This is a genomic window from Paenibacillus sp. MT124, from assembly GCF_058792755.1.
On record NZ_CM179500.1, the window covers coordinates 1,091,131 to 1,148,801 of the forward strand.

Sequence of the window (57,671 nt, forward strand, 5' to 3'; positions counted from 1 at the left end):
CTGTACTTGCCAACAACGATGACATGGCACTCGGTGCCATCGAAGCATTGAAGGCAGCAGGATACTTCAAGGACGGCAAGGCAATGCCTGTCGTTGGTGTGGATGCAACCGCTCCTGCCATTCAGGCGCTTCAGGACGGCACGATGCTGGGCACCGTATTAAATGATGCGAAGAACCAGGGCGCAGCAACAGTGGCTTTGGCTGCGGCACTCGCCAAGGGCGAGACGCCGACGAAGGAAAATACGGGGTATGACATTACGGATGGCAAATATGTCTGGATTGCCTACAAGAAAATTACGAAAGACAACATTGCCGACGCCCAATAACAGCAGCAGAGAGGGACGTCCGTCTTACCGGTGGCGTCCTTTTTTTCTGGGCATATGGAAGGGAGGAAACCAAATGGCATCACCTTATCTGCTGGAGATGGACGGAATTTCGAAGGGGTTTCCAGGTGTGCAGGCACTTAGTCAGGTTACCCTGAAGGTGAAGCCCGGATCGGTCCACGCCCTGATGGGAGAGAATGGGGCGGGCAAATCGACACTGATGAAATGTTTGTTCGGCATGTACCGACCGGATGAAGGCACGATTCGAATCGATGGAAAAGAGGTCGACATTCCGAATTCCAAAGCAGCACTGCAGCATGGTATATCCATGATCCATCAGGAGCTGAATCCGGTGCCTCATCGTCCCGTGATGGAGAATATATGGCTGGGACGTTTCCCGATGAGAGGGTTGCTGGTCGACGAGAAGAAGATGTATGCCGATACCTTGGCCTTGTTTAAAGACCTGAATCTGGATATCGACCCGAAGGCACAGGCAGGAACGTTATCCGTATCCAAAATACAATCCATGGAAATCGCCAAAGCGGTCTCTTTTCAATCGAAAGTCATTGTTATGGATGAGCCGACCTCATCTCTGACAGGCAAGGAAGTAGAGCAGCTGTTCGCTATCATTAACGAGCTTCGCAGCCGAGGCGTATCGATTATCTACATCTCACACAAAATGGAGGAAATTCTCACGATTTCGGACGAAGTCACCATTATGCGTGACGGGTTTGTTGTCGGTACCTGGGATGCTGCTGATCTGACTACCGATCTGATCATCACCCGCATGGTCGGACGGGATTTGGATGAACGTTTTCCGGAACGGACCAACGTTCCTGGCGAAGTGATTTTGAAGGCGGAAGGGTTAACATCAAGTCAGCCCCACTCGTTCAGAGATATTACGTTTGAGCTCCGAAAAGGCGAAGTGCTCGGCATTGGCGGGCTCGTTGGAGCGCAGCGGACGGAATTGATCGAATCCTTGTTCGGACTGCGAGGGCTTGCTTCGGGCACAATCTCGATTCATGGACGCAAGGTGAAGATCAACTCACCCGCCGCGGCGAAACGTCATCATATGGCGCTGCTGACCGAGGAACGAAGGGTTACAGGCATATTTCCGGTGTTGTCCGTATATGAAAATACAATTATTGCGAGTTTGGGAAGGTACCGGAACCGCGCTGGACTGCTGGATGAAAAGAAGGGACGCGAAGAGGCAAGGGAGCAAACTCAGAAATTCAGAACTAAAACACCTTCCGTTAACACGCTGATTCGCAACCTTTCAGGGGGGAATCAACAGAAAGTGCTTCTGGCACGGTGGCTATTGACCAGCCCAGAAATTCTGCTGCTTGATGAACCAACGCGGGGAATTGATGTGGGGGCCAAGTTTGAAATCTACACCATTATTACGGAACTGGCTCGTCAGGGCAAAAGCATTATCATGATCAGCTCGGAGATGCCTGAACTGCTCGGGATGTCCGACCGGATCATGGTGATGAGTGAAGGAAGGCTGACCGGCATTGTAGACGGAGCCGACGCCACAGAGCAGGAAATTATGAGGCTGGCCGCTCAGCAGCGGATGGCTTAGACAGGAGGAAACAGATGAATACGCAAGTCATCAATCAGGTGAAACAGTATGTAACGCAGCGAGCCATCTTTATCGTACTTATTCTGCTTGTCATCGGCATTGCCATTGCGGACCCGAACTTCCTTGCTTTCTCTACCCTACGGGATATATTGCAGCAGTCCTCCACAAGGGCCATCATTGCACTCGGGGCAGCCTTCATTCTCGTCACTGGCGGGGTCGATCTGTCTGCTGGCCGGGTGGTGGGTCTGACGGCTGTGGTATCCGCGTCCATGCTGCAAATTGACGAATATGCCAATCGCTTCTTCCCGGATCTGCCGCATTTATGGGTAGGGCTGCCCATTATAATCGGAATTGTGGCTGGTCTGATTGTCGGATTGGTAAATGGAATTATAGTCGCCAAGCTGCATGTACCTCCATTTATCGCCACGCTTGGAACGATGGTAGCCGTATATGGTTTGAACTCGATTTATTTTGATACAGAGCCCAACCAGTCACAGCCGATTGGAGGACTTAGACCGGACTTCACGGTGATCGGATCAGGCTATATTGATCTGGGTGGGGGCTACTCGATCCCTTATATTGTACTGATTGCGATTGCAGTAGCCTTAATCTGTTGGGTCGTTTTTAACAAAACCCGCCTCGGTAAAAATATGTACGCCATTGGCGGCAACATCCAGGCCGCGCATGTGTCGGGAATTCATGTCGCACGTAATTTGATTGCCCTGTATGCCATTGCGGGCGCGTTGTATGGACTGGGGGGTGTGCTGGAGGCAGCGCGCACAGGCGGAGCGACGAATAACTACGGCAATATGTATGAGCTGGATGCCATTGCGGCGTGTGTCGTTGGTGGCGTTTCAACAGCAGGAGGCATCGGAACAGTGCCAGGTGTTATGGCCGGTGTGCTCATCTTCGGGGTTATCAACTACGGCCTTACCTTTATCGGTGTAAGTCCCTATTGGCAGCTGATAATTAAAGGATTAATTATAGTTGCCGCTGTTGCATTTGATATCCGCAAATATATGGCGAAGAAATAGATATGTGGAGAGGAAAGAATAAAGCCAGCGCTCTGGAACGTTAGAGCGCTGGCTTCTTTTTTCTTTATGAATTGACGATCCAATCCAACATAGTAACCAAAGGGCCTATGAAACAGATGATCAGCATAGCACCGGCCACGATTGAAGCTGTTTTTGTACCATAGTGTACGTTGTGTTTTCTTGCAATGATGATGGCAGGGATCCAGAAGATGGCAGTTATTACTGTTGGAATAATCAGTCCTTCGTCACCCTTGCTATAGATTGGCCAATTCATCTGATGAAACAGGTAATACCCGAACCTAAAATCATCAGGCCCCCATGCATAATTAAATGCAAATCCCAAAGCCACAATGAGCAGCGAAAATGTACCAATTCCGAATGGTCTTCTACGTTCCACCAAGAGAATCACCTGCAACTTCCAATTTTATTGAAAATAAATCCATTACTGTATTATAACATACCAGAAAAAGGGTGGATGATGTGCAGGAACGCTATTCAAGATGCTAAATAAATGGTATATAATCCATGAGCCCTATCCATTCCAATTTGGAGAGCTTCCATTAATCGACAACATTAGCTAATCATAATCGATATAATGCATGTAAATGAAGTGTTAGATATGAGTAGATTGTCAAGGGGGGCGAGGCTGTTTGCTAACGTACACGATGAAAAGGGTTATTTTCCCGCTGGGTTGCCTGCTTGTAATCCTGTCCTCTTATTTTCTGGGCCGCACTTCCAGCCTCACATGGATGATCCTTGCCGGTGCCTTATTTGTTGCCAGCATTTATGGAGAAAGACGATATCCTGTATTACAGAAAATTCAGTGGATCTTCCTTGGCGTATTTCACTATTTCAGTGAGTTGAACTGGTGCAACATGTTATATTACCTGCTCATCATGACCATGATTCAGAACAAACAGCGGGTAGAGCAGACCCTGCCCATTTCTCTCCTGCTCGTGCTGCAATATACAGGGATTCGGCTATCCTACGTTACGATAGATGCCTACACATTGTCGGTTTCCTTATTCGATCTACTCACGGCAATTGTTATAATCTTTCTGTATCATACGCTGGTTAACAGCGAAGCAGAAAAGCGCAGATTGCGCGAAAAAAATCAATTCCTCACCCTGCACGACCCGCTTACAGGGCTGCTCAACTATGAAGGATATATGAATGCACTGCAGGAAACGGCAGAGAAGCAGCACTCCTTTTTGCTTATTCTTCTGAACATCCAGAATTTCAACGGATTTAATAAGGAAGTGGAAAACAATTGGAGTTCCATCATAGCGGGGACAGGGGGGAGCATCTCCAAGCATTTTGCGGATGCTTATGGGATATCCCGTTATGCGGGAGATCGATTTTCAATCATTTTGCCCGAGGTTGCGGGTATCGAGGAACGAATGAGTACGATGCAAACTACCGATCTGAAAGGATTACAGGTTACGTATAGCATTTCGGTCTATCCGGAGACAGCAGAGACCCTCCAGCAGTTAATAACGATTGCAGAGGAGCGACTATTTCAGGCACAGCGCAGCAAGTGGATTAAGAATGAAGAAGAGATCTACCGTTCGGAAAGGCTCAGGGCTGTTGGAGAACTTGCAGCCGGCATGGCGCATGAAATCCGTAATCCGCTCACGGCGATTCGTGGATTCTTGCAGCTGTCACGTGGACAAGCCTTCAATATTGCCCCATGGTATGAAGTGATTATGGGCGAAGTGATCCGGGTCACGGACCTGACTGCAGAATTTCTGCAATTTTCCAAGCCGCAGGCTCATCTAATGAAACCGGAGAGGCTGGGTCAATGCCTTGAACGTGTTTTGTCATTAACCGAGTCAGATGCAGCATCCCGTGGACACCGGATTTCGCTTGAGCTGAAGGGAGAAGCTGTTATGGTTCATATGGATCGGGACAAAATTGTACAGGTGTTAATCAACCTGATACGCAATGCATTCGAAGCAATGAATGATCCCGGTGAAGTACATATTGTTCTTGTTCATGAAGGAGACAAAGCATATACATCCATTACGGATACGGGAAGCGGCATACCGGAGAAGGCCCTTGCCGATATATTTAATCCATTTTATACAACGAAGGAAGAAGGGACGGGGCTTGGGCTGGCGCTCTGCCAAAAGATTGCTCATGATCACCATGGAGAAATTACGGTACGGAGTGAAGTGGGAGTAGGCTCTACGTTTACACTGGAGCTCCCGGTAGTAGCCGTGGAGTAATTGCCTAAGAAGTTACCTCCTAGAACAAATGAAACGCCGCACAGGTCCCAGTACAGGGAACCTTTGTGCGGCGCTTTTCTGTTGTCGCTCAGTTAATGGATCAGTTTAGCTGACCTTGATGGAGCTGATAATAAAACCCTTTTTGCTGCATGAGTTCCTCGTGGTTACCCCGCTCGGCAATCTGGCCTGAATCAATCACCAGTATCTGATCTGCCTCCCGAATCGTGCTCAGTCTATGGGCGATGACGAAACTGGTCCGGTCTTTCATCAACGTGCGCATCGCCTCCTGAATCTGCATTTCCGTCCGGGTATCAATACTGCTCGTTGCCTCATCCAAAATGAGAATGGCCGGATCGGCGAGAATGGCCCGAGCGATCGTCAGCAATTGCCGCTGTCCTTGGCTCAGATTGCTTCCGCCCGCAATAATGGGGGTGTCGTAACCTTGGGACAGCTTGCGAATGAAGGAGTGGGCATTGGCCAGCTCAGCTGCCTGCCTGATCTGCTCATCGGTCGCATCCGGCTTGCCGTAGGCAATATTATCACGAATGGTTCCCGAGAATAGGTAGGCATCCTGCAGCACAATACCGAGTCCGCGCCGGAGGTGAACCTTCTCCAGCTCTGAGATCTCCGTGCCATCAATGGTAATGCTTCCGCCTGTAATTTCATAGAAGCGGGGGAGCAGGTTAATGATGGTTGTTTTGCCGGCACCTGTTGGCCCGACCAGAGCAATCATCTCGCCAGGCTGCGCGGTGAAGCTGACATTTTTCAGAATCTCTCTATCGGAATTGTATCCAAAGGATACATTTTCAAAAACAACTTTACCTTGAATGTGATCCAGCTGCTTCTCCTGTTTCTCTTCGTATTCACTTGGTGTATCCATAATCTGAAACACACGCTCAGCACCGGCAATGGCTGCCTGAATCAGGTTGTACTGGTTCGCAAGATCGTTAAGTGGTCGCTCAATCTGCCGGGAATAGGCGAGAAAGCTTACAATCAGTCCGATGGACGTTAAATCGTGGTAAGCCATCCATCCACCTACTGCTGCGAGAATGGCAAATCCAATGTTGTTCATGACGTTCATCGTAGGTCCAACCAGCCCGGATACGGTTTGGGCCTGCGTACTCGCTGTACGCAGCTTTTCATTCAGGTTCTCAAAATGCTGGTGCGCCTGTTCTTGACGGTTATAGGCGGCAACCACCTTTTGTCCGGCGATCGTTTCCTGTGCATAACCATTCAGCTCACCGAGCAGCTTCTGCTGGGCTGAAAAATGTTTGCGTGTTCTGGAAGCGATCAGCTTGGTCGCAATGGTGATTAGCGGCACGGTCACCAGGCTGAGAAGCGTCAGTCGGATATCCAGAGCAAGCATGATCGACAGCGAACCGACAAGAAGAATTGCACTGGACATCAGCTGAGTCACACTCTGATTCAGGGTAGTGGACACGTTATCGATATCATTGGTAGCCCGGCTCATCAGGTCTCCGCTTTGATTTTTGTCAAAAAAGCTTATGGGCAGCTGCTGCAGCCTGGAGAACAAAGCCTGGCGCAGATCCTTCACCGTCAATTGGGATACGCCGATCATGACATAAGACTGTCCCCACATCATGAGCGAACTCAGGACGTATACCGTTAATAACAGGAGGCAGTCCTTCAAAAGGCCGTCCGTCACTTTCGGAACAATATGCTCATTGACGGCACGGCCCAGAAGGTAGGGTCCCGCCAGATTAAGCAGTGTTCCGAGAGCGGTAAGGACCAGAGCCATGATAACTCCTTTGCGATGGCGTCCCATGTAAGACCATACTCGCAGGATGGCGTGCTTGGCATTTTTGGCTCTTACTTTCGGAACAGGTCCCCGGCCCGGTCCAGGTCTTCCGATCGGAGGAAAGACAGGTGGCTGCGTGGAGGAAGATGCAGGTTTAGCCAAATTGAACATCCTCCTTCCGTTGTTGGGAATCATAAATGGATTGATAGTGTGTGGAATTGGCCATGAGTTCTTCATGTGTACCACTTGCCACGATTCTCCCCTCATCCAGCACATAAATGCAGTCCGCATCCTTCACCGAAGATATGCGCTGTGCAATTAGAAAGGTTGTACTGTCTTTCATCAGGGAATGCAGTGCTCTCTGAATGCTTGCTTCGGTTCGCAGATCGACTGCACTCGTACTGTCATCCAAAATAAGAACATCCGGCCGCATGAGCAAGGCACGCGCAATGGAAATACGCTGTTTCTGCCCGCCGGAGAGATTGACTCCCCGCTGTCCAAGCTCCGTGTCGTATCCATCTTTCAGGTTCATGATAAATTCATCCGCTGCCGCTGCCCGCGCCGCAGCACGGATCTCGGCATCCGTGGCATCCGGTCTGCCGAAGCCGATATTATCCCGAATGCTGCCGCTGAACAGAATGGATTCCTGCAATACAATGGACACTCTGCTGCGAAGCAGCTGAAGATCCCAGTTCCGTACATTAACGCCGCCAACAAGTACTTCACCGAGTGAGGCATCATATAGGCGGGGAATCAGCTGCACGAGTGTTGTCTTGCCTGAACCGGTGGAACCGAGTAAAGCTACTTTTTCCCCTGCTCGCGCAGTAAGATTAACTCCCGTGAGGGCATTTTCGCCGTCATAACGGAACGAAACGTCCCGGAATTCCACCTCACCTGGTCGGCGAGTAGCCCTGGATGCCGGATTGGAGCCAACCTGAATGGCCTGATTCGGCAATGCATTCTCACTCTGAGCTTCATGGCCTGACTGAATGTCCGGCTCTGTATGTAGAACCTCGTTGATCCGCGCGGCAGACACCTTGGCCCGGGAGTAACTCATCATCATCATGCCGATGGAGGTGAGGGAGGAGAGCACCACCGTTACATAGTTGATAAAAGCAATCAGATCCCCGGCTGCAATATCGCCTCCTACAACCTGAAACCCGCCAAACCACAATACGGCTACGATGGTCGCATTCAGCATCAGGCTAAGTACAGGTGCATTCAGCGTAACAATGCGCCAGGCTTTCACCGCTGTTCCCGTATAATCCTCATTGGATTGATTGAAACGCTTTTTCTCCGTGCCTGCACGTGCAAAAGCCTTGACGACACGAATCCCAGCTAGATTTTCCTGCAGAACGGCGTTGACTTGATCCAGCTTGTTCTGCACGCTGGCAAAAAGCGGATATGAAGCGGATATGAGAATATACAGAATGACAAAGAGAACGGGTACGGTCATCATGAGGATCAGCGCCAGCTTGATACTGATCGTAAATGCCATAATAATACTGCCGATGATCAGCATCGGTGACCGGATGAACATTCGCAGGAGCATCTGTACAAAGGTCTGCATCTGCGTAATATCGCTCGTTAGACGCGTGATGAGCGATCCTTCCTGGAATGTGTCCAAATTACGGAAGGAAAAGGTTTGAATATGGTCGAACAGCTCCTGGCGCAGATCCGTACCATATCCTACAGACGCTTTGCTGGAAAAGAGTGTACAGCCTGCTCCGCCAACCCAGCCAATGAGGGCAAACAAAAGCATGAACAGCCCTGTGCGTACAATATGGGGCAGGTCACCGGCAAGCACGCCATCATCCACAATGCTGGACATCAGCTTCGGCTGAAGCAGGTCCATGGCTACCTCCAGCACCATGAGGAGTGGAGCGAGTATGGCGGCTGACTTATAAGGCGTCAAAAATCGTTTTAACGTCCACAATAGGGAAATCACCTCATTCAATGAAGTCTAAAAAGCATGCTGCTACAATTCCATGCGTCATTCAGGATTCACGAAGGTTGTGAATCATGCGCTGTGCAAGCGCTGACATAAGCTGCGTTTCTTCTGGCGTAAATCCTTCCTGAGCCTGGAGCTCCAGTTCCTGAAATACCTCACTCAACTCCTTGAGCGCGCTGCGGCCCTGGTCGGTCAGATAGACACGCAGACTGCGCTGGTCATTCGGATCGGCTTCACGCCTTACATATCCCGATGTTTCCATGCGTTTCAGCATGACTGTAACGGTTGCAGGAGTACGGCGAAGCTTCTCGGCCAGACTTTTCTGGGTTTGACCATCTTCACGGTCAAGCTGGAACAGCAGTGGAGGTTGTCCGGGGTACAGCTCGGGGTGATTAACCAGCTTCTCATGAACTTTATAGCGATGCAGCTTCACAAGTTCGGATAATTGTCCGAGCAGCCGTTCGCTGCGGGCTGAATGCATATGCTACCCTCCTATTAATTAGTCGACTAACTAAATCATAAGTTTGATCTTACATACCGTCAAGGCATTTGTAAGGTCAAATTAAAAATGCGAGGGCATCGTATCACCAGCACGGAGCGATGCAGGTTTTGCTACATAACAAAAAGAGCTCCGGAACAGATCCGCAGCTCGAACTAAAGAGGGAGAAATACGGTGTTGCTCAATTCAGGGAACCATTTTGATATTACATCTGTTCAGTCCGTGACTGTGACTTGACGGCAGGAGAGATGGAGAGCTTGCGCCATAACCATTCGACCGGTCCCGATTTAAATTTGAGCAGCCATGCATGTGAGAATAACATCAATACAATACAGATGCCGGCCCACAGTAACACAATCACAAGCGAAGGGGGATAACCACCGAGCCCCAGACCCCATCCGTAAAAGATGGCGGAAGCCAGAATGTTTTGCAGAATGTAACAGCTCAATGCCATCTTGCCAATCTCTTCGAACCGCCTGAACAGACCGGCAAACCTATTTTTCTCCAGCATGTAAGCGATTAGCCCAAGATAGCCGAACGTAAGGATCGGTGCACTGATGTACCGAACAAACAAGTCCATGCTGCCTCCCGGCACCAGCAGGAGCAGGTTCAGAGGAATGCCGGCGGCAAGCCCGAAATTCATCCATTTGCGGCGTCTAAGACGTCCGGATGCCTCGTCTGAGAATAGGCCTGCACGCATGAGCATGGAACCCAGCAGGAACAGAAATATATTCAGCGGCATGATGATGATGGACTCTGTTCGAAAGAAAGCAAAGTTGTCCAGCCGGAATAGAACCTGCTCCCACCATGTTCCCGTGGCGTATAGCTTGGCAATCACGTCCATGTTATTGAAGGTGGCACCACTCTCTGTAAGGGCCAACAGTGCGGTAATTCCACCCACTCCGATGAGATGTATACCACCCATGAGCCCCATCACGATCAAAATAAAGCGGCGGGAACGGTTGATGATGAAGGACACGATGATGCCAGTAATTGCATAACTCATCAGCACATCGTATTCCAAGACCAACGTGTAGTGCAGCAATCCATCAATGAGCAGCAGCACACATGTCCATATGTAAACCCCTGGCCAGACATATCCTTTACGAAGTGCTTTTTGCCGCTTTAATTCCATTCCTGCCCCGAAGAGAAGAGTAAGAAGTCCGAGGAATTTTCCGTTCACCAGCATAAGCATCAGTGTTTGCAGTAAACGATCACCCGAGGTCCACCAGGGTTGAAGCGGATCGCCAAACATTTTGTTCAGAGAGCCTAAGTATGCAAAAAGCCAAATATTCGTCCCCAATGTACCGATAATCGCAAATCCTCTAAGAACATCCAATAATACGATTCTTTTCATTCCAGCGAAACATCCCCCTTATTAATACGAATGAATTGAAATTAATATAACACAGTTGTATTGAAAAAGATATAACACAGTTGTATTAAAATGATCGCTGCGGGTTAGCCACCAAGCCTGCCTTTCCATCTCACACTTTTACTATGCAAGCTGTGTTCGCTGTGTATACTGTATATATCAATATACACAGTATACAGACCTGCACTTCGCACCGTCAACCCTTTTTTTCCTGAATCAGGAATTTAGCAGGAATTTATTTCCTTTGGCATTGAAATCATGCAGTTTAACACCCACCTGATCCCAACCAGTACAGAAGTTCTCATTTTTAAGATATGGGAAATATTGACGAAGGCTAATGGATGTGTTAACCTCTTATTATCTAATTGTTAATAACATTTTGTTAATAACAGAATGGGGTTTTAAATATGACAAATGAAGGTTATTCGGAGGGCCAACCATTGGACCATCTGAATCATGCCAATATAAGCGAGCAGCAGTTTCTGGAGACATATGATGCAGGTGATTATGAGCGTCCTTCCGTGACGGTAGATATGCTTGTCTTCACGATAAGGAGCGAAGCTCAGTCCAATTATCGCAAACTTGCTGAGCCGGCACTGCAGCTGCTGATGATTCGCCGCGGTGGTCATCCCTATATGGGCAAGTGGGCATTACCGGGTGGATTCGTGTCCATGCAGGAATCCCTGGAAGATGCAGCACGCCGCGAGCTGGTTACAGAGACCGGGCTGGATGACATCTATCTGGAACAGTTGTACACGTGGGGCGATGTGCACCGTGATCCTCGTACAAGGGTAATTAGCTGCTCGTACATGGCACTCGTTGATAGCAGCGAGCTTGAACTGGAAGCAGGCGATGATGCGAGTGATGCGGACTGGTTCAGGGTAGAACAGCGGCTCCTTGAGGAGAAACGTCATATTCATGAACGAGGTCGTACGACGGAACGAAGAGTTCAGCTGACGTTGTCGAACGGAACAGAGGAGCTATCGGCTGTCATTGAGGTGAAGGAAGCTGTGGAAGGAAGCGTTCGAAGCAGCAGTATGACAATCTTGGAAGTGAAGGGCATAGCGTTTGACCATGCCAAGATCATGGTTTATGCGCTGGAACGATTACGATCGAAAGTGGAATATACGGATATTGCTTTTAATCTGATGCCGGAGACATTTACGCTGACGGCCCTGCAGAAGGTCTATGAGATTATTGGTGGCAAAAAACTGCTGGCTGCAGCCTTCCGGCGCAAAATTGCCGATTGGGTAATCGAAACCGGAGAGTTTACGGGCAATGCAGGACATCGTCCTTCCCGCTTATACAGACTGAACCCAGAGCGTATGACAACATAATTGTTTTATTGCAAGGAGGACATAAGGAATCATGGAGAAGTTTACTTTCTTTTGGCGTACAGCATCACCCTTTTCCCAGTGGCATCCGGCTGATTTTACGGTGAACGGAATTGGTTATACGAGTGCCGAACAGTACATGATGCATCAGAAAGCACTGCTGTTTGGCGACCAGGCAATGGCGGACAAGATTTTGAAGGAAAGCTCAGCTTCAGTACAAAAGAAGCTGGGCAGACAGGTAACCGGATTCGACCAGACGATATGGGAAGCAAACTGCAAACGCATTGTTTATGAAGGCAATCAGGCCAAATTCACACAAAATGAAGACCTGCTCGCCGCATTGCTCGCCACCCGTGGCACGACCCTTGTGGAAGCAAGCCCGGATGACCGGATCTGGGGAGTTGGACTGGCAGAAGAAGATCCACGTATCCGCCATCGCAGAACATGGCGAGGAACCAACTGGCTCGGTGAGATTCTGACCCGGCTAAGAGATGAGATAGGAAGTGATTCGAATGAATGCTAACCAGCATAAGAAAAATAACCAGCTAAAAAGCACGAATCAGCGCTCAAGTCGGGCTCGTATTGCCCAGGAAACACTGGCCATCCTGGAAGAGGGGCATTACATCAACGGATATGACCGCAAGGTATCGATTGATGAAGATTTGAAACGAGCGATTCAGGGCTCCGTTTTATACCGTCCGGATGAACTTCCGGCACTTCGGGAGCAGGTGCGCCAATTACAGGCAGCGCCTAAGTCTGCAGCTGCCCAGATTGAAGTCACCGGTGAGACGACGCTTGCCGCAGCCTCACGTCTCGTGGTGGACGAGGGGAGAACGGATGTCGTTTGCCTGAACTTTGCCTCAGCGAAAAATCCGGGTGGTGGTTTCCTGGGGGGAAGTCAGGCACAGGAAGAGAGTCTCGCCCGAGCTTCCGGGTTATACCCTTGTATTTCTCAAATGAATGAAATGTATGATCATAATCGTAAGCTGCGCACCTGTCTGTATTCCGACTATATGATCTATTCGCCGGATGTACCTGTCATACGTGATGATGAGGACCGGCTGCTAGCCCAATATTACACGACCGCCTTTATTACGGCTCCTGCCGTCAATGCTGGCGTTGTGAAGGAACGGGAGCAGGCAGATGACCAGCAGATCGAGTCGGTCATGAAGGAGCGAATTCGGTATATTTTGGACGTGGCAGCGATGAATGGTCATCGTACCCTTGTTCTGGGTGCTTATGGTTGCGGGGTGTTCCGGAATGACCCGGTGGATGTGGCGAGGTATTTCCATGATGTCCTGGTACAGGAGAATTTCAGGCAGTCCTTTGAGCGGATTGTATTTGCTGTGTTGGACAGATCAGCTGGACAGAGAATAATCAAGGCGTTTCAAGAACAATTGCTTTGAACAGCAAGTAAGTCATTTTAAGATGTGAAGAAGGAGGATTCAGATGCAATTTCGTGAGATCCAACAGGATTTGTTTGCAATGGATGAAGCTTATACGCTCGCTCATTGTATTTCCGCTGATGCTCGTATGGGGGCGGGAATTGCAGTACAGTTTCGGGAAAGGTTCGGGCTTCAGGTTCTACAGGAGCAGGCGAAGCAGGAAGCGCTTGAGATTGGACGGTGTTACCCGGTGGGACGTACGTTGAATCTGGTAACCAAGGCGAAGTTTTCGAATAAACCGACCTATCCATCGTTTACCCAAGCGGTGCAATCGATGCGAGACGTCTGTGTAGAACAACAAATCAGTAAGCTGGCCATGCCGCAGATTGGTTGCGGACTCGACAGACTGAAGTGGGACAAAGTAAGCGGCATTATTCAGGATACGTTTGCTGACACGGATGTTGAGATTGTCGTTTGTACCTTATGAGGATGAGGAATGCCAGGCTTTCATTAATATATAGAAAAAAACCTCTGCTTCGGACGGAGGAGAACAGGACAGCAAGTCTGCCGTTCCCTCTCCAGTTCGTAAGCGAGGTTTTTTTGTGATTTTTCCATTAAGGCGTTGGTTTATTTTTGGGTAAACATCTCTTTGGCCTCATCCAGTGCCATTTTATTGCCAATGGCGGAGTAGTCCAGCCAAGGCTGCGCACCGATGGTGTACACGTGACCGGCTTTAACGGCTTTTAGCCCTTGCCAGATCGGGTTGTTTTGCAGTTCTTTGAACATGTTCTCCGCTTCCTCATCCGAGTTCACCACTACGAAGATGGCATCTGCATCGAAATCAGGCAGTACTTCACGGGAGATCACCTGGTAAGGCTTGGTGGAATCAATATCCGATATGCCTTTGGCCGGGGTCAGTCCAAGATCATCATACAAGATTGGCCCCATTGGGCGGCGTGTGCTAAACACACGCAATTCTTTGGCAGTTACACGGATGGCCATCACGGTACCATCGCCGATCTCGTCATGAATTAATGATTTTACGTCTTCGGTCTCTGCTGCATAATCCTGAATATATTGCTCTGCTTCCTTCTCGCGATCAACCAGCTTGCCAATATCCTTCAGGTGATCACGCCATGTACCGTCATCCAGATTGAATACATGCACAGGAGCAATTTTCTCGAACTTGGCAATCTCCTCACCGGAAAATTCTTCATCAAGATAGATTATATCGGGCTTCAGGGCAAGTAGGGCTTCCATGTCGGGATCTTTCACCGGACCAAGCGGTGTCGTGTTTTGCAGGCGATCTGCAACATGGGACAGGAATGCTTTGGCTTCGCCGCCAATGACGGACCCAACGGGTGTGATGCCAAGTGCCAGCAAGTCATTCGTCAGGTGGATGGACATCGACGCGATGCGTTGTTCTCCGGAAGCCGGACTGCTATCCTGCTGCTCGGAAGTACTATCCGTTGAAGTGCTGCCAGCAGCGGATGAAGAGCCAGAATTGCTGGCAGTTCCACAAGCGGCAAGCACAAATATCAGGCAAATGCTCAGGGCGAGCAATACATTTTTCTTTAACATGAATATTCACATTCTCCTTGAACATCACTTGGATGTTAATAATTAGATGAATAAAGTAGATCAACGGCTTCGATCATTTGGTTCGCACCAGCAGATATAAAAAGTAAGGTGCACCAATGGCAGCCACCACAATACCTGCGGGGATGGCATTCGGTTGGAAAATGGTTCGTCCAATCGTATCGGCGGTAACCAGGATGACCATGCCAAGGAGACCGGCCGCCGGAATCAGGTGGCGATGCATCGGACCGACAAGTCTGCGGGCGAGATGTGGTGCGGCCAGCCCGATGAATCCGATACCTCCGGCCATGGATACACTTATGGCTGACAGCGCCACTGTACATAAGAGAAGCCATATGCGCTGGGATCTGACAGGTGTACCGATGCCCGTGGCGGCTGCATCTCCAAGACCGAAAGCGTCCAGCGTTTTGGACCGGCTCCAGATGTAGGGAACACAGACTGCAATCCATGGAAGCAGAGCCTGCACGTGAATCCAGTCCCGACCCCACACACTGCCGGCGAGCCAGCGGGCAGCGAAGGAATACGTATCTTCATCCAGCCGAAGAGACAGATATAACGTTAGCGCATGAAACCCTGCGGCGACCGCGATACCGACCAGGATCAGCTTGATGGGAGATACTCCGTTATGCCGGTCATAGGCGAGCAGCATAATGATCAGTGCTGAGATGACTCCGCCTGCAAAAGTAAACAAGGGGATCAGCAGGGCAATCGAGTCATCCATGGAATAGGACAGACTTACGAAAACCATCAGCCCCAATGCGGCTCCTGCATGAAGGCCAAGAATGCCCGGATCAGCAAGCGGGTTGCGCGTAATGCCTTGAAGGGCCGCTCCCGAGATGCCAAGTCCTGCTCCAGCCAGGACGGTAATGAGAATGCGAGGCAAACGGTAATCGAACAACACAATCTGATCGTCTGCAGTACCATTACCAAGCAGGGTTTGCAGTACAGCGAGCGGAGAGAGACGAATTGTACCCGTATTCAGGCTAATCACGATAACCGTGCATGCAATACAGATCAGCGTAACGCTGACTGCGATGGATCGTTTTCCCCGTGAGGGCACAGTGGATCTCATGTTACAATGCCCTCCTTTCCTTGCGGGCCAGATAGAGGAAGAACGGTACACCGACAAAAGCAACCATGATGCCTACCGCCAGCTCCTCCGGTGGATTTACGATGCGTGACCCCAGATCGGCCAATACCAGAAGGATGGCTCCGAGCAGGGAGGACATGGGAATGATCAGACGATAATTGACACCGACGAGTTTACGGGAAATATGCGGAATCACTAACCCGACGAATCCGATCGAGCCAACGGCGGATACGGACACGCCTGCCAGAATGACCACAGCCGTGAGGGCAAGGAATCGGGTCATGCGAATATGAATCCCCAGGCCCAGGGCAACTTCCTCTCCAAGCGACATGAGGGATACTCTCCGGGCAAGAGGCATGGTCAGCAGCAACGTGATCAGAAGCACAGGAACAATGAGTCTCAGATGCCGACATTCAATACCGCCAAAGCCACCGGCATACCAAAAGGCGAGATCCTGACTTAGGTCAAAATAAATCGCAACACCTGTACTTAGCGAGCTGAGCATGGCTGCAACGACAGCACCAGCAACCGTCAGCCGCATGGAAGTCAGTCCCCCCGGCGCAGCCGACCCCAGCAGGAAAATAAATAGGGTGCTCAGCACGGCACCAATGAATGAAAGACCCATGAGCCAGGCATAAGGCAGTCCCGGCCAGATGGCAAAGCTCAACGCCACCATGAAGGTGGCACCTGCGTTAATGCCCAGGACTCCCGTATCCGCCAGCGGATTGCGCGTAATTCCCTGCATCAGTGCTCCTGCTACTGCAAAGGCCGCGCCTACGACAGCGGCAGCAACTACGCGGGGGAGACGGAGCTCATGGATGATCTGATGCGGTGTCAGAGCCGGATTGTACTGAAATATGGCAGCCCACACCGTTTCAAGTGTTAACGATTTGGCACCAAGCGATATGGCGACAAACAGGCTCATCAGCAGAATGGCGATGGCTGACAAAAACATTAGACTAATGGTCACCGGGGATTTTCTTGAATTGGACGGACGATGTGGCAGTCCCGGATGTTGAATGGGGGTCACTCCTTTTGTTGCCAGCAAGATCAGCTCTGCTGTTATTGATTATCATTATCAATTAGAGTTCATTATAAAATCTTAATTCAGGCCCGTACATGGCATAAATTAAGATTCGGGTGATGGACATTTTTTAGATTACAAAAAGGATCCTTTGTTCGTCAATAACATAACGGCCTCATCCAGCTGGATGTTGATGGAATAGGGTGCGTATACAACCCATGAATTCCAATCAATTACATGAACATGCCCGTTCCGGACGGCCGGATACTGATTCCAAAGCGGATCAGCATGGATTTGATGCAGCAGGGAGGCGCGTTCTTTCACCGAGGTCACAGCCAGCAGCAGAACATCAGCCTCCAGTCCATCCCATTCTCCTGGAGTGATGGACATCCAGTTGAAACCTACACCTGGAGGTTTGCCAGCGAGCTCGGATTGAATGCGTGCAGGTGGAGTCAGCTGCAGGCTGCGGTAGAACACATGACCGAAGTTACGGGTGCTGTACATACGCGGCCCCTTCGCAGTTAATGTGCATACCGCAACCGTTACCTGTCCAATCGAATCCCTGATCTTTTTGCGCGCACGCTCAACCTTGCGTTCGTGCCGTTCCAGCCAGTCATTCGCTGCCTGGGTGCGATCCACGATGGATGCAATTGTATGAAGATGACCGAACATGTCAGTCTGATTCCAGGGGATGGTGATAATCGGAGCGATATCCCCGATATGTTCCATCGCTTTTGCGGCTGCATTGTCCTTGGTCAGAATCAGGTCGGGGTTCACATCCAGGAATGCCTGACGTCCTTGCTCCCAGGGCTCATAGGCATGAAAGGGCAGACGGAGTGATTTCGGGATATGGGGTAGATGTCCCTGGATCTGAGCCGCACAAGGCGTTATGCCGAGAGTCATCAGATGATCGGTGTAGGGGTATGAAAGCGAAACAATATTGCGGTGCACCTGCTTCGCATAGGACGTTGGCGCGTAGCCGGCATGGTTTCGAAAACGCCGGCTAAAATAAAATTCGTCCCGGTAACCTACACTTCGAGCCACATCGCGAATGCGCAAGTCCGAGGATATCAGCAGTTCCTTGGCACGGTTCATGCGCAGATGGGTTACGTATTCAATTGGATTTTTGTACATCCGGCTCTTGAAAAGCTGCGAATAATACGATGGATGCATACCTGCCAGCTCAGCCAGTTTCTCCAGTTTGATCTCATGCATATAGTTGTCGCGCATATATTGTGTCGTTACCTGGAGCCACTGGTTCGGGTCTTCCTCTGAGCTATCGTTATTTATCTGCTCTTCCTGAGGCCAGAGCATGTGCAGCAGCTCGGTCATGAGCATTTTCTTTTTATGAGAGGTTGGTCCGTCATCCAAAGTCAGCTGTGCTGCAATGCGCTGTATGCCGTAATAAGGGCCCTGAATCCAGCCCTGTACCGGGAAGCTTGATTCACGCTCATAAATCATTCGTGTTTTGCTTTTCACCGCTGCCCGGAACAGATCATAATTGATGATATACAGCTCGGTCTCATGGCCTGCGTCACTGAATAATTCCAGGGCAGTGCCTGGATTGCAGAGGAAGGCTGATTTGCGGGTAACGAGGTGCTCGGTATCATTCATTTTCAGTTTCCCCGTAAATTTATGCATGTATATAAAGGTATGATGGTCAATATCGGGTTTACTCCAAGTCCATTCCTTGCTCGTGAACCTGATCAGGTCTGTTTGGTGAAGTTCGAGCAGGGTATCTTCCAGGAACAGCCCCAGATCACTGGGTGATACAGCTTCCTTGCCCGTGGCCGTAATGGTACGGTTCATGTTGTCGGACGCAGAGGGATGGGCGTTCGGATGATGAACCATATCTGATTTGCTTATCATGGAGGGGCCTCCTTTCGTTCTATAGATTCAATAAATGAATTCGATTCTTTCTATAATGAGCGTAGACGCATATCTGAGGTAAACCATTGTCTGTACGTCAGCAGACTCAGTATGATGCTGGTGATGGCAGCCGAGCTGGTGAAGGCAAACACAATCAGAATCTGGTAACGGACAGCTTCGACGGGGTCGGCGCCCGCGATAATCATGCCGGTCATCATGCCGGGAAGCTGAACGAGGCCTACCGTTTTCATGCCGTCAATGGTTGGAATCATGCTGGATTTGACAGAGCGTTTCAATACATCCTGAAATGCACGTCTGGGCGCAGCACCCAGAGAGAGCAGTGTCTCAATCTCCCCTTTGGAAGCTTCTACCTCACGTTTCATCTGATTCAGGAACAGCCCCGAGACAACCATTGCATTGCCAATCGTCATTCCGCTGAGTGGAATAATGTATTGCGGAGTTGGCTCGACAATGTGAAGACCCAGCAGGAGTCCCATCATCAATAATTCGGTCACCGTAATGGCTGCTGCGATATATAGGGTGATTCGGCGTAGTCCCTTGCCTCGCTTGCCCGCGTTGAAGGATGCCACGGTTATCATAAAACCTACAATTGCAATGATAAGTGCAGGGTGGTCCGAGTTGAAGATAAATTGAAGTACATATCCGACCAGCAGCAGCTGAACCGCCGAACGAACGGTACCTACAGCAATATCTCTCTCCAGACCAAGCTTCTGCCAAACCGAAATAAGCATGGTCAGCATAATAAATATGATGGTGAAACTCAGTGCGAGGATGGACATGTGTTCTCCTTATCTGCCTCGGGGGCAGGACGCTGAATGTATTGACGGGCCAGTTTCGAATGCGGATGGGCAAAGAAAAGGGAGGTGGGCTGGCGTTCCAGCAGGGTCTGTTCACCCATGAACCATGTTGTTGTGCTGAACGAGCGTGCCTGTTCCTGATCATGGGTGACCCATACGAGTGAAATGCCCTCTTGCTTGCTCCATTCGGTCAATTGCTGTTCGACAAGCTTGGCATTGGTCCGGTCCAGAGAAGCGGTGACTTCATCCAGCAGCAATACCTTGGGACGAAGCATGATGGAACGGATCAGCGCTATGCGCTGCTTTTCTCCGCCAGAAAGATCACTGGCCCGCTTATGTATATCCAGTTCTTCCAGCCCCACTCCGGCCAGCAGACGGCCAGCCAGATTCGAATCATAGGGTGTCCGGTGGAGGTAATGAACGGTTTTCAAATTATCTTCAACGCTGCCTGCAAGCATAATGGGCTGTTGTGCAACATAAGACATGCGCATGCGCCAGATCCTGGGATCGGAATTGAGGTAAGAGGTGCCTTGCCACAGAATATCTCCGCCATCAGGCACATCCAATAAGGACAGGATGCGGAGCAGCGTGCTTTTGCCCTGGCCTGACGCACCCAGTACGGCAATCCGCTCTCCTTCATCGACAGAGGCATTCACCTTCTCGAACAAGAGTCGCTGTTCGGTCGTTCCAATATGTTTGGTGAGTTGTTGAATCGTTACGAGAGTAGACACAGCGGGATCTTCCTTTCATCCGTGATCTGCTGATAATCTTAGCAAAAATGCTCGAGAATTGAAATGAAAGCAGCTTTATACAAGCATGGGGAATAGGAGTTGAAACCAACGTCTGACGCGAGAGGTTCTTTTTGGTAATATAGAGGTGAGTCAGAATTGGTTCTACCAATAGGGTACAAGGGAGGCTTTCATATGACAGGAGTTACGGGACGACAAGACAAGGTGAAGTGGGGCATTATGGGCACAGGATGGATCGCATCCCAGTTTGCCAGAGATCTGGAGCATGCCGGCAATGCCGTGAAGGCAGCAGTTGGTTCGCGTACACGGGAAAGTGCGGAGAAATTTGCAGCTGAATATGGTTTTGCAAGCGGATACGGATCGTATGAAGAGCTGCTGCAGGATCCAGAAGTGGATATTATCTATGTTGCTACGCCGCATCCTTTTCATAAAGAGAATGTAATGGCTTGTCTGGAAGCGGGAAAAGCAGTGCTGTGTGAGAAGCCGTTTACGATGAACGGACGTCAGCTGGAGCAGCTGGTGGAGACGGCTCGCAGCCGCAAGCTCTTCCTGATGGAAGGCATGTGGACGCGTTTCTTGCCTCCGATTGTTCAGGCGCGGAAGTGGATTGCCGAAGGACGAATCGGTGAAGTGCGGCTTGTCAAAGCAGACTTTGGTTTCCGTATCGGCTGGGAGCCTGAAGGAAGGCTGCTGAACCCGGACCTGGGCGGGGGTGCTCTGCTGGATGCTGGCGTGTATCCTATTTCATTTGCGTCCATGATCTTTGGCGAGCAGCCGCAGCATGTCTGGAGCACGGCGAACATCGGGGAGACCGGTGTGGATGAACAGTTCTCCGTACTGCTCTCTTACTCGGAAGGACGCTCGGCATCATTGAACGGGGCAGTCCGCCTGAACCTGAGCAATGAAGCTGTCGTGTATGGTACAGAGGGGTATATCCGTTTGCCGCTTTTCCTCGCTGGAAAAGAAGCATATCTGCATGTGAACGGTCAGGACGAGCCCGAGAAGTTTACGGATGATCGGACTAGCATCGGCTATGTATTTGAAGCAGAAGAGGCTGGACGCTGCATCCTGGAAGGCAAAACGGAAAGTTCAATTATCCCGCTGGACGAGTCCCTTGAGATCATGAAACTGATGGATACCATTCGTGGGCAGTGGGGCTTGCGATATAAATTTGAGTAATGGTAAACCATCATAACCGGACGATTCTATGTAGGTAAGTATGCAGAGAAATCGTACGGGATACGAAATGAATGGATGGGAGTAGGTCTAGGATGAAAATTCTGATTTCAGGGTTTGAGCCTTTTGGCGGCGATGCCGTGAACCCCACGGGAGAACTGATGGAAGCTCTCGCACAGGAAGTGGTGGAAGGCGCCGAACTGAAAACCGTGCTGCTGCCGGTACATTTCGATGAATGTGCGGATCTGCTGATTGCCGAGATGGAAGCATACGGTCCGGATGTCGTGATTGCCTGCGGTCTTGCCAAAGGCCGGACGGCTGTGACACCTGAGCGCATTGCTGTGAATGTAAAAGACATTCCGCCTGGCTCCTATGCCGATAACCAGGGACAGCGTCCTGTGGACGAGCCCATAACCGAAGGAAGTCCGGACGGCCTGTTCTCGACATTGCCCATCCGCGCGATGGTGAATCATATGACTGCGGCAGGCATTCCGGCAGCGGTATCCAATACCGCCGGAACGTATATTTGCAACAATACAATGTATCGTGTGCTGGATTACATTCGATTGCAGCACCTGCCGATCCAGGCAGGATTTGTGCATTTCCCGGCTTCAACGGAGATGTCATTGCTGCAGCCGTCGGTGCCTTCACTGCCGATAAGCACAATGCTTGATGCCTTGCGGGTAATGATACGCACCGTGGTGGCGGAAGCGTAAATCATGGTCTTCTTGTATGTAAGGTAGTAGCTAAGTTAAGGGGAAATTTGACTTTACCTAGTGAGTAGCCTTTGTTGAAATAGGGATTGAATGGAGTAACTAAAACGTTTTCCGGAATATGTATTGTTCTATCTTGTCATGTGCTAGGTTCGATTGTAAGTAACGAAAATGAGATAGAAGGGGCTGTCCCATGAAGTCATGCTGATGACTATGGGACAGCCCCTTTTTTTTGATACATAATTAGTGGCGCCGTACAGGCAACCAGTGTCGCTGCTTAGATGAATAGAGCTGATGAGTAGAGCTAACGAACTCAGTATCTCTTATTGGAAGAGGTACCAGAGGTTCATTGATTGTAAAGCATCGTAGATGGCTTATTTCATCGTTTCACTTGGTCAGTCCCAGGTTTCTGTCCAAATAACGTGTCTAATGTTCATTAGCCTGTCCATTACGTTTGAATTCTCCGAATAGGTTGCGACAGGTTCGTTAGCGACTAAAATAACTAAAACCCAAGGTAAGCAGGCTTCATTGCCATTTTAACGAACGGCTTGCTGTTTGCTGGCTCAGATCAGATCCGCAGCAGATTGAGGTCGAATTCGGGAACAAGGCCCTCTTTCATCGCTCGTCCAAGCAGGGCTGTGATTGCTCCATAGCCGTCATCGCCCAGATGGGCACTGAACTCGTTCACGTACAGATCGATATGCTGTGCCGCGACATCCGGGTCCATTTCCTGTGCATGCGCCATAACGTATTCTTTGGATTCATCAGGGTGTGCCCAGGCGTATTCCACGGATGCACGTGCCCATCCAGCGAGTGCATGAGCGTCCAGATTGCGGCGTGCAATGATTGCTCCAAGCGGGATCGGCAGGCCGGTATCACTTTCCCACCAGCTTCCGAGGTCGGTCATCAGCTTCAAATTGTAGTTTTGGTACGTGAAACGTGCTTCATGGATGACCAGACCTGCATCGATTTTGCCATCCCGTACCGCCGGCATGATCTGATCGAACGGCATCACAACAATCTCGCCCACGCCTCCTGGAACATTCTGCGCTGCCCACAGACGGAACAGCAGATAAGCGGTTGAGCGTTCACTTGGCACGGCAACCCGGCGTCCGGACAGATATGCCGGATCGGCGGTGCCGTTAGCCGTAAGAACGAGTGGTCCGCATCCTCTTCCCAGCGCTCCGCCGGAAGGCAGCAGGGCATACTCGTTCAGCACGTAGGGCAATGCTGCATAGGAGATTTTCAACACATCCGGTCCGCCGGGATTAGCAGCCAGGCCATTCGTAATATCGATATCCGCATAGCGGACATCCAGTTCCGGAGCACCCGGAATAAGTCCGTGCACCCAGGCGTGAAAGATAAATGTATCGTTAGGACAAGGGGAAAATGCAATTTTCATGATGTAAGTACCTCCCGTAAAATGGAACTTGCCGCCTGGAGCGCATCCAGGGCATCCTTGATGCGCCAGGCATCGCGGTCGCGTGGACCGACCGCGTTGGATATGGCGCGCAGTTCGAGCGCAGGTACGCCGAACTGCTTGGCCGCCGTTGCCACGCCGAAGCCTTCCATGCCTTCGGCGGTGGCATCCGGCACGCGGCGCAGCAGCTCCGCGGCCGTCTCGGCTGTTCCGGTCGCCGTGGACACGGTGACCGCTGTGCCTCCGCTGACAGCGTGCCCGGCCCGCTGCAGCTCATGGCGCAGGCGAGCGGCAAGCGCTGCGTCCGCCGCCACACGGGACGAGCCGAATCCGAGCTCGTCCACAGAGAGGAAGCCGTCTGGCGTCTGCGAGCCCAGATCGGCAGCAACCATGGCGTCGGCCACCACGAGTGAGCCGACGTCCGCCCGGCCGGTGAACCCGCCGCCGATGCCGGCACTGATCACCAGCGTGTACGCTGGGGTCAGGCCTGCTCCGGCAAGGGGCCCCGCGGATGCGGCAGATGCCTGCGCCGCATCCGATCCGGCTGGCGCGGTTGAGCCCTGCGCCAGCACCTTCCCGCCAGCCGCTGCGGCGAATGCCAGCTTGGCTGCCGTGCTGACTGCAACCGCTGCCGGGCCCACCCCGCCAGCGATCACGTCAAACATTTTCGCGGCTTGGTCACCCAGACCGCGAAGTACGGCATCTTTTTCCGCATCCACAGCGGTTACGATTAATACGCGCGGAACTGCTTGGTTCGATGCCGAGCCGTCTGACTCTGTATGATTTAAACCCTGATTTTGTTTGTTCATCGGAGTTCTCCCTTATAAGGTGTAAGATTCAACGCTATATTTGGTCATCTCCATCATAACGGAATGGGAAAGAGAGGAACAACCTTTCCGTGTATTTGTCTGAACATGATCCACTTACGTGTGCTGCCTCGTTAACCGGGCTTGGATGGCGTATATGTCACTTCATATATATAAAGGTATCGCGTATGAAGAGTGAAGTCAAAGTTACCGTTGACAATCCAATTCAACTGTATTAATAATAATAGTACAGTTAATACACCTGGTGTTTAGAAAGCATACACTTCATATACAGTCATTTAATTCGCTTATGGGGTATTACATCAATTGGGGAGAGGAGGTGCGGGATGTTCGAATTAGATGTACGCAGCCGTAAGGCGATCTACGAACAGCTAGTGGACAAAATCAAGGAAATGATCGTATACGGTGTTCTCCAACCTGATGAGCAGCTTCCTTCGGTGCGCACACTGTCAGCGCAGCTGACCGTCAATCCGAATACGATTCAGAAGGCATATCGGGAGCTTGAACGCGAAGGGTATATCTACTCTTTGCAGGGAAAAGGGAGCTTCGTATCATCGTCTGTGGAACATCCGAATGCAGCCATGAGAGATGAGATTAGAGCGGCACTGGTGAAGCTGATTGCAGAAGCAACGTATTCCGGTTTAACCAAGGCGGATATGACGCTTTTGTTCCAGGAAGCGATGGCCCGTATCGAAAAGGGGGAGCCGAATGATTGAGCTGAATCAGGTCATTAAAGCGTTTGAACATGAAAAAGCGGTGGATGGCGTTACGATGCACATACATAAGGGATCGATCTACGGTTTGCTCGGTTCCAACGGGGCAGGCAAGACTTCGCTGCTCAAAATCATCGCAGGCATCTATCGTCAGGACAGCGGATCCGTTCGCATTGACGGGGCTGAAATCTATGAAAATATGGACCTTAAGGGCCGCACGATTTTTATGGCGGATGCGCCTTACTTTTTCCCGCAATCCTCCATTACCCAGATGGCGGCCTTCTATCGCTCCGTATATCCGCGCTGGAATGAGGAGCGATTCGCACAGCTGGCCACAGTGTTCAAGCTGGATGTAAAACGCAAGCTGCATCGCATGTCCAAAGGCATGCGCAGACAGGCAGCTGTATGGCTTGGGCTGAGCTGCATGCCGGAAGTGCTGCTCATGGATGAGCCGATTGACGGCCTTGATCCGGTGATGCGGCAGCAGATCAAAAATTTGCTGTTCCAGGAAGCCGCTGAGCGTCAGGTGACCATTATTATTTCGTCCCATAACTTGCGCGAAATCGAAGATCTGTGTGACCACGTCGCCATTATGCACAAGGGCCGCATGATTGTAGAGAAGGATCTCGATGATCTGAAGGCCGATACGCATAAGATTCAGGTGGCTTTCCGTCATCCTGACGATGCCAAGGCGATGGATGAGCTGAACATTTTACATGAAGAGATGCGGGGAAGTGTCTCGCTGTACATTGTCAAAGGCAGTCGCGAGGAAGTGACGGAACGGTTCCGGGCCTTGAATCCTTATCTGCTGGACGTGCTGCCGCTGACGCTGGAAGAAATATTTATTTATGAAATGGAGGATGCAGGGTATGATATTCAACCGATTATTCTGTAACCGGGGCATCCTGTTCCAAAATTTCAGGCAGCACGGTTGGCTCGGAATACTATTTCTGCTCACATTGCTATTTTCGCTTCCGCTCTATATTGCAACAGAGCACAGGGGTGGTGTAACGCAGCAGATTACCAGCCTGTTTCAGGCAAATGGGGAAACCCATATTTTGTTTGCGATCACGTTCCCGGTGGCGATGGGCATTTTTCTATTCCGTTATATGCAATCCGGAGCGCCGTCGGACTTGTTCCACGGTTTGCCACTGGAGCGCAAACATCTGTTAACGGTCAATCTGCTCTCCGGCTTCGGAATGATCCTGATCCCGATCTGGCTTACCACGGCGATAACAGGTTGGGTGTGGGCTGCCCAGGATCGTATGGCCTTCATCTTTGACGGCAGTGAGATCTGGATGTGGGGCCTTAGCATGAGCATTTATTCGCTGTTTATGTTTATGCTGACTGTAGCTGTGGGCATGTGTATCGGCCAATCTGTACTGCAGGGACTAACGGTATATGCAATCCTGTTATTGCCTGTCGTGTTTTGGTTTATCTTTACACTGCACCTGCAGCATTATCTGTTTGGATATCCATATGGTGCAGGTATGAATAGCTACGCAGAGAAGATATCCCTTGTTCTTCGTATGGCTTCGATTAGGAATTATCCGGTGATTGGCGCGGAACTCGTAATCTACGCAGCTTTGGCCATTTTGTTCATCTCACTAGCTTATGTTTTATATGCCAAGCGTAAAGTAGAATCCGCTACTCAGGCGATTACGTTTACCCTTGTAAAACCTATATTTCGCTTTGGTTTGATGTTTACGCTGGTTCTGATTGGCGGAGCCTACTTCACTATAATTGCACCCCCAGGATCTACCGGGTGGACCATCTTCGGATATATTCTCGGCGGCATAGTCGGTTACATTGTAGCCGAGATGATTATTCGCAAAACGTGGCTAATCTGGAACGTCAGATTACTGCCCAAGCTGGCACTATATGGCCTTATGTCCGGGTTAATTCTGTACGTGCCTGTCGCCGACTGGAACGGTTATGCTAGCAGAGTACCGGAAGTGAATGATGTCAAAAGCATTAAGCTTGGAGGAGATCGTTACACTTACGTAAACGGAGTGAATCAGAAAATCGATGATCATCCATTTTACTCGGATAATCCTGAATTTGTGGGGGCAGTCCTTGCTCTTCATCAGAAAATTATCGATTCCGATCTGCCCTTGCAAGACCCAGTAAATCCGAATGATGATTATGACGAGTATGTGTATATCAGCTATAAGCTTAATAACGGCAAGGTCATGAAGCGCAAATACCAAATTCCTGAAACGGAATTCCGGCAGGAATTAATGGCCTTGAAACAGTTGGAGGATTATAAAAAGGTAGCCTATGATACGTACAAACTGGATGAGGATATCCTCAGTATTGGTATCCGTTCCACCATCAGTTCGTATCGCAAAATATACATTGGCAGTCCTGACCAGGTTCGGGAGTTCAAGGAACTGCTGAAGCAGGATATTCTTGACCAGACCTATGAGGAACAGCGTTCCCCTTGGCAGTCGTTTGCATATGCAGAATTAAATCAGGAATCCTCCTCCAATGATCTGTATCAACCGAGAGATATGTGGAGTTACGAAATCAAACCGAGCTATGACCGGGTGATTGGATGGTTAAAAGAGAACAAATTATATGATCAACTGCTTGTCACGGCAGACGAAATTGCTTCGGCGCAGTTCGTGAAGCAGGAGATCGACAGTCCGGGTAATCCTCAGTGGGTAACTACTCAGGCGGAATATATTGATGGAAGCCTAAGCGGCAACAAGCAGGTTGCGACTAAAAACAAAAAAATAATTAGCGACCTGCTAGAACGTCAGCGATCAGGAGAGCGGACAGAGAAAGCAACCGTTTATCACATCAAGCTGAATGCCGTTCGTGGAGAAAACATCTATATGATGCTGAAGGAAGAAGATTTAACCGAAGAGATGAAAGCTATTTTGTCCGAAAAGTAGATCAAATGGTGAGCGGGAAGGGTTCTCCTGCTGCCGAATGTTTAGCCCGTAAGGCTTGCTTGACGAAATGATTGTGTTGGAATATATTAGAAAAGGTTGAGATTCGCGCTAAAAATAAGATAAAAAAGCGAATCACATAGGGAACGGTTAATGAGGGAAGCACCCGTAGAATCAGGCAATCGCCTGATTTTGCGGGTGTTTTTTTTGTGTTTGTTTCGGCCGCTTCACCTTGGCTCAACTGAAGAACGAAGAAGTTGCAAAGTTGCATTACATTCGAGTAAACGAGGAGGAAGGTTCAATGAACACGGTGGAAGAACACCACAGCATGGATTGCGTTATGGGCTCAGACAGTGTTAGAGGCAGGACTAGGGAAGGGTTTATCGCTCGGTTTTGCATCGCACTGCTTCTGGTAGCCAGCATGGGTTCCATGCATCTTTTTACGTCGGCTGCCGAGGCGGCTGGCCCGGATCTTGGCGTAACTGCTCAGAAATCATGGGAAGCTCTGCTTAAGAAGGCGGATGCCCAGACGAAAGCTTCTCTTCAGCAAACGTATCAAAAAGTGGGCACATGGACGACGCAGGAGCAGAGCTGGGAGCAGAAAACCAAAACCCTTCATACAGCGAATACGGCTGAATTAGCCAGACTTCGTCAGGAAATACGAAAAACGGATGAGGCGAAACTGGCTGCACTGGCCGATACCCTGAAGCGTACCCAAACCCGCTATGAGCCGATGTTTACATTGTACACGGCGGTCAACAAGCAGCTTGCTGCAGCCAGAGCCGCCAAGAACAAGGAGTGGACTGCCGCGCTCCGTGCTCAGGCAGACACGCTAAAACCTGCTGTACAGCTGGCGAAGGCAGACATTCGCATCAAGAAACAGCAGCTGGCCGATGCCCGCAAACGCAAAAGTACAGAGGATAAGCGTCTGCGCACCATGCTTGCGGCTGCAGACCCGTTCAAGAAACAGATTCAAACCGCCAAAAAACAGGCAAGCCTGTCAAAAGAGCGATATACGAACGCATTGAAATTGTTCAAACAGAATATTAAAGATGGCCAACCTTCACGTGTATTAAGTTCATTGAATCAGCTCTCTTCAGCTGCGGAGAAGTGGGCTGGCTCCAAACAAAATATCCATACATTGGAGCAAAAAGTTGCGGATACCTACCTGAAAGTGAAAAAAGAACTGGCCAAGAAGACGTAATAAATGGAAACCCTGCCAGTACCCCAGGCGTACACCACTTTAGATGCAGACAGACGAATGAACAGAGGTGACCCTGTTGCAGTTAAAGTTAAACACCAAAGGTACAGCAAGGCCGTGGTACAGACGCAAGCCGTATTGGATTCCGGGCGTGATCGTAATGGTAACTATACTTACTCTTTATATCGGCGCACAGATTACACCCAAAATTCCTGTTTTCTTTTTAAAAACGCTAATCAAGCTTGCTCCATCTGACTCAGATATCGTTATGGCTGAAGGGGTAAGCCATCTGAAGGATGTCGCCTATATTGATGAGGGACGCAGCAACAGTACGATGGATATCTACTATCCGTCAGCAGCGACTGAATTGCTTCCTGTTGTCTTGTGGGTGCATGGAGGCGGTTGGGTCTTGGGTGACAAAGAAGACATTTCCGACTATGCGATGCAGCTGGCTGAGCGTGGGTTCGTGGTCGTCAGCATGAACTATGCACTTGCACCAGATGCCACATATCCGACGCCTGTATTCCAAACCAATCAGGCACTGACTTATATTCAGGATCATGCCACCGAATTTAAGGGAGATCCCCAAAATATTTTTCTCGCAGGCAATTCCGCGGGTGCTCAGATTGCCAGTCAGACTGCAGCAGTGGTAACCAATCAGGCCCTTGCTCAGCTCATGAACATACAACCCTCGATTCAACCGGAAGAGCTGCGAGGTGTCCTTCTATACTGTGGCCCTTATAATATGAGTACCGTTGGTGAAAGCGGGTTTCCTCTCATCCGGACATTCCTCTGGTCTTATACGGGGATCAAGGCTTTTGAGGAATTTCCCCGTCTGGATGAGATGTCGACCGTACTGCAGGTTACGCCGAATTATCCGCCTTCATTTATTACTTCAGGCAATCATGACCCGTTAACCGGGCAATCAGTTGAACTGGCACAGACGTTGAAGCGACTGGATGTTGAAACGGAAACGCTGTTTTTTACTGCCTCTACAGAAAAGCTGGGACATGACTATCAATTTCAGCTTCAGACCGATGGCGGGAAAAGGGCGCTGGAGGAGGTTGTCCGATTTTTGCAGAAGCATCGTCGATGAAGCAGCCGGACTATGGTACACTCAGGTGTAAACGATGTGCAGGAGGCTATGAATGGCTGATAAAGAAGATTTGACCCGATTCGGCGTGGCATTCCCTACTCCGCTGATTGAACAGTTTGATGAATATATCGAAGAGCGTGGGTACAAAAATCGGTCCGAGGCGTTTCGTGATCTGGTTCGCAAAACTTTACTGGAGCCTTCCCGTCTACGGTCCGAGCAGGATGTGGCAGGAACGATTGTCATGGTCTATGACCACCATATCAGCGATCTGCCTGTCCGTTTAATGGAACTCCAGCATCATGCACATCATGACATTATCTCCAACATGCACGTTCATCTGAACCACGACCAATGCTTGGAGGTTATCGCTGTAAGGGGGAACCTCGGGCGCTTGCGCCATCTGCATCAACAGATTCAGGTGCAAAAAGGGGTGCTCTATGCCGAGCTCTCTGTTACATATGTGGATGAGCTGAACGAACTCGCAAGCCGCCACAGCCATGATCACCATCACGGCGAACATCATCATGAATGAGATCAGGGACTAAGCTAATGGAAGACGCTTTTCAATAGAATCAAGAAAACAGCCGATAGAAGTGATCGGCTGTTTTTGTTTAATTAACTAGCAATATAAGTTAAAGTTTGGGGGCAATGAACGGGTCTGCTACAATGCTGTTGAATTGGATAAGGGCTCGCTTTGGCCGTTCGCTTTTCGTTTATAATTTTTCTCCACAGGGATTTGGAAGCTCCAGTCTCCGGTGAGCAGATCCTGCTGAGCCTGGTCATCGGACAGGACTAACTGGTTTACATTGACACTCAACAGGAAATGGTCTGGAGGTGGCGAAGCTTCAATAAAATAATATCTGATGGTCCCGTTTCTGGCTAATGTTACACCTGAATCCGTGGCGATGCCGGGAACTGCTTTTATCGTTGAAACATCCAGAGTGAAATTAGGCTTGACCGATTGTTTTACCCACTGCGACTCTGATATCTGGTTAGTATGTTTCATGGAGTATTGGATGCTAAGGCTCTGACCGTCGAAAAAGTAATTATGAATGAGAAGTGTATAGCCTTTGTCTGTTTTACCGGTTATTAAAGCCATCTCGTTATTTCCGCTTATTGACGTCATCGCTGAATCGCCAGCTTCAGAGAAGATGGAAGGCAGCTTTAGCACGAGAGCGGAGGTGAATGAATTGTTAAAGCTGAATAGTATCACCGCACATACGAGTAATACCATCATCGGTAACGCAGCAGTCCTGAAGTGTAAAATACGTCGCTGCTGCGTAAATAATTTTTGTTTCGGAGTCTGACCTTGTTTAGGGTGTACAGTCGGGATCCGCTCGATTTCATGTTCATCATGAACTTCTTCTAATGCTGTTGCATGTGTCCGATTGGGGCCGTAAACCGAGAACCGCATCTCAAATAGGGTGGCCTTTCTGCTGCTGCGCGCGGTGATGGATCCTCCGTGAACCTCGATAATACTTTTCGTGATGGCCAGACCAAGACCCGTGCCCCCGGTCTGCTTTGACCTAGAGTGCTCTACCCGATAAAAACGGTCGAAAATATAAGGCAAATCCCTTTCCGGAATGGGGGGACCATAATTTTGGATCCGCACAATCAGCACATCTTCATCCTGCGCGATATCAATATCGATATATTTGCCTGTCTGTCCGTACTGAATGGCATTAGCGATTATATTCTCATACGCCCGTGCCAACAATCCTCCGTCCGCTTGGGTCTTAAATTCACCTTCTTGTATATTCAGTCTAATTTCCATACCTGCTTTCTCCGTGATCGGCACGAATTCCTCGGCAAGCTGACCGATTAACCCGGCGATATCGAGCTCGCCGAGCTCCAGAGGCATACCGTTGTTAATACGCGTATATTCGAACAGTTCGTCGATTAATCTGCGAAGCGACAGAGATTTCTCATAGGCAATGTTAACAAAATAACGCATCTCCACTTCATCTTGATACCGATCCTTTTCGATCACTTCGAGGAAACCGAGAATCGAGGTGAGTGGAGTACGCAGATCATGGGAGACACCGGTAATCAAATCGTTTTTAGTCTTTTCTGCCTTCCGTTCCTCCGCTATAGAATGCTTCAATTGCATACTCATCTGGTTAATGCTGCGCGCGACCTCGCCCAATTTATTACCGGCAATTTCCGGAATTTGATGGTCGAACTGGCCGCTCGCAATTTCCTCCAAACCAGATGTGATCTCCGCCAAGTAATGATCCCATTCGGTGCTCAAATGATTCATACTCTCAGCGATCACGCTTAGTTCATCCTTGCTACTGATCGTTACCACATTTCCGAAACGACCTGCCGATATTTCCTGCAACCCTGCATTGATCGCGCGCAAATCTCGAACCAAACGTAGGCTGGCAAGGAAAAAAGTGACGGGAAACAGAATTATACCGGTTATGATCATCACGCGAATGGATCCGGCTTGCTCGATGAACCAATTGATCGGGACAGCCGCGTAATCCATTTTTTGCAGTGCACCTGCCATGACATACCCCAAAAAAATAGCTGCCCCTGTTAAAGCCAGGCTTGCAACCATGATCAGCATTAATCTCCAACGAATCGTATATAGCCACTGTGGTTGCATATTACTCACCCCTTGCTTTTTCATCACTTTCTATTTTGTATCCAATTCCCCATACGGTTTTGATGATTCGCGGTTCGCGTGGGTTAGATTCTATCTTCTCACGGAGCTTTCGGATATGTACCATAACGCTATTTTTTGACTCCATAAAGGGCTCGTTCCAGACCTCTTCGTAGATACGATCCATACTAAGCACCGTTCCTCTATTAACTGCCAACATATGAAGGAGTGCGAACTGGCGGGGAGTTAACTTAATTTCCTGCTGATCGACCTTTACCGTATGGGACGCAATATTAATGGTAACATTTTCGATGTGTATTTCGTTCGCGTTAGCCGCCATGGCGTTGAACTGGTTCATCCTTCGAAGCTGTGACTTGATACGTGCGATCAGCTCGAGTGGGTTGAATGGTTTGGTTACGTAATCGTCAGCGCCGATGCTGAGACCTGATATTTTATCGATATCTTGGCCTTTAGCCGATAGCATGATGATGGGTATAGGATTCGTTTCTCGTATTTTCATACATGCTTGCAACCCGTCCATCTCGGGCATCATGAGATCAAGTACAATTAAATCGATTTGTTGCGAATTCAGGATCTTCAGTGCCTCCACGCCATTCGACGCTTGCAGGAGCTTGTAGCCTTCGTTATTGAAATAGATACTCATTAATTGGATGATTTCCGCTTCGTCATCCACCATCAAAATCGTACTTTCCGCCATAGGTCCTCCTTGATTCTGTATCTACCTTACATTGGAAGGCAGCAAGATAATTATAAGCGATTTTTTTTATGCATTGAGTAACGTCAGTATTAATTAAGGAAATGATAAGAAGTACAGTAGTTCGATGATAAGCTTTCACCTCTATACTTAGTTCAACACAAGCGAATAATCGTTTGAACAAAAATGGAGTGGAGGTTTTATTTTTGAAGCACAATTTTTTACAGAAGGCCATGCTTGTTAGTCTTAGTGTTATGTTAATCGGTATTTCAGCGGGCCTTAGTACAGGTAAACAAGCTTCTGCAAATTCAGACAATGAGGCAGATACGAAACGTACTTTAAAAGTGTTGTACTGGAACGAAGACGACTTCAACCAGACGTATGGAAATTTGTTTAGTCAGAAGTACCCTAATACAGACATCGAAGTGGTTGCACCTGCAGGTATGGAAGCGATTAAGGATTATGATGGGGCTATCCAAAAGTACTCACCGGATCTTGTTATGCTGCCCCCATACCATTACAAACAACTGTCTACAGATAAGAAGCTGGTCGATTTAGAACCGTTAATTAAGCGAGATAAGTATGACACGACAACGATATACCCTGGCTTGCTTGATGAACTGAAGAAACAAGGCGGTGGCCAACTTTACGGGTTAAGCCCAAAAGCAGATTCGTACGCTCTTCTGTATAATGCTGATTTATTTAAAAAGTACAATGTTAAAGTACCAAGTGATGGAATGACATGGAAAGAGATATTGAATCTTGCTCAAAAATTCCCTACTAAAGGGGATAAGAACTCCCGGATCTGGGGCTTAAGCTCCTTTGGATCCAGCAACTTGGTTATGGATATCGCCAGAACAGAAGGGTTAACGTATATGAATCCGAATACTCTAAAGGCTAGCGCGAATACCGCTGCGTGGAAAAATGCTTATCATCTGGCGAGCGAGGCAACGAAGTCCGGAGTGCTTGACGAAAGGATCAGTCTGTCGGGCAAAAGTTACTTGGAAAGCAGCTCGTTTATTATGGGACGATCAGCTATGATCGTAGCACCGATTAGTCAATTGCAGTCCTTAGAGGCAGCAAAAAGTGGTGTGAAGAATTATAAACCTTTTAAGCTCGGTATTGCTGCCGGTCCTGCGGCTTCTAAGAATCAAGAGTCAACAGGGAATGTTTCCATTAATGAGATATTTGCGATTCCAGCGGGAGCAGCTCATGTCGATGCCGCTTGGGATTTTATTAAATACTTCAATGGAGATGACTATGCTGCCGAATACTATAAACCCAAGAGTTCTAATAATAGTATCGGTGCTCCTCTATCTCGCATGACGAAGGAGTACTCCGGTTACAAGTTGGATGCTTTCTATAAATTAAGACCTAATCTGGATTCAGCGATAACAAGCTATGCTCTCATGGAAAAGTCACCCAATTTTGAATTAAAATTTCGTTCGATTCTACTAAAAGAACTGACACAGGTAGTAAAGGGGAAGAAATCACTAGCCAAAGCAACTGCTGCTATTCAATCAGGTACTCAAGCTGCTGCTGATAAACTGAAAAAAGCTCAGACGGCAAAGAAGTAAAATAGTAAGGCCTGCCTTTCTTATGAAGGGTGGGTCGTATTTTTTTGTGCGCAAGGGCACAATTTAACCTGATCTCGCAACCATGCTGCTTAAGAATAGAGTGGAACATCCAAAATACCTATCTGCCAGTCGCCAGCTCATTTCACAATCGAAAAAAGAGCAACTCAAAAGCAGCATCACTTGCTGTCTTTGGAGTTGCTGTTCAGGCATGTGCTCAATGGGAGCGTAACTGGTTCAAAACGTTCCCGGGAATCATTTTCTCCTCTATTAAACTCCACTCTTTGGTATAGGCTCCCTTGGCAAGCACCTTGACATAGCCTTCCGGTTTCTGTTCTTTGCTTGAGGAGAAAGTGATCTTTTTCTTTTCTCCCTTGCCTGTGTACCCTGTCAGATTATATCTGTAGCGAATCCATTCATTTTTACCTTCCTTCTTGGCTGGTTCATTGATTACTGCGTATACATATTGTTCCTCGTAGAATGGATTGAACTGATCAAAATCCCGTTTGAATGTTAAATACAGGGCTGAGCAAACAATCAGTGCGGTCAGAATAAAAATAACGGTTTTTTTCATGCTACATTACCTCCCCGTAGTCGTTGTTATAACATAGCGTTGTGGACGATTTTTTTGTAATACCCAAGCGTGAAGAAAGCGAACAGGAAGTAGATGGAGGCATAAGCTCCCATCGAAATCATCGCAGGGATGGTATCATCCGAAAGAGTTATGAAGTAACTTGCCTTGACTGCATAGACTGAATGCAGTATCCCAATGAACAGCGGTAGCAAAAACACCAGCATTTGCTTTCGCAAGATGCCTTTCATGATCATCTTTTCATCAAAACCAAGCTGACGCAAAGTTCTAAAGCTCTGTTTTTCCTGCTCGGCTTCGCTCATCTGTTTAAAGTAGAGAATACTGCCGGTTGAAGCGAGAAAGGCAAGTCCCAGAAAGGCAGCTATAAAAATTAATAATCCGGATTGCTGGAGCAAACTTGTGTAGCGGGAATAAAAGTCTGCCGAATAATATTCGTCCGTATTATATTTCTGATAGAGAGTGGAAGCCAGTGCAAGTTCCTTATTGTCCGGGATTAGAAATGTATCTATCTCAACCCGTTCAAAGCCGTCCATATTGGACATTCTCCTCTCGATCTCTTCAAGGGTGGCTTCAGATACTAACATTTGTCTGCCTGATATTCCGGCGTTCACGATATTCTCCAGCAATATTTCATTCAAGGGATAGCTTTTGGTCTGTGTTTCTGAGCGCAGTTCAATCATAGTTGGATAACGTTTGGTGAGATCAATGTCATCATATGCGCTCAGAGCAGAAGCATTATATTCTATTGCCTCGCCATAGTCAGGTACAGAGACATCTCTGCCGGATTTTTGCAACTGTTCTGCCGACAGCCATAATAGCATGCCTTCTCTAAATCCGGATTCAGTTAACGGATCCAGAACAACACCGTTAGTCCGGAACGTATTGATGGTATAGTGGTTGTAGTTAATCCCTTTGCTCTCCAGCTCGGCTGTAAATGCATCTGAATCCCGCTGGTTATTCTCAATTGCGAAATCATATGGATAATCATTGCGGGTAACTTGCTCAACGGAGTAGTAGATAGAATACGCCATGGTAACAAGTGTAAGGGTTAAAGCCGACAGCACAGTAATTAATGTAAGCGAGTTGGCATTGGCTTTCATGCGGTGCATCAGCGGAGCAAGCGACAGACTGTTGTACAAGCCCAGATGTCCTTTTTTACGTTTACGGAACCAGTAGAGACACCATCTGATCGTCACCCTGAATAAGATATAGGTTCCTATTATGGTAGATGCCATTACCAGTATTGCATTAAACACTAATTGTTCATCTACCATATGGCCCGATAACTGATACCCGTAGCCAATCAATATAACACCAAGTACAGCGATTATAGCCGTAAAAATAGAGGGCCGCTTGCTGATAAGATCAGGCTGCTTATCTGCCTGGAATAAGCCGAGCAGGGTTCTGCGATTGATCATTACTATCATCTGAATAGAAGTAATAACGATGACAAGAATAAACACTACGGCTGTTTCTAACGCTGCCAGTACAGAAAAGTCTATCGAAGGCAGACCGTTCAAGTTGAGCAGATTCATTAAGATCAGGACAAACAAACGGGATACGAGTGCTCCGCAGATGATCCCTGTGATTAGAGCTCCTAAACCTAGCAAGATATTCTCAAGGAGCAAATAACGGATAATCCAACCTTTGGAAAGCCCTATGAGCTGATATAATCCAAATTCCCGGCTGCGTCTTCGTAAGAATATGCTGTTAGAGGAAACAGCGAAGACCCCTATGATTACCATAAGCAGGACCGCTGCAGACTGGAAGGCTGTAGTGAAGTTCACACTGGAATCCAGCATATTCTGTACCTGCTGATCATACTTGAGAGATGCAAAGATGAAGAACAGGCTCATGCTGAAAATGAGTGCGAAGAAATACAGATAGTAATGCTTTACATTTTGCCGCATACTTCGGAATGCCAGATCAAATACCGTCAATATTATCGCCCCCTAGTACAGCCTGCACATCAATGATTTCCTTGAAAAACGACTGTCTGGATTTCTCCCCCCGGTACAGTTCGGAATAAATCTTCCCGTCTTTTAGAAAGACCACGCGGTTACAATAGCTGGACGCCACCGGATCGTGTGTGACCATGATAATGGTGACCTCTCTGGTTCGGTTCACCTCATCCATTACGGACAACAGCGATGATGCGGATTTCGAATCTAGGGCCCCCGTCGGTTCGTCTGCAAAGATGATAGATGGCTGATGGATCAAAGCCCGTCCGGCTGCAGTGCGCTGTTTTTGCCCTCCTGATATCTCGAATGGGTATTTCTCCGACAATTCCCGAATGCCCAGTACGTCTGCAATCGCTGCAAATTCTCTCTCCGCCTGCTTCTTGCTTAGCTTGCTAAGTGATACCGGCAGAAGGATATTTTCCTTTACCGTCAATGTATCAAGAAGATTGTAATCCTGGAAGATGAAGCCAAGCTTGTTACGGCGGAACGCGGAAAGGGCAGCGTTTGTCATGGCGGATATATCTTCATTATCAATGAATATTGTACCGTCAGTCGTTCGATCAATTGTCGCAAGTACATTTAGCAGAGTGGTTTTACCGGAACCAGAGGGACCCATGATACCGACGAACTCTTTACGCAGTACGCGTAAATCAATGCCTCTCAAAACATGTTGGGTACTGCCCCTCGAGCCATACGCTTTTTGAACATTGCGGGCGTGCAAGACTGTATCTTGTTCATTTTTTTCATTCATGATGAACCTCCCATATGTGTTTATAGGTTAAGTTTACGTGCAAATATCCTTGATGTCGCACGCTTTGGGTGACGAGTTGAAGCGGAAGGTGACGAATTCGTCAGGTTAACAAAAAAACAACCAAGTTTACCTTGGCTGTTCATAACGGGATATGGTCCACTTGTCCTCTTCTAACGGTCTCAAATGCATTAGAATCTGTAAAAGTCAGCCGCATTGTTGTACCTTGCGACTGGCTGGAGTGGACTTGAAGTGTAATTCCTATCTTGGCTGCAACAGTTTGGGCAAGATAGAGGCCGAGTCCAGTAGCGGCATTATGAATCCTTCCATTCCCGCCGGTAAAACCTTTATCAAATATACGCGGCAAGTCATGCGGCTGAATACCCGGGCCCTCATCAATGATGTCCAGATAGACATTCTCTTGTTCCATAACCGCTGTTCTGAACGTTATTGACGTACCGGAAGGACTATATTTGATGGCGTTGGTCAGGATCTGTCTGATGATGAAGCGGCACCATTTGCGGTCTGTAACAACAGCGGCATCATTGCCTTCCATATTGACTGCCAGATTTTTCTCCATACACCAGGGAGCCAACTCCTGGATTTCTTCTATAGCGAGACGGTGTACAGACAGCCGTTCAAGGACGTAGTCCGATTCCAGCGCAGGAAGGCGTGTCATGTACAGCTGCCGTTCAACAAGCAGATGAATCCGCAGCCACTCTGTTTCAATTTTACTTATATCCGGATTACTATGCGCGTCCATAATTAGCTTCATAGCGGTAAGAGGAGTCTTGATTTCATGAATCCAGGAGGCGGTAAAATCATTCTCAATCAGTTGGGCTTCTTTCACTTGAGAAAGCAGTTTTTTGAAATGGGATGAGGCCTCTCTTAATACGTTGTCCGTTATCTGATCTAATTCATTATCAGGTTGAGGGAGACTCTCAAACCAGTTAGTTTGCATGTCGTTCTGTAGTTTAGCAACTGCTTCCAGATACCTGGTTTCTTTCCTGTACCGCCAAATGAAAAATACAACAAACACAATAATATAAAGCGCATTTAAATATATGAAAGAGGTGGGTGTAACACTTACTCCCTGATCGAAAATGATAAGCAGATCAGTCACACCAAGCAAGCTGATGAACAGCAGAATCCAGCTTTTTTTTGAACTAACGTAACGTACGAACATATCATGTATTTCCTCCTATAAAGTCACTGCCATATAACCCATCCCTTTCTTTGTCACAATAGCGTCTGAAAGTCCAAGCGGGTCTAACTTCTGTCGCAAACGGGTGATATTGGTTGTAAGTGTATTATCATTTACAAACTGTTCATCCTCCCATAGCTTACGAATCAGATCATGACGTGAAATGACGGAATTGTTGGACTTCACCAGCGAAATCAGCAAAAATAATTCGTTTTTGGTCAAATCTGCTTCCGCGGCTGATTTTCGGATAATCCCTCGCTTTAAATCAATTAAGGCACCGTTCCATTCGAGTGTATCTGCCTGGGTTTCCCCATAAGCGTACGTCCGTCGAAGAACCGCTTGAATCTTGGCATACAGTACATTCGTATGAAAAGGCTTCTGGATAAAGTCATCTGCACCCATATTAAGCGCCATTACCATATCTAACGGGTGATCGCGGGAGGATAAGAAAATGATGGGTACTTCGGATACAGAACGAATTTCCCTACACCAATGAAAACCGTCAAATTTAGGCAGCGTGATATCCATAATTACCAGATGAGGCTCTTGATCAAGAAACGAACGCATGACCTCATTAAAATCATCCGGTTTCGTAACCCGAAACGCCCATGCTTCCAGTCCTGTTTTTAGCGCTTCGAATAATGCCTGATCATCTTCAACTATAAATATATTAAATTCCATAGAGTGAACGTTCTCCCTTTTGTAATGTATATAGTTCATACTACTACATTATATGGATGGAGTGGAGTAAGCAGTGTTTGTTGGTGCATGGGGGGCATAACTAATCGTTTGCCTTGGTGGAAGCCGAAGAAAAAGGCATTAGCTCGATATAACCAACAAGGGCAACCGGTCAAGAGGATCATTAGTTTTTATTCAACTAACGGAATCGTTTTAGATTCGACGAGGTTACATTTTTGAGATTGAAAAGTACATATGCTATCATTTACATTACTTTTATTGCTAGATTAACAGCTAAGCTCAAGCGCTCAATCATTTACACAACTATTTATAAGAGGAGTGGCTTACTTTGAGAAGCGTCAACATACATATTAGGGAAATTTCCGTCGATGATGCTGCTGGACTACTCCAGTTGCAGATAGAAAACCGTGATTTTTTTGAAAGCTACGCACCGACACGCACCGACGACTTTTATACGATGGAAGGACAGCTCAAGCGTATCCAAAAGCAGGACGAAGATCGAAAAAATGACCAAGCATATAATTTTGGAATCTTTACAAACACCGATAATATGTTAGTGGGGACGGTAAGCCTTTTCCACGTGATGCGGGGCCCTCTTCAAAGTGCATATATCGGATACGACTTAGATCAAAAAAGTAACGGTAGAGGCTATACGACTGAGGCTGTTCGGTTAGTCGTTGACTATGGCTTCAATACATTAAAATTACATCGAATTGAAGCAGGGGCCATGACGCATAATATCGCTTCAATTCGAGTGCTGGAGAAGGCTGGCTTTCAAAAAGAAGGCATTGCTCGACAGAATGTTCATATTAATGGAAAATGGGAGGATCATCAGATCCTCGCGATTCTTAACCCATACAGTTAGTTCTGTAGAATATGAGTAGTACTGCGTCTAAATCGAGAAACAGCCGACCTTAGTGATCGGCTGCTTTTGTTTAACTAACGGGCAAGTTAATTTAACAAGAACAGTTGTTTAATCCTTGTTCATAACCTTTTCAAATCGGAAAAAGTCCTCATCCCCCAATAGGGGTTTGTTATTTTCGCATTCATTGCGATGCATGTGCGGTTCAGGGTGATACTTATTGTAGAACTCTACAATTTGGAATCCACATTTATTCACATAGAAATGGATATTTCGTTTTTCGAAATAGGGTGTTCCGGTTTCCCAACGTACAGTTTCCGGATACTTTGCTTCAATGGCTTTCCAAGCAGAAAGTCCAATTCCTTGGCTGTGATGTTCCGGAGATACGTAGAACAAATCTAGGTAATTATGGTTTGTTTTGCTGTTAATACGCAGTACGGTCCCACCGACCTTCTGATCCTTTTGAAGAATATGATATACGACTGCTCCAGGAGCATCAAAAGACTGCTGAACATCGTGATCCGATGGAATCGGCCCGTGATCAGCATCTCCAAATGCTTCAGTGACGACAATAGCAAAGGCTTCCTGCAATTTTTTTCTGAATTCTGGCAGATCCGATTTTTTGGCCAGTTCCAAAGTAACGTTTGGTTCGAGGTTTGCTTTCACAATGATCTACTCCTTCATTTGCTGAAATTCCAATTGTAGTCGTTCCGTAAAACATTCCAACTGTTCAACGAGACCCTTTCCCAAAAGCGGCTCCATCGCTTTTTCCTCCGCGGCAAAAATTGGCGTTAAGATACTTGCAGCAAAAGCTTTTCCGCTGTCCGTTAAAACAATTTCTTTTTCTTTGTTCCCTTGAGAAACAAGTTGAATGTAACCCATATGTATACATTCTTTCACTATCGTGTTTAATGTCGTACGCGGGATAAGCCATTCTTCGCAGATTCGTTTCTGGGAGTGGGACATTCCATCAGAAATCGCATAAAACAATACGAATGTGTTGTCTTTAACTTTGAGTGAGCGCAGTGCCCGGTAGTAAAGCTCATCAATTCGGTTTACTGCAATCATCAAGCGGCGTATCTCATTACGACCATCGTTACTCATTACAAGTCTCCTTGCATATAATCCGAATTCGGATTGAAATTAATAAGTATTTTATTCCGAATTCGGATTAATGTCAATGAACGAGGATGTTAGTGAATAAGGTGAAAATGAATATTTTGAAGTACTCTGCCTATATAGAAGGTTCCTTAAAAGATATAAAGAATAAAAAAGGTATTCAACCAAATCTCATCTAAGCGTGGTGGCTTTGAAAAAAATAATAAAAAGGGGGAGACAAAGTGACTCAGGAAGAAGTATTGAAGGGTGGGAATGTGAATCACATTATACGAAAGGAGAATATGGTTCTCCGTCCCACTGGTTATTGGAGTCCGAGTGTTCATGAGCTGCTCAAACATTTAGAGAAGCAAGGATTTGAAGGAGCACCAAGATTTCTCGGAACCGACGACTCTGACCGTGAAATATTATCATTCATTCCTGGGGAAGTCCCAGGAAACGAGTACCCTGAACTTAAACCTTACATGTGGTCAGATGAAACGCTTGTGGGTTTAGCATGTCTTTTACGCCGTTTTCATGATGCGACTGAAGGATCAACTCTCTTGGCTAATGGCGAGTGGCAGCTTAGTTATGTCGACGAGCGTGAGCACGAAGTGATATGCCATAATGACGCTGCGCTGTATAACGTTGTCTTTCAAAATGAGAATCCAGCAGCGCTGATTGATTTTGACATGGCTGGCCCCGGTCCCCGCATGTCGGACATTGCGTATACCCTTTATACATCGGTTCCACTTGCCAGCTTCCAGCCTAACCATACCTCGGAAAAAACGGTGGTATACGAAACAGATTTGCACTCTAGAGAGCGAAGTCGACGAATCCATCTGTTTTTCGAATCATATGGAATTCCCATCCCTAATGAACTGTGTCAGTGGATTATCCAACGATTGACAACGATGTGTGATACGTTGAGGAATGGTGCTGCCGAAGGGAATTTGGCCTTTCAAAAAATGGTGGATGAAGGACACTTGGCTCACTATGAGAGCGAGATTCGATTTGTTGCAGATCATTTCAATGATTGGATGAAGAATTAAGTATTCTGCTAACGGGAAACTTTAGTTGAAAAGCTACGAGCAGTCTGCGAATTAGCAGGCTGCTTATTTTTTTGCGGTAATAAAAGTTAGTTTTGAAGCATTTTGAGTTGGGGTATTTGTTGATTGCTTGGAAATAGCCACAAAAGCAGGTTGGAGGGAACTGCCAAAGTTTTTTAACTATACTGTGAGTCGTTCAACTAATTTAACTGCTATTTCTTCGCATGAAAGAACTTCATCACTAATTGCCCGAAGTAATAACTTTCTTCCCATTTCCACTAGAGGTATTTCAATTGTAGTAATATTCATAATTTTAGCAATTGGTTGATTGTCAAACCCTATAACTGCCAGATCATCTGGTATTGAAATTCCCTTTTCCTTACTGCATGTAACTATTCCTGCAGCTACTTGGTCGTTTGAAACTAATAAAGCTGAGGGAGGATTATTCATATTTATTAATTTTTCAACAATCTCCTGCCCATTCTCGAAATCATAATTGTCTGAGAAAATATATTCACTTTCAAATGGTTCGTTGATCTTTTTAAAAAAATCCCTATAGGCTGTTATCCTTTGCACACCGTTCGTTCCCGCTTTTCTCCCCACGCAAATGCCTATCTTTCTATGACCTTTAGAATACAAGTACTCTAATCCCTTGGAGAAACTTTTATAGTGATCCATATATACTGAAGAAACTTTTCTGTCTCCCGTATTTTCACAGAAGATGATTGGACCATAATCTAAATAGGTATCTATAACATCCCATTTGCAAATTCTGGAACATATGATCAAAGCGTCTATTTGCTTTTGTTTTAACATATCTAAGGCTTCAATTTCTCTATTTTCTTCATAATTAGTCTGGAACAGAACCATCTTATAGTTAGAATTCAATGCCTCATTTGCAATACCCTCGACGATTAAAGCAAAAAATGGATGATTAAAAAATGGGATTGCAACACCGATAAGAAAGGTTTTTCCTTTACTTAAATGGACGGCATTTATGTTTTTTTCATATTTGCTAGTCTCAATAGCTCGTCTAACCGCTTCTATTTTTTCTAAGCTTACATACGGCTGATTATTAATTACACGGGATACGGTTGTAATTGAGACGCCGGCCATTTTTGCGATATCTCTTATGTTTGCCATTTGTTCTCCTTTCAAATTTTTTGGGCTTGCTCTGAAACGCTTTCCATAATCTAAACTTTTATCAATATGTATAAAAAGTTTAGGAGGTACTTGTATGGTTATCGTGTTGGGCTTATTGAGTTTAATCTCTATGTGTGCTTGTATCTTAATTCTAGCATCATTAGCTATATCACTACATGAAAAAAAATCGGAAACAGATAACAAGAATGATCCTTTTAGTTATTTATTTGAAGTATATAATGAAAAAAAATAAATACTTGGATTAAGTCAATTTATATTTACTAAAAATAATTTTATGAAAAGAGGAAAAAAAATGAGCGATAAAAAAGTAACTCTACATGCTTTTGAAACAGATTACATTAAAGAACTGCATCACTGGTTGAATGACTCCGTTTCTATTTCCATGGTTGGAAGAACTCCATTGACCTATGAACAAACTGTGAATCATGTGGAGAAAAAACGTCAGGACGGAGATCTTTTATTAGCTATAAAAAATGATGAAAAGCGTCTCATTGGATGGGTTTTTCTTCAAAATATAGAACTTGAACATGGTAGAGCAAGTATTGGTATCTTGTTAGCTCCAGAAGCACGTGGACAAGGTTATGGAGAACCTGCTATGAAGCAAATGCTTGACATTGGCTTTAAGCAGCTGCGTTTAAATAAAATCTACTTAACTACAAGAGGTGTTAATGAACGAGCTATTGGTTTGTATAAGAAAGTGGGATTTAGTGTGGAAGGGAAGTTAAGGAAACATGCTTTTTTTGAGGGAGAATTTCACGATACGTATATTATGGGGGTTTTAGCGTCTGATTGGGATTGAGTTTTTTGTGTTCAGACATGGGTACTTAAGAATCCATTCTTCTACTGAACCTTTTCCCGCACGGGAGCGAAATAAGATTTGTATCACGTTCAGGAGGGGCCCCCATGAATGATAAAGAGTTAATTCAATGGCTTGAAAAAGCAATACTTGGTGATGAGTCAGCTTTCCAGCTGGTCTATCAGGCGACTCACCAAGATGTCTATCGGACCGTTGCTTTTCTCGTCTACAACAAACAGGATATTGAGGAAATTGTGAACGAAGTATACATGCACATGTGGCGGTCATATCAGAAATACGACCCTAACCGACCATTCCGGTTTTGGTTGCACGGGATCACTGTCCATCTTGTACAGGATTGGAAAAGAAAGACCTGGAGACGAATTCGCCTTTTTGAACGAAATCGCCAGATGACTTGTGAACAACAGTTCGACTGGACGGACAAAGTAGTCTTGCAGTCCGAAACGCAGCATGAGCTCTTTAGCCTTGTCCGCCAGTTATCGTACAAACTACGTGTGGTCGTCATCCTGCGCTATTTTCACGATTATACCTTGGAAGAAATTGCGGACATGTTGCAGATCCCCGTTGGCACAGTTAAATCCAGGCATCATCTAGCACGGAAAGAACTCCGGAAACGATATGAAATGACAGGAGGAGACGTGTATGTCCATTGACAAAGAGTTGAGTGATGAACTTCGCCAGGTGGCGGATTCGATGCACTGCCCACCCGAGTTGTATGGACGTGTACGACAGTCCTATCAAAACTATTTAAATGAGAAGAGAGGTAGATCTCCAATGAAAAAACGTATACTCACAGGTATTGCTGCAGTAGCAATCCTCATTCCGTCAGCTGCATTTGCAGCCTCCTATTTGGCCGATGATATTTTTGGTTCTTCTTCGACTATTGAACAGAAAGGGGGTACACAAGAAGACTATCAAGAGATTGAAGGGATGCTTCAGGCAGCAAAAGGCAAGCTTACGGAAGATGAGTTTAAAGAATATATGGAACTGACAAAGCAGTTGATGGTATTAAAACTGAAGATCACTGATGAAAATGGGGTCAGTCATGAGGAGCAATTGACCCCAAAAGAGCAGCAGCAATTTGAGCAACTAGCCTCCAAGCTGTCCCCGTATTTCGAGAAGATTAACGAAACGGTCAAGCCTTAATAATGAAAACAGGGACCCGTCTTGCATTTAGTATTCAACTAACGTAAAAACGAGAGCTCATAAAACCAAGGAAGCAGCTGATCAATATGATCGGCTGCTTTTGTTCAAATAACGGGCAGGTTAGTTGAACTTTTTGGAGAATAATTAGAGTAGTCTGTCTACAAGTGTATATCTTAACGCTGTTACTCCACCGGATGTGCAAGTCAAATTTACCCTATGATGCATCTTAAACATATGAAAATTGAACCCGTCCAACAACTGGCGACTCATCTGAAGTTCTTGAAGACTCGGTTCAAGCACCTCTCTCACAGGGAAAACGGCTGGTAATTCAATGTAAACGTACAATCGTGTTAGTCCAAAGACATGGTAAGACACTTGAACAACAAGCTTTGATATATTATCAGATAGCAACTATCTGTTTTATTGGAGGTGAGGCTATTGAAAACAATTGGGGTAGGATTCTTACATGCATCTCTCTATGCAAAGCCAGTGAAGGATATGGCAATGCTTTGCATAGAGTTTAGAAACAATTACATTGCCAATGACGAATCGTAATATTCTACTAACTGGCTTTGCACCTTATTGATTTATTTAATAAGGAGTGAGGTCCATGAAATATTCAAAAGCCGAGTCTATTTTTCCGGAAGAATTGCTACGTATCATTCAAGAATACGTTCAAGGCGAATTGGTTTATATCCCCAAACCCAAAGAGGCGCACTTAAAATGGGGCGAGAAAACCCTAAGCAAGAATAGGATCTCTGCTCGAAACGCGGAGATTAAATCCTTATTCTGCAAAGGCATCACTATAGAGGAATTGGCGGGGCGATACTTCTTGTCCTGCGAAAGTATAAAGAAAATTGTCTATAAAAAGAACTAATGAAATCCACTAAATCGTCTTATCGACGGTCTAGTGGATTTTGTTCAAAGATGAATTAAATCAACTTATACCTAGTAACCGCACCTTTATATCGATAGACTCAAGTTAAGGTTGTTGGAATGAAGAACGGCCGGATCATACGAAGGCGGTGTAACGAATGGATGAAAACATAAAGGAGAAGCTGCTGAGCAAAAATGAACTGCTCATTAACATGGTGGTTGAACGGGTGAAAAGAGATTTTCTAGACGATATCGCAATTATTGGGCTTACGGGTTCTTTTAGCACGGGGGACTTCCATGAGAAAAGCGATCTTGATCTAGTTATCATTAATAATACAGAACGGGGATGGGAAATATCCGATTGCTTCATCTTGGATGACGTTGGATATGACATCTACTGCACGCCATGGGATTCAAGAATACAAGAGCAATCCACCTTAGAGAGTCCCAACGTATCCGACCTAACCGAGCTCAAAATTCTCTACTATGCAAAGCCTGAGGATTTGGAGAAATTGAACGACTTCAAGCAAAAAGCTCTAGATACACTCGCGAACCCGATAGGAGAAGCGTGTCTTAATCGAGCAAATAAATGGATCAATCTGGCTAAGCAAGCATACAGTGATACGATGCTGGGTGAAGATATCGGTTCAGTGCGACATGCATCTGCCGGCGTTCTGTACAATCTAGTCAATGCCTTGGTCAGCATGAATAACACATGCATCAAACGAGGAATTAAGCGATATTCGGAAGAGATACGCTCGCTTCGCTATATTCCGAATGATCTCGAATCCTTATACATGTCAATCATCGAAGCTCATTCCATTGAAAATATTCGAATAGCATCTTTTAATATGTTGAATAGCGTTACGAGGTTACATTGCACGATGTGTGATAACTTCATTGTTAAACCTGCTCCAACCTTTGATAATCTTAAAGGAACATACGAAGAATTGTGGTGCAACTACCGCAATAAAATTTTGAACAGTGTTATAACGGACGATGCCTCCTACGTCTTTCTTTCGGCCTTTGGAGCACAAGGGTATCTTGATGAAATGGCTGTGGAGAAAGGAACCAAGAAATTTGATCTTATGCAGTACTTTGATGCAAGTGATTTACCAGTTATGAAAGAGAAGTTCCTTGAAGTGATGGATGAATATCTAGACGAGTATGATAAGGTCGGCAGAAAAGTCGAATGTTTTACAACATTCGAGCAACTATATGCCCATTATATGAATCATTGACCCTAGATCCCAGTTCGTAGGATGTCCGTAGAAAAGGGACTGTAGACAATCTATCTGATAAAATAGGATTTCTTAAAGGGCCCTGAAGAATTAGTTTCTTTACGGTCTTTTTTATTTGGAGGTTTACACTATGATGGGTACATGGATTAAACTTTGATGTCAAATGATTTGTCTAAAAATATGGATAAATTGCAAAAGCGAATTATTAAGGTGATTGCAATAACTTATGAAAATTTATCGTCTAAAGGTTTTTACACAAAGAGTTTGAACAAGCAAAAAGGAGGAAGCATTAAACTAACGGGAAACGTTAGCCCATAACAACAAGAAAGCAGCTGATCATTGTGATTGGCTGCTTTTATTCAACTATTTACATTACTCTTCAATACAACTTTTCTATCCAAATTGCGTACTAATTGAAGCAACTACTGGCTAGTTTATACAGGGATTGGAGAGGGATGGTCAGAATGAAGAAATACCTTGCTGGATTAATAATTATCTTTGTCTTGGGTCTGGGCTTACCAGGACAGGCTTACATGGAGGCGTCTAACCAACAGCCTTTGGCTTTTGAGGATCCCAATCTAGAACAAGCGCTTAAGTCATTATTGAATAAAAACGACGATGAATCCCTAACCAAAGAGGATCTAGAGTCACTGACCGACGTTCCTTTGGCGGGTAAAGGAATTAAGAGTTTGCAGGGTTTGGAGTATGCAGTCAATATGACGAGGCTCTCTTTAAGCAGAAATCAAATTGCTGATATTTCACCTCTATCCGATGCTGTGAATTTGACGACCTTGGATCTGAGTGACAATCAAATTGAGGATATTAAGCCCCTTGGGAAGTTAACGAAGTTGACAGATTTATCTCTAGCTAGCAACCAAATCAATGATCTTTCAGCGCTAGCGGGACTAGTTAATCTGAATACGTTGTCCATAAGTTCTAACAAGATCACAGATCTAAAGCCGCTAGCAGGATTGGTTAATCTTTGGAGACTCGATGCTGCGAATAATAACATCAAAGATCTTGCTGCGTTATCTAAATTAACTAACTTACTTTCTCTGGATTTATCATCTAACCAGATCTATGATTTGGAGCCGATGAGAAATCTTCAAAGATTGTCTTACCTCTATTTGAAAAACAATCGAATCTGGGATTTAGAGCCGCTCCAACAACGTGGTTTTTTACCGTATTATGATACGGGTGCATTCATTGAACCACTTGCACTGCAAAATAACTATTTAGATTTAAGCAAGGGATCGAAAACAACTAAATTATTTGTGAAAATGGCAGGAAATGAGTTGCCTGGCGGTCAGCGTAAGACACAGCGCTTGGTGATCGGCAGCACGACTGCTTATGTTGGAGAAAGTGCTTATCGTATTACCGCAGCGCCATTTATTCAGACGAGACGTACCTATGTGCCGATCCGTTTCATCTCCGAGAAGCTTGGGGCAGCCGTGAATTGGAAACAGAGCACCAAAGAGGTAACGATTCAGAAGGATGGTAAAACGATTCGTTGGGCTGTAGGGAACAGGCAGGTAAAAGTAAACCAGCAAACGGTGATGCAAGATGCTCCTTTACTTCTGAAGAACGGCAGTGCGTTCGTTCCTGTTCGTTTTGTAGCGGAGCAGTTAAATACTTCCGTTGAATATATGGGAAGCAAGCATATGGTCGTAATTTTCAAAAATTAAGTAGCATAATTACAGAATAATATTTGAAGATAAGGACGCAATGACCATGCTTCAAAACAAGAGTAAAATATGCAGACCGTAAATAAACTAACGGGAAACGATATCGTTAAAACTAAGAAAGCAGCTGATCAATATGATCGGCTGCTTTTGTTCGACTAACGGGCAGGTTAGTTTAATGAAAGTTAAAGGTTTTTAAAGCTTTGGGTTACTCAGATTGTTGTTCTATGACTACTTTCCGCAAAATGGTTACAGCACTTCAAGCTCGCTATCCGCGATTCGCTCTACATCTGTATTTTTTAACACTGCACTAATCATACAATGCTGATTCTCATCAAAGTTATCGATAATTAAATCTGGGTAATATCATTAATTTTGATGATTCAATTGTCATAACCGAGAGTTCATGATAAAGTATCGGGAACTTGCAAAAGGTGAGGGATGCTCGTGGAACTAACTTATTTGAAAACCTTTCGGGAAGTGGCGAAGTGGGGAAGCTATACGCGAGCCGCGGAAACACTTGGATATGCACAGTCCAGCATCACGACTCAGATTCAGAAGCTGGAGGAAGCTTACGGCGTCGTTCTCTTAGAACGTTTTGGCAGGGGAATGAAGCTAACGTTGGCTGGCGAAACGCTGTTGCAATACGCCAACGATATACACAGACTGCATGAAGAGTCCAAAGAAGTCGTATCCAAACAATCCAAGGGAAAACTGTCCATAGGAACTATCGAGACTTTGGCTGCCTTCTGCCTTCCGCCATATCTTCAAAAGTATCGTGGAGAATACCCTGGTATCAATGTGATCATCCAGCCTGGTAACGAACCTTATATTATTGAGTCAGTCAAAAGTGGCGAACTAGACATAGGGATCATTTTGGATCCTCCATTTAAGGATCCGGATCTTCACTGCAGCATTTTAAGGGAAGAAACGTTAGTTTTTATCACGAATCCTGATCATAAACTTGCTTTTCAAAGTGAAGTCCACATTGAAGATCTTGAGGGTGAATCGTTGATTATGACAGAAGATGGCTGCACTTACCGGGCTATGCTTCTCAATGTTTTGAAAGGGAATCAAGTGAATTACAGTCTTTCCTACGAATTCGGCAATCTGGAAGCAATCAAGCAGTGCGTCATTTACGATCTTGGTATTGCCTTGCTGCCGCGTATAGCGGTTACCGAGGAAATCCGTAAGGGCCAAATTGTCGCTATTCCTTTCGTCCATCCGGAGTGCAACTTTTATACGCAACTCATATATTCTAAAAAGAAGTGGAAATCCAAAGCTTTTCAAGGTTTCGTGGATTTGATCAGTGAAACCAATTATCAATATGATTGAAGTATCTTATAGATTTCTATCGATAACTCCATGGTTAGAGGCTGTGTTACATTGATTGCAAGAAATCAAATCAGCCCCCTTGGAGGTAACCCAAATGACAAATCAAATCCGATATTCCCTCGTCTTAGAGACGCCTGCTCCTTCGCCTGAGTACATTCATCAGCATTTCATGAACAAGCTTGCCGTAGAAACGGACGTCTCAGACGTAAAGCACGATATGACGCAAGGTCTCAATGACTTTGTACTCATCGACGTAAGAAGCGCTATTGCTTATGGAGAATGCCATATCCCGGGAGCTCTTAGTCTTCCTTCCAACACGATCAGCGAAGAAACAACAGCGTCTTTGCCCAGAGATAAGGTCATCGTCGTCTACTGCTGGGGGCCGGCTTGCAATGGCGCCAGCAAAGGAGCAGCCCGCTTATCCCGTCTGGGTTTTCAGGTGAAAGAAATGCTTGGAGGCATGGAGTACTGGCGTAAGGAAGGAAACGAGGTAGAGGGTACGCTTGGCACTTCTGCATGCATGATCGGGTAAGCTCATGAACAAACGATCAAAATGGAAAGTTCAATTAATGGGAAACGATAACTGAATAAATATGTAGTAAGCAGCTGATCCATGTGATCGGCTGCTTTTGTTCAGCATGCGGGCAAAATAGACCACTTGTGTGCTCATACATAGATAGAGACCCCCCGCCATGATCGGCGAAGGGTCTGTGTATCTCAATTTAATATGAAACTGAACTTCACGTTAAGTGATGCTAAGTCCGCCGCTTGCATATCCGGCCAACGTTGTAGCCACATCAATTCCCGCTGTTACTGATGCCGAGAACACCATAAGCAGGCGGTCACCGGCAGTTACCGGAATGCTAAGTCCTGTTGTCAATCCGCTGGATATTGTTCCGAGTGCCAAGACACCGGTCAATGAAGGCGTCAAGGTTACTACAGCACCCGGTACAGCCGTAAAGGAGTTATTTGGTGTAGTAGATCTGAATAGTTGTGCAGTTATGGTTATGGTAGATCCAACCAAGCTTAGTCCAGCTGTCGTACTGAAATAAGCGGCCAGTGAAGTAATCGTTCCTGAACGTGATGCGGAGAAAGCAAAGTTTAGCAAGGTGCCGGCAGCGCCTGTGAGATCAATGATTCCTCCGTTGACACTTACACCTGAAGCACTGTTGCCAAATCCAACTAAACTGGAGGTATTCAAAAGTCCCCCTAATACGGTAGTCAGTGCAACTGGAAGGCCGGATGCATAAGGAATGATGGCGCCAGCACCTGCTGCTCCAGTAGCCCCGGTAGAACCTGGAGCACCTGTCGCTCCGGTGACTCCAGTTGTGCCCGGGGCCCCCGTTGCACCTGTGACACCAGTAGCCCCTGGAGAGCCCGTCGCACCTGTGACACCAGTAGCCCCCGGAGAACCTGTTGCACCTGTTACGCCAGTAGCCCCCGGAGAGCCTGTTGCACCCGTTACTCCGGAAGAGCCCGGAGCCCCCGTTGCACCTGTGACACCGGAAGAGCCCGGAGTCCCCGTTGCACCTGTGACACCCGTGGAACCCGGAGCCCCCGTCGCACCTGTGACACCAGTAGCCCCCGGAGCCCCCGTTGCGCCTGTGACACCGGTAGAACCCGGGGTCCCCGTTGCACCTGTGACACCAGTAGAGCCCGGAGCCCCTGTCGCGCCAGTTACTCCGTTAGACCCCGGAGCCCCCGTTGCGCCTGTCACACCAGTAGCCCCCGGAGAGCCCGTCGCACCTGTTACACCAGTAGCCCCCGGAGCCCCCGTCGCGCCTGTCACACCGGTAGAACCCGGAGCCCCTGTTGCTCCTGTGAAACCAGTAGCCCCCGGAGCCCCCGTTGCGCCTGTCACACCAGTAGACCCAGGAGCTCCGGTCGCACCGGTTGAGCCTGTGACTCCGGTGATGTCTGGAACATCACCCAGCAATTCGGAAGAGACCAAGCGATGGGCAGTTACTAAAGAGCCTGTGCTGCTCTTGCCCCAGACGGATACCTGTACAGGATCATTAACCGTCGTGGTTGTTGTAAAGGTAAACTCGAACGCATCAAAGTTGGCAAAATAATTGTTGGTTACTACTTGATTGGGGGCGATGTTTAAAGACTCACTGACATACAAAACCCTCAATCCACCATCCATGTAGTACCCCTGTATTTGTACGGATGATGCTGTCACATCGCTGCGGTTATCGATTCTGACGGTAACTGTTTGAGTCGGTCTTACACCGTTCACAGCGTTATTTTCTATTGGCCCTGTTGATAAAAAGCTCATCGCCACATCTCCTTCTTTTGAGCAGATTTATCTGCCAGACTTTTCTTAACTGTTTTTTTCGTGATCTACTACACGATGTGCATCAACCAATTGTCCGGAGGCTTGTTTACCCCACACTGAAATCCCTACTTGCTCTGCACCTTCCATGCTTGTTTCAAAAACAAACTCATAAGCATCTAAATCCGCAAAATAATTTCTGGTCAATGCTTCGTTAGGGGCGATACTGATTACTTCACTCACATACAGTGTTCTTGTTGTGCTAAGCACATATCCCTGGACAGATACAGTTAGAGAGTCCGCAGCACGACTTACCAATCTAATGGTAACCTGTTGTGTCGGTCTAACCCCGGAAACGGGATTGTTTTCTATCGGCCCAGTTGATAAAATAGCCATTTTTCCCATCCCACCTTCTATGACCTCATACTCTAGCGGTAATTTTCATTAAGCTAAATACAGTAATATTCAGACACTAAACAAGCGGTGTGGATTAAACACAGGGTCAGTTCATCCATTATCAATCTTCCTTAATCTATTAAGCAGAATAGCTGCATGATGTGTTAGTCTAAATATTGGGGATCGGAAGGTAAGTTCGGATGGTGGTAGATTGATTTTTTAATTATGGAGGTTTTTCAGCGTGACTCAAAACGGGATTGTATTGGTCGTAAGTGTTTCGATAATAGATGAAGATAAGCTGCTTATGATTAAGGAAAACAAAGCAACGGTTAGGAATACGTGGAACTTCCCGTCAGGGAGAATCGAATATCATGAAGATATTCTAGAGGCGGCACGTCGAGAAGCAAAGGAAGAAACCGGGTACGATGTTAAACTTACAGCCACTACAGGCATTTACAATTTCATGAGTAGTACAAATCATCAGGTTATTTTATTTCATTTTATTGGTGAAATCATCGGTGGTTCTCTTCAGTTAGATAAAGCGGAGATCATTGATTCGAAATGGATAGCACCTGCGGATTTGTTGATCCCAGATTTTCTGGAGCTCCGCGATACAGAGGTCATACAACGGATCACCCAAAATTTGATCTCTCAAAAGGAATACTCGTTAACCTTATTCAACAGCTCTCTGGAGAACATGGTTTAAACTAACAAGAGAATTTATATAGAGGTGGAATTACATGCCTAAAATAGACAACATGCTAGCAATTCTATGGATGCTTCGATCAGGTGAAAAAATGACTGCAAAACAAATCTCAGAAAAGTTAGAGATGAACATAAGGACTGTGTATCGTTATATCGATACAATTTCAACAAGTGGCGTACCTATCATTTCAGAACCAGGACATAACGGTGGATACACTTTAATGAACAATTTTATTGAGGCACCTCTTTTTTTTGATTTTGAGGAGCAAACTTCACTGTTACATGCAGCAGTTTTTGCAGAAGAAGCCGGATATTATGGAGGTGAAGCATTAAATAGGGCCATTTCCAAACTAAGTAAATACTCAAATCAAGAGCAGGAAACCAAGATAAACCAACATTTAACTAGTCTTGAAGTTATAAGTCGATTAAGTTCACTCTCTATGCAGCCTTTTTTGAAGGAGTTGGAGCAGGCCGTAGCTGACGGGTATTCAGTAAAAATTCTCCACTATAAAAGTGGCGGAAAGCAAATAAAGGATAGATTGGTTGATCCGTACAGACTTATCTATTGGAATAATAAATGGTATGTGATTGGATTTTGTCATCTTAGGAGTGATATCCGTAGTTTTAGAGTAGATCGAATTGAAGATCTAATGCTAACCGAAAATAAGTTTGACCGGCCAGAACATTTTTCAGCACATGTCTTTTTTATGAAAAATCTTCTTCCAACTATAGAAGATAAGGAAGAGATTATTTCTTTAGTTATTCATGGGGATAAAAGTGTATTAGCTGATATTTGCCAACATTGGTTTTTAGGACATTATTTACAAGAGCGGACTTCAAATCAAGCCGTATTTCATTTTGAGAAAGAGTTGATACATACACATGTACCTTATTTCCTTTTATCGTACGGTAAATCTATTCGAATTGTTGAGCCAGTCAGCCTTAAGAAAAAAATGATTGAAGTTTTGTCGGAGTTAATACATTTTCATCAAAATTGATAACTTCCCTGACGCTAGTTGTCAGTGAAGTCATGTTACATTTGGCTATATCAATTGGGATTGGAGTGTTATTGGATGCAAACCAAAAAAGTTTTTCTATATGTATTTAATACAATGTCGGACTGGGAATATGGATATTTAGTTGCTGAACTAAACTCGGGAAGATATTTCAAAAAAGATGTTGTACCTTTAAAAGTAATTACAGTAGGAGCTAATAAAGAAATGATTACTACAATGGGAGGACTGAGCATAAAACCAGAGATATCCCTTGAAGAATGTACTCTTGAGAGTGGAGATCTTTTAATTTTGCCAGGAGGGACTACCTGGAATGAAGAAATTCATCAACCTATCTTGGAAAGGATTGGCCAAGCTTTAGAGCTTGGCACTATTGTTGCTGCAATTTGTGGTGCAACGGAGGCCCTTGCGAATAGGGGATACTTAGACACTAGAAAGCATACAAGTAATAATTTGGAATACACTAAAATGGTATGTCCTAATTATAAAGGAGAAAAGTTCTATGAGATGGGATCTGCGGCGGTATCTGATACGAATCTAGTTACTGCATCAGGAATAGCTCCTCTGGAATTTGCGATGGAAGTACTGAAAAAATTAGATGTATTTGCACCAGATACATTACATTCATGGTATAACCTAAATAAGACTCATAAACCTGAATACTTCTTCCAGTTAATGAACTCAATAAATAGCTGAGCTAAAAAATCAACTTAGCAGTTTTATATTCGTTCAAATAAAAATAATGAAGTTCTACCGTAGATTACTCATACTGAATCGTTACTCCTTTATTACCAATGTGGTTAAAAAAGAGTTAAGATCAGGGAAAACGTTAGCTCAATATTATACAAATCAGCTGATCCATGTGATCGGCTGTTTTTATTCAGCTAATGGACAGGGAAGTAAAAAAACTTTTCTACGAATTTGATTATTTGAGAATGTCGAGAACAAGTTAAAAATAATTATTGACCGTTTGTTCTGGAATTGGTATACTCAATTCACAAAGAGGGCATCAATGCATGATTACTGAGAGCATCATAACATCAAAGATACGTGTAATCATTTATTTTTTTGCTCTTTTCAGACTGAATGGTCAAATTATAATGGAGGTTGAATTGAAATGTCTAAATTTATACCTAAACTTTCCGTGCTAGATCTAGCTCCGATATTGGCTGGCGGATCAGCCCAGGATGCTTACGGACGAACGTTGGATCTCGCTCGTCACACTGAGAAGCTGGGCTACCATCGGTTCTGG

At 46.4% G+C, this 57,671-nt stretch carries 57 protein-coding genes (2 of these 57 only partly in view); 32 read left to right on the forward strand and 25 right to left on the reverse strand.

Features of this window, described 5'->3' with window-relative positions:
* The 3 genes from AC3RCI_RS04995 to mglC all read left to right on the forward strand — a co-directional run.
* On the forward strand, positions 1-326 hold the 3' portion of the coding sequence (locus AC3RCI_RS04995) for a galactose ABC transporter substrate-binding protein (protein ID WP_183522481.1). 736 nt of this gene lie to the left of the window's left edge; 326 of the gene's 1,062 nt are visible here — the last part of the coding sequence; its start codon lies beyond the left edge, outside the window; the stop codon is at positions 324-326.
* Between the two features lie 73 nt (positions 327-399).
* Positions 400-1,905 (forward strand): sugar ABC transporter ATP-binding protein, encoded by a 1,506-nt coding sequence (locus AC3RCI_RS05000; protein WP_492527770.1) that lies wholly within the window; start codon positions 400-402, stop codon positions 1,903-1,905.
* A gap of 14 nt (positions 1,906-1,919) precedes the next feature.
* Positions 1,920-2,939 carry a galactose/methyl galactoside ABC transporter permease MglC gene (gene mglC, locus AC3RCI_RS05005; RefSeq protein WP_095288771.1) on the forward strand — a complete coding sequence of 340 codons (1,020 nt, stop codon included), beginning with the start codon at positions 1,920-1,922 and terminating at the stop codon, positions 2,937-2,939.
* 64 nt (positions 2,940-3,003) lie between these two features.
* Here mglC and AC3RCI_RS05010 read toward each other — a convergent pair whose 3' ends face one another.
* Complete coding sequence (locus tag AC3RCI_RS05010; protein WP_154892788.1) at positions 3,004-3,336, reverse strand: hypothetical protein; 333 nt, start codon at positions 3,334-3,336, stop codon at positions 3,004-3,006.
* 253 nt (positions 3,337-3,589) lie between these two features.
* Between AC3RCI_RS05010 and AC3RCI_RS05015 the strand changes: the two genes are divergently transcribed.
* Positions 3,590-5,167, forward strand: coding sequence for a sensor histidine kinase (locus AC3RCI_RS05015; protein ID WP_492527772.1), 1,578 nt, complete (start codon positions 3,590-3,592; stop codon positions 5,165-5,167).
* 100 nt (positions 5,168-5,267) lie between these two features.
* Here AC3RCI_RS05015 and AC3RCI_RS05020 read toward each other — a convergent pair whose 3' ends face one another.
* The 4 genes from AC3RCI_RS05020 to AC3RCI_RS05035 form a co-directional block, all read right to left on the reverse strand.
* Positions 5,268-7,097, reverse strand: coding sequence for an ABC transporter ATP-binding protein (locus AC3RCI_RS05020; protein WP_492527774.1), 1,830 nt, complete (start codon positions 7,095-7,097; stop codon positions 5,268-5,270).
* The gene (locus tag AC3RCI_RS05025; RefSeq protein WP_492527776.1) at positions 7,081-8,862 is read right to left on the reverse strand and encodes an ABC transporter ATP-binding protein; all 1,782 of its coding nucleotides are present in this window, start codon (positions 8,860-8,862) and stop codon (positions 7,081-7,083) included. Before AC3RCI_RS05025 ends, AC3RCI_RS05020 begins: the two co-directional genes overlap by 17 nt.
* 61 nt (positions 8,863-8,923) lie before the next feature.
* The gene (locus tag AC3RCI_RS05030) at positions 8,924-9,358 is read right to left on the reverse strand and encodes a MarR family winged helix-turn-helix transcriptional regulator (protein ID WP_492472178.1); all 435 of its coding nucleotides are present in this window, start codon (positions 9,356-9,358) and stop codon (positions 8,924-8,926) included.
* 223 nt (positions 9,359-9,581) lie between these two features.
* The gene (locus tag AC3RCI_RS05035; protein ID WP_492472177.1) at positions 9,582-10,733 is read right to left on the reverse strand and encodes a DUF418 domain-containing protein; all 1,152 of its coding nucleotides are present in this window, start codon (positions 10,731-10,733) and stop codon (positions 9,582-9,584) included.
* A gap of 425 nt (positions 10,734-11,158) precedes the next feature.
* Here AC3RCI_RS05035 and AC3RCI_RS05040 point away from each other — a divergent pair, with 425 nt between their 5' ends.
* Genes AC3RCI_RS05040 through AC3RCI_RS05055 form a run of 4 tightly spaced genes read left to right on the forward strand, consistent with a single transcriptional unit; the run spans position 11,159 to position 13,957 of the window.
* Positions 11,159-12,088 carry an NUDIX hydrolase gene (locus tag AC3RCI_RS05040; protein WP_492527778.1) on the forward strand — a complete coding sequence of 310 codons (930 nt, stop codon included), beginning with the start codon at positions 11,159-11,161 and terminating at the stop codon, positions 12,086-12,088.
* Positions 12,089-12,119: 31 nt separating this feature from the next.
* Positions 12,120-12,608 carry a riboflavin biosynthesis intermediates N-glycosidase gene (gene ybiA, locus AC3RCI_RS05045; protein ID WP_492527781.1) on the forward strand — a complete coding sequence of 163 codons (489 nt, stop codon included), beginning with the start codon at positions 12,120-12,122 and terminating at the stop codon, positions 12,606-12,608.
* Positions 12,598-13,491: a TIGR02452 family protein gene (locus AC3RCI_RS05050; protein WP_492527783.1), complete on the forward strand. Its 894-nt coding sequence runs from the start codon at positions 12,598-12,600 to the stop codon at positions 13,489-13,491. Before ybiA ends, AC3RCI_RS05050 begins: the two co-directional genes overlap by 11 nt.
* Positions 13,492-13,534: 43 nt before the next feature.
* Positions 13,535-13,957: a macro domain-containing protein gene (locus AC3RCI_RS05055; protein WP_492527785.1), complete on the forward strand. Its 423-nt coding sequence runs from the start codon at positions 13,535-13,537 to the stop codon at positions 13,955-13,957.
* Positions 13,958-14,097: 140 nt separating this feature from the next.
* Here AC3RCI_RS05055 and AC3RCI_RS05060 read toward each other — a convergent pair whose 3' ends face one another.
* The 6 genes from AC3RCI_RS05060 to AC3RCI_RS05085 all read right to left on the reverse strand — a co-directional run bounded on the left by AC3RCI_RS05060 (position 14,098) and on the right by AC3RCI_RS05085 (position 20,601).
* Positions 14,098-15,051, reverse strand: coding sequence for an iron-hydroxamate ABC transporter substrate-binding protein (locus tag AC3RCI_RS05060; protein ID WP_492527787.1), 954 nt, complete (start codon positions 15,049-15,051; stop codon positions 14,098-14,100).
* Positions 15,052-15,124: 73 nt separating this feature from the next.
* Entirely contained in the window at positions 15,125-16,141 is a 1,017-nt protein-coding gene (locus AC3RCI_RS05065) for a FecCD family ABC transporter permease (RefSeq protein ID WP_492527789.1), read from the reverse strand.
* 1 nt (position 16,142) lies between these two features.
* Positions 16,143-17,165: a FecCD family ABC transporter permease gene (locus AC3RCI_RS05070; protein WP_492529802.1), complete on the reverse strand. Its 1,023-nt coding sequence runs from the start codon at positions 17,163-17,165 to the stop codon at positions 16,143-16,145.
* Positions 17,166-17,318: 153 nt separating this feature from the next.
* Positions 17,319-19,052 carry a helix-turn-helix domain-containing protein gene (locus tag AC3RCI_RS05075; protein WP_492527791.1) on the reverse strand — a complete coding sequence of 578 codons (1,734 nt, stop codon included), beginning with the start codon at positions 19,050-19,052 and terminating at the stop codon, positions 17,319-17,321.
* 50 nt (positions 19,053-19,102) lie between these two features.
* Entirely contained in the window at positions 19,103-19,852 is a 750-nt protein-coding gene (locus AC3RCI_RS05080) for an ABC transporter permease (RefSeq protein WP_095288786.1), read from the reverse strand.
* Positions 19,834-20,601 carry an ABC transporter ATP-binding protein gene (locus AC3RCI_RS05085; protein ID WP_492527793.1) on the reverse strand — a complete coding sequence of 256 codons (768 nt, stop codon included), beginning with the start codon at positions 20,599-20,601 and terminating at the stop codon, positions 19,834-19,836. Before AC3RCI_RS05085 ends, AC3RCI_RS05080 begins: the two co-directional genes overlap by 19 nt.
* Before the next feature lie 192 nt (positions 20,602-20,793).
* Here AC3RCI_RS05085 and AC3RCI_RS05090 point away from each other — a divergent pair, with 192 nt between their 5' ends.
* On the forward strand, positions 20,794-21,798 hold the full coding sequence (locus tag AC3RCI_RS05090; protein WP_492527795.1) for a Gfo/Idh/MocA family protein: 1,005 nt from the start codon (positions 20,794-20,796) through the stop codon (positions 21,796-21,798).
* A 92-nt stretch (positions 21,799-21,890) separates the two neighbouring features.
* On the forward strand, positions 21,891-22,511 hold the full coding sequence (locus tag AC3RCI_RS05095; RefSeq protein WP_336781260.1) for a pyroglutamyl-peptidase I: 621 nt from the start codon (positions 21,891-21,893) through the stop codon (positions 22,509-22,511).
* Positions 22,512-23,076: 565 nt separating this feature from the next.
* Here the strand turns inward: AC3RCI_RS05095 and AC3RCI_RS05100 are convergent.
* Positions 23,077-23,910 carry a 1,4-dihydroxy-6-naphtoate synthase gene (locus AC3RCI_RS05100; RefSeq protein ID WP_492527797.1) on the reverse strand — a complete coding sequence of 278 codons (834 nt, stop codon included), beginning with the start codon at positions 23,908-23,910 and terminating at the stop codon, positions 23,077-23,079.
* On the reverse strand, positions 23,907-24,737 hold the full coding sequence (locus AC3RCI_RS05105; protein WP_492527799.1) for a futalosine hydrolase: 831 nt from the start codon (positions 24,735-24,737) through the stop codon (positions 23,907-23,909). Before AC3RCI_RS05105 ends, AC3RCI_RS05100 begins: the two co-directional genes overlap by 4 nt.
* A 344-nt stretch (positions 24,738-25,081) precedes the next feature.
* Here AC3RCI_RS05105 and AC3RCI_RS05110 point away from each other — a divergent pair, with 344 nt between their 5' ends.
* From AC3RCI_RS05110 to nikR, 6 genes are all read left to right on the forward strand, one after another.
* The gene (locus AC3RCI_RS05110) at positions 25,082-25,471 is read left to right on the forward strand and encodes a GntR family transcriptional regulator (RefSeq protein ID WP_095288792.1); all 390 of its coding nucleotides are present in this window, start codon (positions 25,082-25,084) and stop codon (positions 25,469-25,471) included.
* Positions 25,464-26,363, forward strand: coding sequence for an ABC transporter ATP-binding protein (locus AC3RCI_RS05115; RefSeq protein ID WP_492527801.1), 900 nt, complete (start codon positions 25,464-25,466; stop codon positions 26,361-26,363). Before AC3RCI_RS05110 ends, AC3RCI_RS05115 begins: the two co-directional genes overlap by 8 nt.
* Entirely contained in the window at positions 26,338-28,368 is a 2,031-nt protein-coding gene (locus AC3RCI_RS05120) for a hypothetical protein (RefSeq protein ID WP_492527803.1), read from the forward strand. Before AC3RCI_RS05115 ends, AC3RCI_RS05120 begins: the two co-directional genes overlap by 26 nt.
* Before the next feature lie 298 nt (positions 28,369-28,666).
* The gene (locus AC3RCI_RS05125; RefSeq protein ID WP_492527805.1) at positions 28,667-29,569 is read left to right on the forward strand and encodes a hypothetical protein; all 903 of its coding nucleotides are present in this window, start codon (positions 28,667-28,669) and stop codon (positions 29,567-29,569) included.
* A 76-nt stretch (positions 29,570-29,645) separates the two neighbouring features.
* Entirely contained in the window at positions 29,646-30,662 is a 1,017-nt protein-coding gene (locus AC3RCI_RS05130; RefSeq protein ID WP_492527807.1) for an alpha/beta hydrolase, read from the forward strand.
* A gap of 52 nt (positions 30,663-30,714) precedes the next feature.
* Complete coding sequence (nikR, locus tag AC3RCI_RS05135; RefSeq protein ID WP_127538560.1) at positions 30,715-31,194, forward strand: nickel-responsive transcriptional regulator NikR; 480 nt, start codon at positions 30,715-30,717, stop codon at positions 31,192-31,194.
* A 129-nt stretch (positions 31,195-31,323) separates the two neighbouring features.
* On the opposite strand, the gene AC3RCI_RS05140 is transcribed toward nikR, so the two are convergent.
* Together AC3RCI_RS05140 and AC3RCI_RS05145 are read right to left on the reverse strand one after the other, a co-directional pair.
* Positions 31,324-33,273 carry an ATP-binding protein gene (locus tag AC3RCI_RS05140; RefSeq protein WP_492527809.1) on the reverse strand — a complete coding sequence of 650 codons (1,950 nt, stop codon included), beginning with the start codon at positions 33,271-33,273 and terminating at the stop codon, positions 31,324-31,326.
* Position 33,274: 1 nt separating this feature from the next.
* Positions 33,275-33,988, reverse strand: a complete 714-nt coding sequence (locus AC3RCI_RS05145; RefSeq protein WP_492527811.1) for a response regulator transcription factor — start codon at positions 33,986-33,988, stop codon at positions 33,275-33,277.
* A gap of 203 nt (positions 33,989-34,191) precedes the next feature.
* On the opposite strand from AC3RCI_RS05145, the gene AC3RCI_RS05150 reads away from it, so the two are divergent.
* Entirely contained in the window at positions 34,192-35,562 is a 1,371-nt protein-coding gene (locus tag AC3RCI_RS05150; RefSeq protein ID WP_492527813.1) for an ABC transporter substrate-binding protein, read from the forward strand.
* A gap of 214 nt (positions 35,563-35,776) precedes the next feature.
* On the opposite strand, the gene AC3RCI_RS05155 is transcribed toward AC3RCI_RS05150, so the two are convergent.
* From AC3RCI_RS05155 to AC3RCI_RS05175, 5 genes are all read right to left on the reverse strand, one after another.
* On the reverse strand, positions 35,777-36,133 hold the full coding sequence (locus AC3RCI_RS05155) for a YxeA family protein (protein WP_154892766.1): 357 nt from the start codon (positions 36,131-36,133) through the stop codon (positions 35,777-35,779).
* A gap of 26 nt (positions 36,134-36,159) precedes the next feature.
* Positions 36,160-38,091: an FtsX-like permease family protein gene (locus tag AC3RCI_RS05160; protein WP_154892765.1), complete on the reverse strand. Its 1,932-nt coding sequence runs from the start codon at positions 38,089-38,091 to the stop codon at positions 36,160-36,162.
* A complete protein-coding gene (locus AC3RCI_RS05165; protein ID WP_154892764.1) occupies positions 38,078-38,863 on the reverse strand; it encodes an ATP-binding cassette domain-containing protein in 786 nt (261 codons plus the stop codon). The genes AC3RCI_RS05160 and AC3RCI_RS05165 overlap by 14 nt, the downstream gene beginning before the upstream one ends.
* A 139-nt stretch (positions 38,864-39,002) precedes the next feature.
* Positions 39,003-40,046 (reverse strand): sensor histidine kinase, encoded by a 1,044-nt coding sequence (locus AC3RCI_RS05170; RefSeq protein ID WP_492527815.1) that lies wholly within the window; start codon positions 40,044-40,046, stop codon positions 39,003-39,005.
* Between the two features lie 15 nt (positions 40,047-40,061).
* Positions 40,062-40,745 (reverse strand): response regulator transcription factor, encoded by a 684-nt coding sequence (locus AC3RCI_RS05175; protein ID WP_336781247.1) that lies wholly within the window; start codon positions 40,743-40,745, stop codon positions 40,062-40,064.
* Positions 40,746-41,091: 346 nt separating this feature from the next.
* Here AC3RCI_RS05175 and AC3RCI_RS05180 point away from each other — a divergent pair, with 346 nt between their 5' ends.
* Positions 41,092-41,628: a GNAT family N-acetyltransferase gene (locus AC3RCI_RS05180; protein ID WP_492527817.1), complete on the forward strand. Its 537-nt coding sequence runs from the start codon at positions 41,092-41,094 to the stop codon at positions 41,626-41,628.
* 108 nt (positions 41,629-41,736) lie between these two features.
* On the opposite strand, the gene AC3RCI_RS05185 is transcribed toward AC3RCI_RS05180, so the two are convergent.
* Both AC3RCI_RS05185 and AC3RCI_RS05190 read right to left on the reverse strand, forming a co-directional pair.
* The gene (locus tag AC3RCI_RS05185; protein ID WP_492527820.1) at positions 41,737-42,291 is read right to left on the reverse strand and encodes a GNAT family N-acetyltransferase; all 555 of its coding nucleotides are present in this window, start codon (positions 42,289-42,291) and stop codon (positions 41,737-41,739) included.
* Positions 42,292-42,297: 6 nt separating this feature from the next.
* Positions 42,298-42,729 carry a hypothetical protein gene (locus tag AC3RCI_RS05190; protein ID WP_492527822.1) on the reverse strand — a complete coding sequence of 144 codons (432 nt, stop codon included), beginning with the start codon at positions 42,727-42,729 and terminating at the stop codon, positions 42,298-42,300.
* Positions 42,730-42,965: 236 nt separating this feature from the next.
* Between AC3RCI_RS05190 and AC3RCI_RS05195 the strand changes: the two genes are divergently transcribed.
* The gene (locus AC3RCI_RS05195) at positions 42,966-43,772 is read left to right on the forward strand and encodes an aminoglycoside phosphotransferase family protein (protein WP_336781243.1); all 807 of its coding nucleotides are present in this window, start codon (positions 42,966-42,968) and stop codon (positions 43,770-43,772) included.
* A 177-nt stretch (positions 43,773-43,949) separates the two neighbouring features.
* On the opposite strand, the gene AC3RCI_RS05200 is transcribed toward AC3RCI_RS05195, so the two are convergent.
* Positions 43,950-44,912: a LacI family DNA-binding transcriptional regulator gene (locus tag AC3RCI_RS05200; RefSeq protein WP_492527824.1), complete on the reverse strand. Its 963-nt coding sequence runs from the start codon at positions 44,910-44,912 to the stop codon at positions 43,950-43,952.
* 94 nt (positions 44,913-45,006) lie between these two features.
* Between AC3RCI_RS05200 and AC3RCI_RS05205 the strand changes: the two genes are divergently transcribed.
* From AC3RCI_RS05205 to AC3RCI_RS05245, 9 genes are all read left to right on the forward strand, one after another.
* Positions 45,007-45,165: a hypothetical protein gene (locus AC3RCI_RS05205; protein ID WP_492527826.1), complete on the forward strand. Its 159-nt coding sequence runs from the start codon at positions 45,007-45,009 to the stop codon at positions 45,163-45,165.
* A gap of 60 nt (positions 45,166-45,225) precedes the next feature.
* Complete coding sequence (locus AC3RCI_RS05210) at positions 45,226-45,732, forward strand: GNAT family N-acetyltransferase (protein WP_492527828.1); 507 nt, start codon at positions 45,226-45,228, stop codon at positions 45,730-45,732.
* 104 nt (positions 45,733-45,836) lie between these two features.
* Positions 45,837-46,403: a sigma-70 family RNA polymerase sigma factor gene (locus AC3RCI_RS05215; protein WP_154892757.1), complete on the forward strand. Its 567-nt coding sequence runs from the start codon at positions 45,837-45,839 to the stop codon at positions 46,401-46,403.
* A complete protein-coding gene (locus AC3RCI_RS05220) occupies positions 46,393-46,896 on the forward strand; it encodes a DUF3600 domain-containing protein (protein WP_336781241.1) in 504 nt (167 codons plus the stop codon). The genes AC3RCI_RS05215 and AC3RCI_RS05220 overlap by 11 nt, the downstream gene beginning before the upstream one ends.
* A gap of 610 nt (positions 46,897-47,506) precedes the next feature.
* Positions 47,507-47,773: a CD3324 family protein gene (locus tag AC3RCI_RS05225; RefSeq protein WP_492527830.1), complete on the forward strand. Its 267-nt coding sequence runs from the start codon at positions 47,507-47,509 to the stop codon at positions 47,771-47,773.
* A 157-nt stretch (positions 47,774-47,930) separates the two neighbouring features.
* A complete protein-coding gene (locus tag AC3RCI_RS05230) occupies positions 47,931-49,013 on the forward strand; it encodes a nucleotidyltransferase domain-containing protein (protein WP_492527832.1) in 1,083 nt (360 codons plus the stop codon).
* A 464-nt stretch (positions 49,014-49,477) separates the two neighbouring features.
* The gene (locus AC3RCI_RS05235; RefSeq protein WP_492527834.1) at positions 49,478-50,698 is read left to right on the forward strand and encodes a stalk domain-containing protein; all 1,221 of its coding nucleotides are present in this window, start codon (positions 49,478-49,480) and stop codon (positions 50,696-50,698) included.
* Positions 50,699-51,142: 444 nt separating this feature from the next.
* A complete protein-coding gene (locus tag AC3RCI_RS05240; RefSeq protein WP_336781239.1) occupies positions 51,143-52,030 on the forward strand; it encodes a LysR family transcriptional regulator in 888 nt (295 codons plus the stop codon).
* A gap of 94 nt (positions 52,031-52,124) precedes the next feature.
* The gene (locus AC3RCI_RS05245) at positions 52,125-52,562 is read left to right on the forward strand and encodes a rhodanese-like domain-containing protein (protein WP_336781238.1); all 438 of its coding nucleotides are present in this window, start codon (positions 52,125-52,127) and stop codon (positions 52,560-52,562) included.
* A gap of 213 nt (positions 52,563-52,775) precedes the next feature.
* On the opposite strand, the gene AC3RCI_RS05250 is transcribed toward AC3RCI_RS05245, so the two are convergent.
* Positions 52,776-54,308 carry an exosporium glycoprotein BclB-related protein gene (locus AC3RCI_RS05250; RefSeq protein ID WP_492527836.1) on the reverse strand — a complete coding sequence of 511 codons (1,533 nt, stop codon included), beginning with the start codon at positions 54,306-54,308 and terminating at the stop codon, positions 52,776-52,778.
* A 45-nt stretch (positions 54,309-54,353) separates the two neighbouring features.
* Positions 54,354-54,701: a hypothetical protein gene (locus AC3RCI_RS05255; protein ID WP_336781236.1), complete on the reverse strand. Its 348-nt coding sequence runs from the start codon at positions 54,699-54,701 to the stop codon at positions 54,354-54,356.
* 241 nt (positions 54,702-54,942) lie between these two features.
* Here AC3RCI_RS05255 and AC3RCI_RS05260 point away from each other — a divergent pair, with 241 nt between their 5' ends.
* The 4 genes from AC3RCI_RS05260 to AC3RCI_RS05275 form a co-directional block, all read left to right on the forward strand.
* Positions 54,943-55,407, forward strand: a complete 465-nt coding sequence (locus tag AC3RCI_RS05260) for an NUDIX hydrolase (protein ID WP_336781235.1) — start codon at positions 54,943-54,945, stop codon at positions 55,405-55,407.
* A gap of 34 nt (positions 55,408-55,441) precedes the next feature.
* Positions 55,442-56,404, forward strand: a complete 963-nt coding sequence (locus AC3RCI_RS05265) for a helix-turn-helix transcriptional regulator (RefSeq protein ID WP_492527838.1) — start codon at positions 55,442-55,444, stop codon at positions 56,402-56,404.
* Positions 56,405-56,479: 75 nt separating this feature from the next.
* The gene (locus AC3RCI_RS05270; protein WP_154892746.1) at positions 56,480-57,115 is read left to right on the forward strand and encodes a DJ-1/PfpI family protein; all 636 of its coding nucleotides are present in this window, start codon (positions 56,480-56,482) and stop codon (positions 57,113-57,115) included.
* 421 nt (positions 57,116-57,536) lie between these two features.
* Positions 57,537-57,671, forward strand: partial view of an LLM class flavin-dependent oxidoreductase gene (locus AC3RCI_RS05275; protein ID WP_492527840.1) — the 5' portion only. The gene runs 879 nt beyond the window's last position; the window shows 135 of its 1,014 coding nt (coding positions 1-135); the start codon lies at positions 57,537-57,539; its stop codon lies beyond the right edge, outside the window.

Excerpts from the sequence above, each read along its gene's own strand:
- AC3RCI_RS05245 (WP_336781238.1), top strand. The coding sequence starts at position 52,125 with ATGACAAATCAAATCCGATATTCCCTCGTCTTAGAGACGCCTGCTCCT.
- AC3RCI_RS05055 (WP_492527785.1), top strand. The coding sequence starts at position 13,535 with ATGCAATTTCGTGAGATCCAACAGGATTTGTTTGCAATGGATGAAGCT.
- AC3RCI_RS05200 (WP_492527824.1), bottom strand. The coding sequence starts at position 44,912 with ATGGCAAACATAAGAGATATCGCAAAAATGGCCGGCGTCTCAATTACA.
- AC3RCI_RS05205 (WP_492527826.1), top strand. The coding sequence starts at position 45,007 with ATGGTTATCGTGTTGGGCTTATTGAGTTTAATCTCTATGTGTGCTTGT.
- AC3RCI_RS05270 (WP_154892746.1), top strand. The coding sequence starts at position 56,480 with ATGCAAACCAAAAAAGTTTTTCTATATGTATTTAATACAATGTCGGAC.
- AC3RCI_RS05105 (WP_492527799.1), bottom strand. The coding sequence starts at position 24,737 with ATGAACAAACAAAATCAGGGTTTAAATCATACAGAGTCAGACGGCTCG.
- AC3RCI_RS05235 (WP_492527834.1), top strand. The coding sequence starts at position 49,478 with ATGAAGAAATACCTTGCTGGATTAATAATTATCTTTGTCTTGGGTCTG.
- AC3RCI_RS05210 (WP_492527828.1), top strand. The coding sequence starts at position 45,226 with ATGAGCGATAAAAAAGTAACTCTACATGCTTTTGAAACAGATTACATT.
- AC3RCI_RS05125 (WP_492527805.1), top strand. The coding sequence starts at position 28,667 with ATGAACACGGTGGAAGAACACCACAGCATGGATTGCGTTATGGGCTCA.
- AC3RCI_RS05040 (WP_492527778.1), top strand. The coding sequence starts at position 11,159 with ATGACAAATGAAGGTTATTCGGAGGGCCAACCATTGGACCATCTGAAT.
- AC3RCI_RS05155 (WP_154892766.1), bottom strand. The coding sequence starts at position 36,133 with ATGAAAAAAACCGTTATTTTTATTCTGACCGCACTGATTGTTTGCTCA.
- mglC (WP_095288771.1), top strand. The coding sequence starts at position 1,920 with ATGAATACGCAAGTCATCAATCAGGTGAAACAGTATGTAACGCAGCGA.
- AC3RCI_RS05115 (WP_492527801.1), top strand. The coding sequence starts at position 25,464 with ATGATTGAGCTGAATCAGGTCATTAAAGCGTTTGAACATGAAAAAGCG.
- AC3RCI_RS05100 (WP_492527797.1), bottom strand. The coding sequence starts at position 23,910 with ATGAAAATTGCATTTTCCCCTTGTCCTAACGATACATTTATCTTTCAC.
- AC3RCI_RS05190 (WP_492527822.1), bottom strand. The coding sequence starts at position 42,729 with ATGAGTAACGATGGTCGTAATGAGATACGCCGCTTGATGATTGCAGTA.
- AC3RCI_RS05165 (WP_154892764.1), bottom strand. The coding sequence starts at position 38,863 with ATGAATGAAAAAAATGAACAAGATACAGTCTTGCACGCCCGCAATGTT.
- AC3RCI_RS05090 (WP_492527795.1), top strand. The coding sequence starts at position 20,794 with ATGACAGGAGTTACGGGACGACAAGACAAGGTGAAGTGGGGCATTATG.
- AC3RCI_RS05075 (WP_492527791.1), bottom strand. The coding sequence starts at position 19,052 with ATGATAAGCAAATCAGATATGGTTCATCATCCGAACGCCCATCCCTCT.
- AC3RCI_RS05020 (WP_492527774.1), bottom strand. The coding sequence starts at position 7,097 with ATGTTCAATTTGGCTAAACCTGCATCTTCCTCCACGCAGCCACCTGTC.
- AC3RCI_RS05095 (WP_336781260.1), top strand. The coding sequence starts at position 21,891 with ATGAAAATTCTGATTTCAGGGTTTGAGCCTTTTGGCGGCGATGCCGTG.
- AC3RCI_RS05225 (WP_492527830.1), top strand. The coding sequence starts at position 47,507 with ATGAAATATTCAAAAGCCGAGTCTATTTTTCCGGAAGAATTGCTACGT.
- AC3RCI_RS05170 (WP_492527815.1), bottom strand. The coding sequence starts at position 40,046 with ATGTTCGTACGTTACGTTAGTTCAAAAAAAAGCTGGATTCTGCTGTTC.
- AC3RCI_RS05140 (WP_492527809.1), bottom strand. The coding sequence starts at position 33,273 with ATGCAACCACAGTGGCTATATACGATTCGTTGGAGATTAATGCTGATC.
- AC3RCI_RS05215 (WP_154892757.1), top strand. The coding sequence starts at position 45,837 with ATGAATGATAAAGAGTTAATTCAATGGCTTGAAAAAGCAATACTTGGT.
- AC3RCI_RS05175 (WP_336781247.1), bottom strand. The coding sequence starts at position 40,745 with ATGGAATTTAATATATTTATAGTTGAAGATGATCAGGCATTATTCGAA.
- AC3RCI_RS05035 (WP_492472177.1), bottom strand. The coding sequence starts at position 10,733 with ATGAAAAGAATCGTATTATTGGATGTTCTTAGAGGATTTGCGATTATC.
- AC3RCI_RS05110 (WP_095288792.1), top strand. The coding sequence starts at position 25,082 with ATGTTCGAATTAGATGTACGCAGCCGTAAGGCGATCTACGAACAGCTA.
- AC3RCI_RS05080 (WP_095288786.1), bottom strand. The coding sequence starts at position 19,852 with ATGTCCATCCTCGCACTGAGTTTCACCATCATATTTATTATGCTGACC.
- AC3RCI_RS05120 (WP_492527803.1), top strand. The coding sequence starts at position 26,338 with ATGATATTCAACCGATTATTCTGTAACCGGGGCATCCTGTTCCAAAAT.
- AC3RCI_RS05050 (WP_492527783.1), top strand. The coding sequence starts at position 12,598 with ATGAATGCTAACCAGCATAAGAAAAATAACCAGCTAAAAAGCACGAAT.
- AC3RCI_RS05250 (WP_492527836.1), bottom strand. The coding sequence starts at position 54,308 with ATGAGCTTTTTATCAACAGGGCCAATAGAAAATAACGCTGTGAACGGT.
- AC3RCI_RS05230 (WP_492527832.1), top strand. The coding sequence starts at position 47,931 with ATGGATGAAAACATAAAGGAGAAGCTGCTGAGCAAAAATGAACTGCTC.
- nikR (WP_127538560.1), top strand. The coding sequence starts at position 30,715 with ATGGCTGATAAAGAAGATTTGACCCGATTCGGCGTGGCATTCCCTACT.
- AC3RCI_RS05255 (WP_336781236.1), bottom strand. The coding sequence starts at position 54,701 with ATGGCTATTTTATCAACTGGGCCGATAGAAAACAATCCCGTTTCCGGG.
- AC3RCI_RS05145 (WP_492527811.1), bottom strand. The coding sequence starts at position 33,988 with ATGGCGGAAAGTACGATTTTGATGGTGGATGACGAAGCGGAAATCATC.
- AC3RCI_RS05220 (WP_336781241.1), top strand. The coding sequence starts at position 46,393 with ATGTCCATTGACAAAGAGTTGAGTGATGAACTTCGCCAGGTGGCGGAT.
- AC3RCI_RS05060 (WP_492527787.1), bottom strand. The coding sequence starts at position 15,051 with ATGTTAAAGAAAAATGTATTGCTCGCCCTGAGCATTTGCCTGATATTT.
- AC3RCI_RS05000 (WP_492527770.1), top strand. The coding sequence starts at position 400 with ATGGCATCACCTTATCTGCTGGAGATGGACGGAATTTCGAAGGGGTTT.
- AC3RCI_RS05265 (WP_492527838.1), top strand. The coding sequence starts at position 55,442 with ATGCCTAAAATAGACAACATGCTAGCAATTCTATGGATGCTTCGATCA.
- AC3RCI_RS05030 (WP_492472178.1), bottom strand. The coding sequence starts at position 9,358 with ATGCATTCAGCCCGCAGCGAACGGCTGCTCGGACAATTATCCGAACTT.
- AC3RCI_RS05065 (WP_492527789.1), bottom strand. The coding sequence starts at position 16,141 with ATGAGATCCACTGTGCCCTCACGGGGAAAACGATCCATCGCAGTCAGC.
- ybiA (WP_492527781.1), top strand. The coding sequence starts at position 12,120 with ATGGAGAAGTTTACTTTCTTTTGGCGTACAGCATCACCCTTTTCCCAG.